Annotated in this window: 43 protein-coding genes and 1 riboswitch; of the genes, 20 read left to right on the top strand and 23 right to left on the bottom strand. The window is 69.3% G+C overall.

The window, feature by feature from the left end; all coding sequences use genetic code 11:
- Positions 1–278: 278 nt before the first annotated feature.
- A complete protein-coding gene (locus ABT340_RS30700; RefSeq protein WP_352014341.1) occupies positions 279–1082 on the bottom strand; it encodes a PhzF family phenazine biosynthesis protein in 804 nt (267 codons plus the stop codon).
- Between the two features lie 193 nt (positions 1083–1275).
- On the opposite strand from ABT340_RS30700, the gene ABT340_RS30695 reads away from it, so the two are divergent.
- Positions 1276–1662: a cell division protein SepF gene (locus ABT340_RS30695; protein ID WP_352014340.1), complete on the top strand. Its 387-nt coding sequence runs from the start codon at positions 1276–1278 to the stop codon at positions 1660–1662.
- A gap of 45 nt (positions 1663–1707) precedes the next feature.
- Here the strand turns inward: ABT340_RS30695 and ABT340_RS30690 are convergent, their stop codons facing one another.
- From ABT340_RS30690 to ABT340_RS30670, 5 genes are all read right to left on the bottom strand, one after another.
- Positions 1708–3030, bottom strand: a complete 1323-nt coding sequence (locus ABT340_RS30690) for a hypothetical protein (protein ID WP_352014347.1) — start codon at positions 3028–3030, stop codon at positions 1708–1710.
- Between the two features lie 150 nt (positions 3031–3180).
- Entirely contained in the window at positions 3181–4908 is a 1728-nt protein-coding gene (gene argS, locus ABT340_RS30685; RefSeq protein WP_352014339.1) for an arginine--tRNA ligase, read from the bottom strand.
- A complete protein-coding gene (locus ABT340_RS30680) occupies positions 4905–7268 on the bottom strand; it encodes an HAD-IC family P-type ATPase (RefSeq protein ID WP_352014338.1) in 2364 nt (787 codons plus the stop codon). The genes argS and ABT340_RS30680 overlap by 4 nt, the downstream gene beginning before the upstream one ends.
- Before the next feature lie 61 nt (positions 7269–7329).
- Positions 7330–8337 (bottom strand): phosphate acyltransferase PlsX, encoded by a 1008-nt coding sequence (gene plsX / locus ABT340_RS30675; protein ID WP_352014346.1) that lies wholly within the window; start codon positions 8335–8337, stop codon positions 7330–7332.
- Between the two features lie 178 nt (positions 8338–8515).
- Positions 8516–9115, bottom strand: a complete 600-nt coding sequence (locus tag ABT340_RS30670) for a DUF1707 SHOCT-like domain-containing protein (protein WP_352014337.1) — start codon at positions 9113–9115, stop codon at positions 8516–8518.
- A gap of 215 nt (positions 9116–9330) precedes the next feature.
- Here ABT340_RS30670 and ABT340_RS30665 point away from each other — a divergent pair, with 215 nt between their 5' ends.
- Positions 9331–10668, top strand: a complete 1338-nt coding sequence (locus ABT340_RS30665) for a KamA family radical SAM protein (protein ID WP_352014336.1) — start codon at positions 9331–9333, stop codon at positions 10666–10668.
- A 73-nt stretch (positions 10669–10741) separates the two neighbouring features.
- Here ABT340_RS30665 and ABT340_RS30660 read toward each other — a convergent pair whose 3' ends face one another.
- From ABT340_RS30660 to ABT340_RS30645, 4 genes are all read right to left on the bottom strand, one after another.
- Positions 10742–10939, bottom strand: a complete 198-nt coding sequence (locus tag ABT340_RS30660; RefSeq protein ID WP_352014335.1) for a hypothetical protein — start codon at positions 10937–10939, stop codon at positions 10742–10744.
- 163 nt (positions 10940–11102) lie between these two features.
- Complete coding sequence (locus tag ABT340_RS30655) at positions 11103–11624, bottom strand: YbhB/YbcL family Raf kinase inhibitor-like protein (protein WP_352014334.1); 522 nt, start codon at positions 11622–11624, stop codon at positions 11103–11105.
- Between the two features lie 73 nt (positions 11625–11697).
- On the bottom strand, positions 11698–12549 hold the full coding sequence (locus tag ABT340_RS30650; protein ID WP_352014333.1) for an ABC transporter ATP-binding protein: 852 nt from the start codon (positions 12547–12549) through the stop codon (positions 11698–11700).
- A complete protein-coding gene (locus ABT340_RS30645; protein WP_352014332.1) occupies positions 12542–13483 on the bottom strand; it encodes an ABC transporter permease in 942 nt (313 codons plus the stop codon). Before ABT340_RS30645 ends, ABT340_RS30650 begins: the two co-directional genes overlap by 8 nt.
- 499 nt (positions 13484–13982) lie before the next feature.
- Between ABT340_RS30645 and ABT340_RS30640 the strand changes: the two genes are divergently transcribed.
- The 5 genes from ABT340_RS30640 (at position 13983) to ABT340_RS30620 (ending at position 19616) form a co-directional block, all read left to right on the top strand.
- Positions 13983–15608, top strand: coding sequence for a peptide ABC transporter substrate-binding protein (locus ABT340_RS30640; protein WP_352014331.1), 1626 nt, complete (start codon positions 13983–13985; stop codon positions 15606–15608).
- A 111-nt stretch (positions 15609–15719) separates the two neighbouring features.
- On the top strand, positions 15720–16658 hold the full coding sequence (locus tag ABT340_RS30635; protein WP_352014330.1) for an ABC transporter permease: 939 nt from the start codon (positions 15720–15722) through the stop codon (positions 16656–16658).
- Positions 16651–17601, top strand: a complete 951-nt coding sequence (locus ABT340_RS30630) for an ABC transporter permease (protein WP_352014329.1) — start codon at positions 16651–16653, stop codon at positions 17599–17601. The genes ABT340_RS30635 and ABT340_RS30630 overlap by 8 nt, the downstream gene beginning before the upstream one ends.
- 7 nt (positions 17602–17608) lie before the next feature.
- Positions 17609–18643 (top strand): ABC transporter ATP-binding protein, encoded by a 1035-nt coding sequence (locus ABT340_RS30625; RefSeq protein WP_352014328.1) that lies wholly within the window; start codon positions 17609–17611, stop codon positions 18641–18643.
- Complete coding sequence (locus tag ABT340_RS30620) at positions 18627–19616, top strand: ABC transporter ATP-binding protein (protein WP_352014327.1); 990 nt, start codon at positions 18627–18629, stop codon at positions 19614–19616. The genes ABT340_RS30625 and ABT340_RS30620 overlap by 17 nt, the downstream gene beginning before the upstream one ends.
- A 7-nt stretch (positions 19617–19623) precedes the next feature.
- Here the strand turns inward: ABT340_RS30620 and ABT340_RS30615 are convergent, their stop codons facing one another.
- On the bottom strand, positions 19624–20451 hold the full coding sequence (locus ABT340_RS30615) for an SAM hydrolase/SAM-dependent halogenase family protein (RefSeq protein WP_352014326.1): 828 nt from the start codon (positions 20449–20451) through the stop codon (positions 19624–19626).
- 110 nt (positions 20452–20561) lie between these two features.
- On the opposite strand from ABT340_RS30615, the gene ABT340_RS30610 reads away from it, so the two are divergent.
- From ABT340_RS30610 to ABT340_RS30600, 3 genes are all read left to right on the top strand, one after another.
- Positions 20562–20864 (top strand): DUF3263 domain-containing protein, encoded by a 303-nt coding sequence (locus ABT340_RS30610; protein ID WP_352014325.1) that lies wholly within the window; start codon positions 20562–20564, stop codon positions 20862–20864.
- Positions 20865–20943: 79 nt separating this feature from the next.
- The gene (gene otsB / locus ABT340_RS30605; protein ID WP_352014324.1) at positions 20944–21723 is read left to right on the top strand and encodes a trehalose-phosphatase; all 780 of its coding nucleotides are present in this window, start codon (positions 20944–20946) and stop codon (positions 21721–21723) included.
- 35 nt (positions 21724–21758) lie between these two features.
- Positions 21759–22337, top strand: a complete 579-nt coding sequence (locus tag ABT340_RS30600) for a hypothetical protein (RefSeq protein ID WP_352014323.1) — start codon at positions 21759–21761, stop codon at positions 22335–22337.
- On the opposite strand, the gene ABT340_RS30595 is transcribed toward ABT340_RS30600, so the two are convergent.
- Together ABT340_RS30595 and ABT340_RS30590 are read right to left on the bottom strand one after the other, a co-directional pair.
- On the bottom strand, positions 22324–23475 hold the full coding sequence (locus tag ABT340_RS30595) for an MFS transporter (protein ID WP_352014322.1): 1152 nt from the start codon (positions 23473–23475) through the stop codon (positions 22324–22326). The genes ABT340_RS30600 and ABT340_RS30595 overlap by 14 nt on opposite strands.
- A gap of 63 nt (positions 23476–23538) precedes the next feature.
- A complete protein-coding gene (locus tag ABT340_RS30590) occupies positions 23539–24963 on the bottom strand; it encodes an alpha,alpha-trehalose-phosphate synthase (UDP-forming) (protein ID WP_352014321.1) in 1425 nt (474 codons plus the stop codon).
- A gap of 105 nt (positions 24964–25068) precedes the next feature.
- Here ABT340_RS30590 and ABT340_RS30585 point away from each other — a divergent pair, with 105 nt between their 5' ends.
- From ABT340_RS30585 to groL, 5 genes are all read left to right on the top strand, one after another.
- Complete coding sequence (locus ABT340_RS30585; RefSeq protein WP_352014320.1) at positions 25069–25629, top strand: RNA polymerase sigma factor; 561 nt, start codon at positions 25069–25071, stop codon at positions 25627–25629.
- 113 nt (positions 25630–25742) lie between these two features.
- Positions 25743–25885: riboswitch (SAM riboswitch) on the top strand.
- A 14-nt stretch (positions 25886–25899) separates the two neighbouring features.
- A complete protein-coding gene (gene thrC, locus ABT340_RS30580) occupies positions 25900–27162 on the top strand; it encodes a threonine synthase (protein ID WP_352014319.1) in 1263 nt (420 codons plus the stop codon).
- 21 nt (positions 27163–27183) lie between these two features.
- A complete protein-coding gene (locus ABT340_RS30575) occupies positions 27184–27459 on the top strand; it encodes a MoaD/ThiS family protein (protein ID WP_352014318.1) in 276 nt (91 codons plus the stop codon).
- A 390-nt stretch (positions 27460–27849) separates the two neighbouring features.
- The gene (locus ABT340_RS30570; protein ID WP_113704857.1) at positions 27850–28050 is read left to right on the top strand and encodes a cold-shock protein; all 201 of its coding nucleotides are present in this window, start codon (positions 27850–27852) and stop codon (positions 28048–28050) included.
- Positions 28051–28373: 323 nt separating this feature from the next.
- Complete coding sequence (groL, locus tag ABT340_RS30565) at positions 28374–29999, top strand: chaperonin GroEL (RefSeq protein ID WP_352014317.1); 1626 nt, start codon at positions 28374–28376, stop codon at positions 29997–29999.
- A 239-nt stretch (positions 30000–30238) separates the two neighbouring features.
- Here groL and ABT340_RS30560 read toward each other — a convergent pair whose 3' ends face one another.
- From ABT340_RS30560 to ABT340_RS30540, 5 genes are all read right to left on the bottom strand, one after another.
- Entirely contained in the window at positions 30239–32221 is a 1983-nt protein-coding gene (locus tag ABT340_RS30560) for a HelD family protein (protein WP_352014345.1), read from the bottom strand.
- Between the two features lie 415 nt (positions 32222–32636).
- Positions 32637–34283, bottom strand: a complete 1647-nt coding sequence (locus ABT340_RS30555; protein ID WP_352014316.1) for a DNA repair helicase XPB — start codon at positions 34281–34283, stop codon at positions 32637–32639.
- 120 nt (positions 34284–34403) lie between these two features.
- Positions 34404–35009, bottom strand: coding sequence for a DUF4190 domain-containing protein (locus ABT340_RS30550; protein ID WP_352014315.1), 606 nt, complete (start codon positions 35007–35009; stop codon positions 34404–34406).
- A 70-nt stretch (positions 35010–35079) separates the two neighbouring features.
- Positions 35080–37461 carry a helicase-associated domain-containing protein gene (locus ABT340_RS30545; RefSeq protein WP_352014314.1) on the bottom strand — a complete coding sequence of 794 codons (2382 nt, stop codon included), beginning with the start codon at positions 37459–37461 and terminating at the stop codon, positions 35080–35082.
- Positions 37462–37493: 32 nt separating this feature from the next.
- Entirely contained in the window at positions 37494–38123 is a 630-nt protein-coding gene (locus tag ABT340_RS30540) for a TetR/AcrR family transcriptional regulator (RefSeq protein ID WP_352014313.1), read from the bottom strand.
- A 246-nt stretch (positions 38124–38369) separates the two neighbouring features.
- Here ABT340_RS30540 and ABT340_RS30535 point away from each other — a divergent pair, with 246 nt between their 5' ends.
- Positions 38370–38999, top strand: a complete 630-nt coding sequence (locus tag ABT340_RS30535) for an HAD family hydrolase (RefSeq protein ID WP_352014312.1) — start codon at positions 38370–38372, stop codon at positions 38997–38999.
- Between the two features lie 90 nt (positions 39000–39089).
- Positions 39090–39488, top strand: a complete 399-nt coding sequence (locus ABT340_RS30530; protein ID WP_352014311.1) for a cold-shock protein — start codon at positions 39090–39092, stop codon at positions 39486–39488.
- A gap of 92 nt (positions 39489–39580) precedes the next feature.
- On the opposite strand, the gene ABT340_RS30525 is transcribed toward ABT340_RS30530, so the two are convergent.
- Positions 39581–41221 carry an MFS transporter gene (locus ABT340_RS30525; protein WP_352014310.1) on the bottom strand — a complete coding sequence of 547 codons (1641 nt, stop codon included), beginning with the start codon at positions 41219–41221 and terminating at the stop codon, positions 39581–39583.
- A 268-nt stretch (positions 41222–41489) separates the two neighbouring features.
- On the opposite strand from ABT340_RS30525, the gene ABT340_RS30520 reads away from it, so the two are divergent.
- Both ABT340_RS30520 and ABT340_RS30515 read left to right on the top strand, forming a co-directional pair.
- The gene (locus ABT340_RS30520) at positions 41490–42305 is read left to right on the top strand and encodes a DUF3027 domain-containing protein (protein WP_352014309.1); all 816 of its coding nucleotides are present in this window, start codon (positions 41490–41492) and stop codon (positions 42303–42305) included.
- An 88-nt stretch (positions 42306–42393) separates the two neighbouring features.
- Positions 42394–45465: a sacsin N-terminal ATP-binding-like domain-containing protein gene (locus ABT340_RS30515; RefSeq protein ID WP_352014308.1), complete on the top strand. Its 3072-nt coding sequence runs from the start codon at positions 42394–42396 to the stop codon at positions 45463–45465.
- Positions 45466–45532: 67 nt separating this feature from the next.
- Here ABT340_RS30515 and ABT340_RS30510 read toward each other — a convergent pair whose 3' ends face one another.
- Together ABT340_RS30510 and ABT340_RS30505 are read right to left on the bottom strand one after the other, a co-directional pair.
- Entirely contained in the window at positions 45533–45790 is a 258-nt protein-coding gene (locus tag ABT340_RS30510; RefSeq protein WP_352014307.1) for a DUF2530 domain-containing protein, read from the bottom strand.
- Between the two features lie 49 nt (positions 45791–45839).
- Complete coding sequence (locus ABT340_RS30505) at positions 45840–46589, bottom strand: DUF429 domain-containing protein (RefSeq protein ID WP_352014306.1); 750 nt, start codon at positions 46587–46589, stop codon at positions 45840–45842.
- Between the two features lie 240 nt (positions 46590–46829).
- Here ABT340_RS30505 and ABT340_RS30500 point away from each other — a divergent pair, with 240 nt between their 5' ends.
- Positions 46830–47615 (top strand): hypothetical protein, encoded by a 786-nt coding sequence (locus ABT340_RS30500; protein WP_352014305.1) that lies wholly within the window; start codon positions 46830–46832, stop codon positions 47613–47615.
- Here ABT340_RS30500 and ABT340_RS30495 read toward each other — a convergent pair.
- Entirely contained in the window at positions 47610–49055 is a 1446-nt protein-coding gene (locus ABT340_RS30495) for a WD40 repeat domain-containing protein (RefSeq protein WP_352014304.1), read from the bottom strand. The two genes, ABT340_RS30500 and ABT340_RS30495, sit on opposite strands and share 6 nt — an antisense overlap.
- A 22-nt stretch (positions 49056–49077) precedes the next feature.
- Complete coding sequence (locus ABT340_RS30490; protein WP_352014303.1) at positions 49078–57222, bottom strand: RHS repeat-associated core domain-containing protein; 8145 nt, start codon at positions 57220–57222, stop codon at positions 49078–49080.
- Positions 57223–57320: the final 98 nt, after the last annotated feature.

The raw sequence follows: 57320 nt of genomic DNA, 5'->3' as shown, positions 1-57320 counted from the left end.
TTCAGCGCCGATGGTACTGCACCGGGGACGGTGTGGGAGAGTAGGTCGCCGCCGGACAATCTTTTGTGGGGGGTCATCCTTTGGGGTGGCCCCCCCTTTTTTTTTGTTTTTGGGGTGGTGTGTGGGGGTGGCTGTGGGCCGCCCCCCGTTTTTTGTGTGTGGCTGTTGGGGTTGTTCCCTGGGTGTGGGGTGGCGAAGGCCGCCCCTTTTTTGTGTATGCCTGGCTTTGGGGTGCGTGTGGGTGTTTGAGGGGCGGCGGTAGCTGCCCCTTTTTTGTTTCAGGAGCGGGGCGGGAGGGCGTGGAGTTCGCCGGACAGGACGGTTACCGCTCGGCCGGCCAGCTCCACCCGGTCTCCCCGTACGGTCGTGCGAACCAGGCCGCCACGCTCGGACAGCTGGGCGCCGAGCAACGTGTCCGAGCCGAGCCGGCTCGACCACCAAGGCGCCAGAGCACAGTGGGCCGAACCGGTCACCGGGTCCTCCGGGATGCCGACCCGGGGGGCGAAAAACCGGGAGACGTAGTCCACGCCAGGCTGCGATGCTTGGGCCGTGACGATGATCCCTCTCGCGTCCACGGCCTCCAGCGCGCGGAGGTCGGGAGAGGCGGCCCGTACCGCCTCCTCGGACTCGACCTCGACCAGATAGTCCCAGACGTTCTTACCGACCCACCGGGGCTCGACCCCGAGTGCCTCCAGTAGCCCTTCGGGAGGGGAGACCTCCTCAAGGGTCTTACCGGGGAAGTCCATGCTGATCAGGCCGTTGTTCTCCCTGGTCGTGGACAGGATTCCGCTCCTGGTGCTGAACCTGAGGGTGTCCGGCGTGGGCCCGGTGGAGTAGAGCACATGCGCCGCGGCCAGCGTCGCGTGACCGCAAAGATCAACCTCGGTCTTCGGCGTGAACCAACGCAGGGAGTACGGCTCGCCGGGCTGTCCGCCGAGCAGGAACGCGGTCTCGGAGTGCCGCATCTCCGCGGCGAGGTCCTGCATCCAGCCGTCCGGCGTGGGGTTATCGAGTATACAGACCCCCGCCGGGTTGCCCTTGAAAAATTGATCAGTAAACGAATCAACTGTGTATATATGCATGGCGTAACTCTAGCCATGTGGGAGATAAGCAGCCCAAAGCGGGTAGAGAGGCCAGACAGGACCGGTGCGCTAGCCGTACAAAGTGGGAATATGCGCTGGGCGTGTCGCGCGGCGAACCTTACTTCGTCGGTTAACGTCCAAGGTTGTAGGGACAGGCCGAGTACGGCGCGGTCCTGTAGGAAAGGACAAGCCGATGGGGGCAGTGCGTAAGGTGGCGAGCTACCTGGGGCTGGGTGGAGCTGAGGACTACGACGAGGCCTACGACTACGAGGACGAGGTCGAGGGCGAGGATTGGCAGCCGGCCTCGGAGCGTGCGGCCAAGCGCTGGCGTGCCGTCGTCGAGCCCTCCCGCATCGTCATGCTCACTCCGCGTAAGTACAACGACGCTCCGATCATCGGCAAGCACTTCCGTGAAGGCCAGACCGTCATCATGGATGTCAATTGCATGAGCACCGCGGAAGCCACAAGAATGGTGGACTTCGCGGCGGGGCTGGCCTACGGCTGCGAGGGGCACATCGAGCGCATCGCGGAGAAAGTCTTCCTGCTGGCCCCCGCGGATGTGGAGATCACCACCGCCTGATCCCCGAAGTCACAGCGGTGCCCCGGGTCGTGTGAGGCCGTACGGCTAGGCGGCCCGGGGGCCCCTGCGCAGCAGGCGGGTGAGTTCCGCCAGGTCGGAGGTGGCTCCCTGGGCGCGTTTGTCGGCCTCACGGGCGTACTCGTGCAGGGCCCACACCGCGCCGTCGGCCAGTTCCCGCAGCTCGGAGAGCTGCTTCGTGACATATTCGGCGTCCGCCCGCTCACGTCGGCGGCGCGACCAGAGCTGGTGCGCCCCTCCCGCGGCCAGCAGTAGTGCCAGCACGGCGGAGGGCAGCGTGGCCGGGGTGACGGCCGCGACGACCAGGGCGGTCACCGCCAGGGCCAGCAGGGAGTAGGCGAGCCAGGGCTTGCCCAGGGTCTGCACGCCTTCCACGGCGATGTGCCGTTCGGCGGCGGCCAGGGATTCGGGGTCGGGACCCGAGGGCCGCAGGATCACCCGGTGACCGAGGAGCGGGATGGAGACCGACTCGGGCGGCGCCACCTGCGTGGCCCTGGTCAGGCTCTCCGCGGCGGTCCGTACGATCGGCGCGGCGACGTGCAGCGCGATGGCCGCGAGGGCCGGGTCGGAGGAGGGTCGCAGGTCGTCCAGCAGGTGCTCGGTGAGCGGCTTCTCCGGCCGCTGCGGTCCCTTCACGACGCGCTCCGGCCGCACCAGGCCGCGCAGTACGGTCAGGGTCTCCTCCGCCGACCACAGGGCGCGTGACGTACGGCCCGTGCCGGCGGCCCTGGTCGTGGTGATCTCGGTGCAGCGGCCGAGCAGGCGGGCGAGCTGGGCGGAGGCCTGGACCGGCTGCGCCAACTCGGGGAACTCGGCCAGTTCGGGGAAGTCGACCAGCGAGGGCGGCACGACCATCGACGGTTCGTGCGGGGTCAGCGCGCTCAACCATCTGGCGGGTTCGGATCGTGAGGGTACGGCGACCGCGTCGAGTTTGCGGAGCACGAAGATCTTGCCCGCCGGGCCGTACGCCCCCTGGGCGGCGGCGAGCCAGAGCGCGCGCTGGCCGTGGGACACCGGACGGTCGAGGGACAGTTCGCCGAAGGCGGTGCCCATCCAGGAGGCGTGGATGCGTTCGCCCTGCCCGCACAGGGCCAGGGAGAGACACAGGAACAGGGCGGTGCGCCGATCGTCGAGTTGGGCGGCGCGGCCGAGCGGTTCGACGGCGTCCTGTCCCCGCAGGAGGAGCAGCAGGGCCTCGACGGCGGGGGACAGCCAGTAGCCGGGAACGTTCGTCGAGCTCGTGGGGGCGGGAATCGTGGAGCAGGTGGCGTCGGCGGCCAGGTTCGTCAGGAGCGCCTCGGCGTAGCGGTGCAACTCCGTCTTGGCGTGAGGGTTCGCGGTCAGGTCCATGCTCAAGGCAGAGAACTCTCCGAAGTTGTGACCGATGACCGCGCCAGCGTAGTGCGATTCGGTCATCCCCCTCGGGAGGCGCGCCGAATCGAACTTTGCCGGATGATCACCTCGATTTGCCGAATCGAGGTGATCATCCGGCGGAACGGCTCACATACGGTCGGGTACCGGGACGCCGAGCAGGCCCAGACCGGTGTCCAGGACACGCAGGGTGAGGGCGCACAGGGCGAGCCGGGAGGCGCGCACGGCCGGGTCGACGTCGCTCTTCAGGACGGGGCAGTTCTCGAAGAACGTCGTGAAGGCGCTGGCGGTGTCGAAGAGGTAGGCGGCGAGCTTGTGCGGAGCGGAGCTTTCGGCCATCTCCGCGACGGCGGCACCGAACCCGAGCAGTCGCAGCGCCAGGGCCCGTTCGGCCGGGTGGCCGATGACGATCGGACCGGTCGCCTGCGCCGGGTCGACCTCGCCCTTGCGGAAGATGGAGCGGATCCGCGCCTGGGCGTACTGCAGGTAGGGGCCGGTGTTGCCGGTCAGGGCGAGCATGCGGTCGAAGTCGAAGACGTACTCGCTGTCGTGACTGACCGACAGGTCGGCGTACTTGACCGCGCCTATGCCGACGGCGTGGGCGATCTCCCTGCGCTCCTCGTCGCCGTAGTCGCTGTCGCGGATGACCTCGGCGGCGCGGACCTCTGCCTCGTTGAGGAGTTCGAGGAGTTTGACCGACTCGCCGCTACGGGTCTTGAACATCTTGCCGTCGCTGCCGAGCACGCTGCCGATCTGGACGTGCTCCGCGTGGACGTGGTCGGGCAGCCATCCGGCGATCTTGGCGGAGGCGAACAGCATCGACATGTGCTGGGCCTGGGTCGCGCCGATCACGTAGAGGAGCCGGTCGGCCTTGAGGTCCTGGACGCGGTAGCGGATCGTGGCCATGTCGGTGGTGGCGTAGCCGTACCCGCCGTCGCTCTTGCGGATCATGAAGGGGAGCGGCTGGCCCTCGCGCCCGGTGAAGCCGGGCGGGAAGACACACAGCGCGCCGTCGCTGACGACGGCGATGCCGCGCTCCTGGAGCTCGTCGCAGACCTGGGCGAGCACGGGGTTGTACATGCTCTCGCCGGCGATGTCGTCGTCGGTCAGCGTGACGCCGAGCTGGGTGTAGACCTTGTTGAAGTAGCGGACGGTGGCGTTCATGAAGATGTGCCACAGCCGCATGGTCTCCGGCTCTTCGGCCTGGAGGGTGACGACCCGGGAGCGGGCGCGCTGGTTGAACTCCGGGTCGGAGTCGAACTTGGACCTGGCCGCCTGGTAGTAGGCGTTGCCCTCGCCCGCCTCCAGCTGGGCGACGGCGGCCTTCTCGCCGATGTCGAGCAGGTGCTCGATGAGCATGCCGAAGGGGGTGCCCCAGTCACCCAGGTGGTTCTGCCGGACGACCCGGTTGCCGATGTGCTCGTGGACACGGGCCAGCGCGTCGCCGACGATGGTCGTGCGCAGGTGGCCGACGTGCATCTCCTTGGCGGCGTTCGGCGCGGAGTAGTCGATGACCACGGTCTGCGGGGAGCCGGTCAGGGCCACGCCCGTGCGCGGGTCGGCGAGCGACTCGTTGGCCTGGGCGGTGATCCAGTCGTCGGAGAGGGTGATGTTCAGGAAGCCGGGGCCGCTGACCTCGACGGTGCCGGGGAAGTCGGTGAGCCGGTCGGCGATCTCCTGGGCGACCTCCCGCGGGGCTCGTCGCAGTCGCTTGCTCAGACTCATCGCGACGTTCGCCTGGTAGTCGGCGAACTGCGAGGGACGGATCAGCGGGTCTGCGTCGGTGGACTCAGCACCGAAGGCGGCGCCCAGCGCCTGCTGGACGCGCTCGGTGAGCACGAGTTGCGGGTCGGTCATACCTCAAGGGTATCGGTTGGTCTGTCCTGAACCGGCGATTTATCGACCGGTCGCATGACCCGGAAGACGATCGTCAGGGCGAGCGCGGCGACCACGCTGATCGCGATCGAGACCACGTCGTCGGCGGGGTCGCTGAGGGTGAGCGCGAAGAACTCGCGGGTGAACGGTACGGCGAGGGAGAGCGCGAACAGCACCACCATGGCCCCGACCAGTGTGACGCGCCACCACAGGTACGGCCTGGCGATCAGGACCAGCGCCCACCAGGTCACCAGGAAGAGGGTGATGACGGCCGCGGTACGGCTCTCCTCCGGGGTCGCGCCGCGGGTCTCGGCCAGGAGGTACGACAGGTGGACGGCCAGCGCGCAGACCACTCCCCAGGGGATCGCCAGGCGGAGCACCCGGGGCACGAACCCCGGTTTGGCCCGTTCGCTGCTCGGCGCGAGCGCGAGGAAGAAGGCGGGGACACCGATGGTCAGCGCGTTGACCAGCGTGGAGTGCCGGGGGGTGAACGGGAAGGCGAGCCCGAAGATTCCTGCGAGCAGCGACAGGACGAGCGCGTAAAAGGTCTTGGTGAGGAAGAGGCTGGAGACGCGTTCGATGTTGGCCAGCACCCGTCTGCCCTCGCCGACCACGGAGGGCAGGCTGGTGAAGTCGTCGTCCATCAACACGATCTGGGCGACCGCCCTGGTCGCGCCGCTGCCGGAGCCCATCGCCACACCGAGGTCGGCGTCCTTGAGGGCCAGGACGTCGTTGACGCCGTCGCCGGTCATCGCGACCGTGTGGCCCCTGGACTGCAGGGCGCTGACGAAGAGCCGTTTCTGGTGCGGGGTCACTCGGCCGAAGACGGTGTTCGTGTCGAGGATCTCGGAGAGTTTGTCCGGGTCGTCCTCCGGCAGAGTGCGGGCGTCGACCGCGTCGCGCCCGCCGGGGACGCCGAGAGCGGTGGCGATGGCGGAGACGGACTCGGGGTTGTCCCCCGAGATGATCTTTATGGCGACACCCTGTTCGGCGAAGTAGCGCAGGGTGTCGGCGGCCTCGGGGCGGATGCGCTGTTCGAGCACGACGAGGGCCCGGGGCTCGACGGAGCCCACGGGGTCGTTCAGGGTGGCGACCCTGCCGAGGGCGAGCACGCGCAGGCCGGTCGCGGCCAGGTCGGCGGCCTGGCCGTACCCGGGGGTCTCGGGGGTGAGCAGGACGTCGGCGGCGCCGAGGACCCAGGCGCCCTTGCCGGCGAACTCCGCTCCGCTCCACTTGCGGGCCGAGGAGAAGGGGACGGCCGTGGTCGCGTGCCAGCCGGGCGGGGAGGGGTGGGCGACCCTGATGGCCTGGACGGTCGGGTTGGGGGTCTCCTCCAGGTTGGCGAGCGCGGCCAGGGCCTCAGTGGTGAGCGAGGGGGTGAGCGGGTCGTCGGCGAGGGAACGCACCTCGGCCAGGTTCATGCCGCCCGCGGTGAGGGTGCCGGTCTTGTCGAGGCAGAGCACGTCGACCCGGGCCAGGATCTCGATCGCGGGGAGTTCCTGGACCAGGCAGCGGCGGCGGCCGAGCCGGACGACGCCGACGGCGAAGGCGATGCTCGTCATCAGCACCAGCCCTTCGGGGATCATGGTGACGATGCCCGCGACGGCGCCGGTGACGGCCTGGCCGAAGTCCTCCGCCTTGTTGAGCTGGCTCCAGGTGAGCAGCATGCCGATGGGGACGACCAGCCAGGTGATGTACTTGATGAACCTGGTGACACCCGCGCGCAGTTCGGAGTGCGCCAGGCCGAAGGCGCTGGCCTCCTGGGCGAGTTTGGCGGCGTAGGCGTCGTCACCGACCTTGGTCGCGACATAGGACCCGGTGCCCGCGACCACGAAGCTGCCGGAGAGCACCTGGTCGCCGACGGCCTTGTGCACCGGGTCGGCCTCCCCGGTGAGCAGGGATTCGTCGATCTCCAGGCCGCCGGAGCCCGTGATCTCGCCGTCGACCAGCAGGCGGTCGCCGGGGCAGAGCAGGATCAGGTCGCCGAGCACGACCTTCCTGGGCGGGATCTCGGTCTCCGCGCCGTTCCTTCTGACCCTGACCGGGGCCTCGTTGACGACGGCGAGCCGGTCGAGGGTGCGCTTGGCCCGTAACTCCTGGACGATGCCGATCGCGGAGTTGGCGACGATCACCAGCCCGAAGAGGCCGTCCTGCCACTGTCCGAAGATCATGATCAGGACCCAGAGCGCGGCGATCACCGCGTTGAACAGGGTGAGGACGTTGGCGCGGACGATCGCCGACAGCGACCTGCTCGACCGCCTGCTCACCTCGTTGACCTGTCCCCGGGCCGTGCGTTCGGCGATTTCGGCCGTGGTCAGCCCTCGGTCGGCCAGCTGCTCCACGTGTCGTCCCCCCGAGGTCGGTGCGAATCCCACCATACGGGGATGAGGAACGCCTGGGGCGTCACCACAGACGATGGGGACGGTGCGCGGCCAGGCGTTCGCCGACGCGGCCGACCACGCCGGTTCTGGCCAGCTCCGCCGCCAGCACGCACGCGGCGCTCACGCCGGTGGCCTGGGAGGCGCCGTGCGCGATGACCACCGTGCCGTTCAGGCCGAGCAGTACGGCGCCGCCGTGCACCTCGGGGTCGAGACGGCGCTGCAACCGCTTGATGCGGCCGCGTTGCAGCATGCCGCCGACCCTGGCGACGGGGCTCTCCTGGATCGTCCCGCGCAGTTCGGCGAAGGCGTAGCGGACGCTGCCCTCCATGGTCTTGAGCGCGACGTTGCCGGTGAATCCGTCGGTGACGATGACGTTGACGGTTCCGGTGAGCAGGTCGTGGCCCTCGACGTTGCCGGTGAAGTTCAGGCCGGGGGCGGCGGAGAGCAGTTCGTGGGCCCGTTTGACGAGCTTGTTGCCCTTCTCCGGTTCGCTGCCGATGGTCAGCAGGCCGATCCTGGGGTCCTCGATCCGCAGCGCGGTCTCGGCGTAGGCCGCGCCGAGGTGGGCGAACTGCACGAGCATCTCCGGCTTGACCTCGGCGTTCGCCCCGGCGTCCAGCAGGATGGTCGGGGAGGGCAGGGTCGGCAGGGCGACGGCGATGGCCGGTCTGAGCACTCCCTGCTGGCCACGGAGCCTGAGTTTGCCGGTGGCCACGATGCCCGCGGTCGATCCGGCGGAGACCACGGCCGACGCCTCGCCGCGCCGTACGAGGTGGCAGGCGACGGCGATGCTGGAGCGGGGGCGGCGCAGGCTGGCCAGGGCGCCCTCGTCCATGGCGAGCGCCTCCTCGGCGCGGACGATCGGGATCTCGGCGGTCGCGTCGTGGAGGGAGAGCGCCTCCTGGAGGGGGCGCGGCGCGCCGACGAGCACCACGCCGATCCCGTGCTCCCTGACGGCCTGTACGGCTCCCGCCACGATCTCGTGGGGAGCGTGGTCGCCGCCCATCGCGTCGAGGGCTATGGGCGCCATGTCCTGCGAAGCGGCATGTGAGGAGGCGTGCGGGGCGGCCGCTGCGGCGCGGGGAGCCTCGGTTTCGGGCAAGCGGTCACCTCGTGCGGGATGGTTTGTCCGCATCGTAGGCGTGCTCCGTGGTGAACGACGCAGTCGGGGGGACCGGGGCGTGTTTCCCAGGCCTCTCACGGAGGGGCTAGGGCCTGTCCGGGAGGTTCCAGTCGCTTCGCTCCCTGGAGACGATGATCTTACCGAAGGTCGCCTTGCCGGTGACCCTGATGACGGGGCCGTTGCCGGAGCCGACCCCGCCGGAGATGCCGCGCTTGGCGAACAGCGCGCCGACCTCGTCGATGACGTGGGCGTTCTCGGGAACCCTGACGATCAGCTTGCCGAACAGGGAGGTGACCTCCAGGGTGATCTCCCGGCCGGGCAGTACCGCGTCGGACAGGTCGACGATCAGCGCGCCGAAGGTGGAGGACAGCTTCGTGTGGCGGCCCGCGATCCACCGGCCGCTCCTGACGACCTTGCTGAAGACCGCGCTGACCTCCTGGTTCTGGGCGCCCAGACCGCCGGACGGGGTCGTGACCTCCGGCAGGTCGTGGATGATCGGGGCGAGTTCGCCGACCGTGACGGCGGAGTAGGTCGCCTCAAGACGGTCGGCGTGCTCGACGCTGGTGAGGCGCCCCGAGGCGAGGGCCTCGGCCAGTACGGTCGCCACCTGGTCGCGGTCGGCGTCTGAGGCGCGCAGGGTGGGGCCGGCGCCGTTGGCGCCGTTGAGGCCGGGGTCCCGTGACATGGGGGACAGGGGAGCGAACCGAGATGTGGGTTCTGGGGAGGTCATGGGGCGATTGTACGACTATTCGAGATATATCGCGATGGTGGATGGCAAAGAAATGACGAACCGGGGAACCGGCCGCTGAGCTGGTTACGTCCGGGTATATAAGCGCCAACGACGCGCGAGAAGCGGGAGAGGTTTACGTCAAAAGCAACAAAAATCGGAGGTAAAACTTAGTGAGCGTACAAGAGAGCGTGGTGCGCGGGTTTCGCGCCTACACCGCGAAACACCTCGACGGCCTGTTGCGACGGGCCGGACTCGACGAGGAGAGCCGGATCCGGGTCAGGGCGGTCGCGACCGTGCTGCCCTTTCGCACGAACGCCTACGTGGTCGACGAGCTCATCGACTGGGCGGCGGCGCCCGACGACCCCCTCTACCGGCTGGTCTTCCCCCAGCCGGACATGCTGCCCGAGGCCGACGTCTCCCGGCTGGCCACCCTGCTGAGGGAGGAGGCTCCCCAGGGAGAGGTCCAGGCCGCGGCGCACGAGGTCAGGCAGCGGCTCAACCCGCATCCCGCGGGGCAGCTCAACCTCAACGTCCCCCGTGTCGGGAACGACCCGGTGCCTGGAATGCAGCACAAATATCCAGAGACTGTCCTCTTCTTCCCCAAACAAGGACAGACCTGCCACGCCTACTGCACCTACTGCTTCCGATGGGCCCAGTTCATCGGCGAGCCCGACCTGAAGTTCGCCTCGGGCGACGTCGCGAGCCTGGTCGGCTACCTGAAGGAGCATCCCGAGGTGACCGGGGTGCTGATCACCGGCGGCGACCCCATGATCATGGGGGAGCCGGTGCTCAGGCGCTATCTGGAGCCGTTGCTCGACCTTGAGCAGCTGGAGTCGATCCGCATCGGCACCAAGTCGCTGGCCTACTGGCCGCAGCGCTTCGTGTCCGATCCGGACGCCGACGACACGCTGCGCCTGTTCGCCTCCGTGGTCGAGGCCGGCAAGAACCTGGCCTTCATGGCGCACTTCTCGCACCCCCGCGAGATGGAGCCGCCCGTCGTCAGGACCGCCGTCGAGCGGATCCGTGCGACGGGCGCGGTGGTGAGGACCCAGGCCCCGCTGATCAGGTCCATCAACGACCACCCCGAGACCTGGGCGTCCATGTGGCGTGCCCAGCAGACGATGGGCATGGTGCCGTACTACATGTTCGTCGAGCGGGACACGGGGCCCCAGGACTACTTCGCGGTTCCCCTGGCCAGGGGGTACGAGATCTTCAGGGAAGCCTACGCGAGCGTCTCGGGGCTGTGCCGTACGGTGCGGGGGCCGTCCATGTCGGCGACGCCGGGCAAGGTGTGCGTGGACGGTGTCACGGAGGTCGAGGGCAGGAAGGTCTTCGTGCTCCACCTCATCCAGGCGCGTGACCCCGGTCTGGTCGGACAGCCCTTCTTCGCGGAGTATGACCCGAAGGCGGTCTGGCTGACCGATCTGCGCCCCGCGTTCGCCGACCGCTTCCCCTTCGAACCCTCACTGGCCGAGCGCGTGCCCCTGGCCCGGCGGTTGACGGCCTGATCGGTCGGCCGGAAGGGGTTTCCGGCCGGTGCGTTTCCCGCTGCCCTCCGTGTTGATCGCTTTCCGCGGTGGATCAGAGGTTCTGCGGGTCCTGGGGGCGCGGGGGGCGGACGGAGGTACGGCGGGCGATCTGGGCCTGGAGCCTGGCCATCTGCCAGTGCAGCTCGATGAGCTGCTCGGCGAGTTGCAGGCGTGGAATCTCGGACGGGTCCTCTGTGGCCAGGTGGTCGATCGCGGCCGACAACTCTCGCATCGCGCGCTCCCACTCCATGACGACTTCCTCGGATCGAAACAACGTTCGAATCATAGCGGAACGTCGATCACGATGTCCGTCAATTGCCGTCCGGTGTGGCTCGTCCCGAGGTGGCGCGCCGCCGACCAGGCGGGACGCCGGCGGTCGTGACGCGACACGCCGGTGCCCGCCTGGGGACGGGTCAGTTCTCGTAGACCGGGGCGATGTAGCCGCGGGCCACGGTGTGGGCGGTGATGTTGAAGCCGACGACCGCGGGCGGGGAGTCGGGGCTCACGTCGAGCTTCTCCACGTCCAGGGCGTGCACCGCGAAGACGTAACGGTGCGGCCAGCCGGGCGGCGGGGCGGCGCCGCCGTAGGCGTTGATGGAGTAGTCGTTGCGGCCGTGCACGCCGAAGGTGGTGTCCGGGCCACCCGCGCCCGCGGGCAGCTCGGTCACGTCGGCGGGGATGTCGAACAGCAGCCAGTGCCAGAACCCGCTGCCGGTGGGGGCGTCGGGGTCGAAACAGGTCACCGCGTAGCTGAGGGTGCCCTCCGGGGCGCCCGACCAGCGCAGGTGCGGAGAGACGTTCTGCCCGTTGGACCCCCACCGGTCGAACACGTGGGTCAGGGACAGGGTCTCGCCGTCGCGGACGTCGTCACTCTCGACGGTCAGCGCGGGAACCTGGGGCAGGAACTCATAAGGAATCGGTGGCCGTGAGGACACGGATTCACCTCCGATGGGAGCGTAGTTCTTGGTCGCTCCTCATCCTGCCCTGTCAGGTGATCACATAGGTGTCTCAGGCGTTGTAGGCGGCGAGGACCGTCTTGGGGTCGCCGTCCATCTTGATCTTGCCCTTGTGCAGCCAGATGACGCGGTTGCAGGTCTCCTCGATCACGTCGAGGTTGTGGGCGACGAGGAAGACGGTGCCCGCCTCCTCGCGCATCTGCATGATGCGCTCCTGGCTCTTGCGCTTGAAGTCGCGGTCGCCGGTCGCCAGGGCCTCGTCGATGAGCAGCACGTCGTGGGCCTTGGCCGAGGCGATGGCGAAGCGGAGCCTGGCGCCCATGCCCGAGGAGTAGGTGGACATGGGGAACTGGACGAACTCTCCGATGCCGGAGAAGTCGACGATGTCGTCGTACCTCTCCTTGACCTGGGAGGGGGTCATGCCCATGGCGTAGCAGCCGAGGACGATGTTGCGCTCGCCGGTCAGTTCGCGCATCAACGCGGCGTTGACGCCGAGCAGGGAGGGCTGGCCGTCGGTGTAGACCGCGCCCGAGTGCGGCGGCAGCAGTCCGGCGATGGCGCGCAGCAGTGTCGACTTGCCCGAGCCGTTGCGGCCGATGATGCCGATGGCGTCGCCGTGGTAGGAGACGAAGGACACTCCCCGTACGGCGTGCACCTCCTTCATCTCCGGCCTTCCCTGGCGCTTGACCAGGCGCATCAGGGCGTTGGCGGCGTTGCCCTTCTCGCTGTCCGAGGCCGCGCCGTACACGCGGTAGATGATGTGCAGGTCGTCCACGATGACCGTCGGGGTGCCCGCGCGGGGGTGTGGAGCCTTCTCCGGAGCGGGATGCACTCTGACGTCCGTGCTGGGGACGGCAGGCTTGTCGGCCTTCACTTGGGGCAGCTCCTCGGTCAACTCAGCCACGGCCGTACTTCTCCTCGGCTCGCCAGAAGTACCAGAAGCCACCGATCAGGGCGAACAGTGCCCAGAATATGCAGGTGAACCACACCCAGGGGCGGGTGGGGTGGAACTGGATGAGCAGGTCGCGCATCAGTTCGATGTAGGAGGCCGCCGGGTTGAAGTACATGAGGTCGGCGATCCACTGGGGCATGTGCCCTTGGGCGACGACCCTGTCCTGGATGGAGAAGAACACCCCGGAGGCGTAGAGCCAGGTGCGCGTGATGAAGGGCAGCAGCTGGTTCAGGTCACGTGCGGTCGAGCCGACCCTGGCCAGGACCATGCTGGCGCCGATGTTGAACATCGTCTGCAGCAGCAGGGCGACCGGGATCAGCAGCCACATCCAGGTGATCGGCTGGCCGGTGACCAGCACGAGCACCATCAGCACGCCCATGGAGATCAGGACCTGCTGGAACTCCTGGATCGTGTAGGCCAGGGGAAGCGCGGCCCTGGGGAAGTGCAGGGCGCGGATGAGCGACAGGTTTCCGGAGATCGACTTCGCGCCGCTGGTCACCGAGCGCTGGGTGTAGGTGAAGACGAACACCCCGGTGACGAGGAAGGCGATGTAGACGTTGGGGTCCATGTTGCCCCGGGCGCCCAGGATCACGCCGAACATCAGCCAGTAGATCGCCGCGTTGAGCAGGGGCGTCAGGACCTGCCAGAGTTGGCCCAGGGCTGAGGTGCTGTACTTCGAGACGTTGCGCGAGGTCGCGTACGTCATGACGAAGTGCCGTCGTTCCCACAGTTGGCGTAGGTAGACGGTCAGACGAGGGCGTGCGATGGCACGCCGAAGTCCGTAACGCTCGGCGAGCTTGGCCAGCGGCTCCTGCGGCTTGGCAGGGGTGCCGTTACTCGGGCCGCCCGCCTGGGCGTCCGCGATCGCGGATTCCGGCTGGCTCATGGCAAGGACTCTATTGGATGCGGGTGGATGGGGTGCCTGCGGCGGTGGTCCGCCGCACACATTGGACGGGATCTCCGAGAAAGAGGTTCCAGGGCAATTGTGCGGTTCGCCGCCGGAGCCTCGAACCCCCCGCGACCTCGCCAACGTTAGCCCAGCCGCGGCCCACCCGTGGGCGATGAACGCGAGCATCCTGGACGCGAGGGTATTTTTGCGTGACCCTTCCCGTATCGCATATGACTCTATGTCGGCTTTATATCCTGCTGTGAAGTTGGGCTGGGCCAGTTGGCGGCCGTACGGCATCCGCCGGACGTGTACGTGACCGAACTGCAACATCACAGAGACAACTCGGTGTGGAGCGGTGCGGGATAGTCGCGTCCGACCGGTGTGACGTCGGCGCGTCAGCCGGGACGGCGGGAGCGGAGGGCACGAGATCCTCCGCCGGTCGCGCGGGCTTCGGTAGCTCGCGGCGGCGCCGCCTGCAAAGGGAGGAAACACCGTAATGCGCGTTACTAAGGGCGCACAGGTCATCGCTGGTATCGCGCTGCTCGCTCTCGGCCTGGCCGCGTGTGGCGGACAGGGGGCGACGGGCACGGCGGCGGGCGATCCGCCGGTACGTATGCGGATCGCCGAGCCACAGAAACCGTTCTACCCGGGTGACACCATCGAGACCGAGGGCGCCGAGGTGCTCGGCGCGGTCTTCGCCCCGCTGGTGAGCTACAACGACGACAAGCAGGTCGTCAACAACGTCGCCGACTCCATCAAGACCAGTGACAGCCGGGTCTGGAAGATCGTGCTCAAGTCGGGCTACACCTGGCACAACGGCGAACCGCTGATCGCCGAGAACTACGTCGACGCGTGGAACTACGCCGCCAACCGCGACAACGCCCAGGGCGCCAACAGCTTCTTCAGCCGCATCGAGGGCTGGGAGGACCTGAACCCGCCGGAGGGCAAGCCGGTCACCGTCAAGGCGATGCGGGGCCTCAAGGCCCTTGACGAGCACACCCTCCAGGTCACGCTGAGCAAGCCGTTCTCCCAGTTCAAGACGATGCTCGGCTACGTCGCCTTCTACCCGCTGCCCAAGGCCGCCTTCGACGACAAGGGCAAGGTCACCGAGACCTACGCCAAGCAGCCGATCGGCCAGGGCTACTTCAAGATGGACCGGCCGTACAACAAGGGCGTCGACCAGACGATCGACCTGACCCGCTACGACAGCTTCCCCGGCACGAAGCCCAAGTTCGACAAGCTCCAGTTCAAGATCTACGCGGACTCGGAGACGGCCTTCAACGACCTGCGCTCCGGCGGGCTGGACATCCACGACGCGCTGCCGCCCGCGGCGATCGCCAGCGCCAAGGCCGAGCTGGGTGAGCGCTACATCGACCAGGCGGACGCCGGTATCGGCTACATCGGCTTCCCGCTGCAGTTCAACAGCACCTACTCCAACATCAAGGTCCGCGAGGCCATCTCGATGGCGATCGACCGCAAGACGATCACCGAGACGGTCTTCGCCGGGACGCGCTCCCCGGCCGACGACTTCATCAACCCCCTCCTGGACGGCTACCGCCCCGGCATCTGCGCGGCCTGCACCTACGACCCCGCCAGGGCCAAGATCCAGTACGAGGAGAACAACGGCCCCAAGCTGATCGAGCTGGGCTACAACACCGACGGCGCGCACAAGGAGTGGATCGAGGCCATCGCCAACAACCTCCGCGCCAACCTCGACGTCGAGGTCAAGGTCAAGACGTTCGAGAAGTTCGCCATCCTCCTCGACGGCCTGGTCAAGAAGGACTACGGCGGCATGTTCCGGATGGGCTGGTTCATCGACTACCCCTCGGTCGAGAACTACCTGACCCCGGTCTTCTCCACCAACGCCATCAAGACCGGTTCCAACTACGCGGGTTGGTCGAACAAGGAGTTCGACGACCTGCTGACCCAGGGTGACGGCGCGACCTCGCTGAAGGACGGCCTGAGGTACTACCAGCAGGCCGACGACATCCTGGTCAGGGAACTGCCGTACATCCCGATCTTCTACTACCGCACCAACGCGGCCTACTCCCAGCGGATCAGGGGACTGAAGATCAACCTGATCAACCTGGTCGAGTGGAACAAGATCGAGAAGGTCGGCTGAGAGAGGGCGGGGCCGTTCCCCGGCGCCGGGAGCGGCCCTGACGGGTCCCGGCGCCGTGTGAGCGACCGGCCCGGGAAGAGCGTCCCCGACGTGGTACGTACCGGAGGCTGAATGGGCCGCTACATCATCAGGCGCCTGGTCCAGGCGATCCCTGTCCTGCTTGGCGCGACCCTGCTCGTCTACGCCGTGGTCTTCGCGCTGCCCGGTGACCCCGTGGAGGTGCTCGCCGGGGACAAGCGGATGGACCCGCACATCGCCGCCGTCCTGCGGGAGAGGTACCACCTGGACGACCCGTTCCTGCTGCAGTACTGGCACTACCTCACCGGCCTGTTCCACGGCGACCTGGGCGTCACGGTCTCCGGCGGGTCGGTCTCCGACATCCTGGCGGGCCGGTTCCAGGTGACCGCCAACCTGGCGATGACGGCCCTGGTCATGGAGGCGCTCGCCGGGGTGGGCCTCGGCCTGTACGCCGCGCTGCGCCACGGCAGGGCGCAGGACTCGCTGGTCCTGGCCGCCACGCTGATACTGATCTCCATCCCGCCCCTGGTCACCGGCTTCGTGCTGCAACTGCTGCTGGGCGTCAGGCTCAAGCAGGCCGGGCTCGACCTCTTCCCCGTCGCGGGCCTGGCCGAGGGGTGGCGCGGCTACCTGCTGCCCGGCCTCGTGCTCGCCGGGACCTCGATCGCCTACCTGACCAGGCTCACCAGGACCAGCCTCGTGGAGACGCTGCGCGCCGACTACATCCGCACCGCGACCGCCAAGGGGCTGCCCCGGCGCCGGGTCGTCGGCAGGCACGCGCTGCGCAACGCGCTGATCCCGCTGATCACCTATCTCGGCGCCGACTTCGGCACGCTGATGGGCGGCGCGGTGATCACCGAGACGGTCTTCAACCTGCCCGGCATCGGTCAGCAGCTGTTCACCTCGGTCTCCCTGCGCGAACAGCCCGTCGTCGTGGGCGTGGTGACGCTCCTGGTGCTGGTCTACGTCCTGGCGAACCTGGTCGTCGACCTGCTCTACGCCGTGCTCGACCCGAGGATCCGCTATGAGTGAGACCGCGGCCGGGCGCCGGGGGCGAGGCGGGTCAACCGGCGGCAGGCACGCCAGGGACACACCCACGGGGCCGGCGGGCGGGCCGTCCAAGCCCGCGAGCCTGTGGAGCGACGCCTGGCAGGACCTGCGGCGGCGGCCGATGTTCGTCGGCGCGGCCTTCGTCATCGCCGTCTTCCTCCTGATGGCGGCCTTCCCCTGGCTGTTCACCTCGATCGACCCGCACAACGCCGCGACCTGTCACCTGTCGGACGCCAGGCAGGGGGTGGGCGACCTGCACTGGTTCGGCACCGACAACCAGGGCTGCGACGTCTACGCCCGCAGTGTGTACGGCGCCCGCAACTCGGTGGTGATCGGCGCGACGACCGCCGCCCTGACCGCGCTGGTCGGCGGCCTGCTCGGCCTGCTGGCCGGGTTCGCGGGAGGGGCGCTCGACGCCCTGCTGTCCCGGGTCACCGAGATCTTCTTCGCGATCCCCTCGGTCCTCGGCGCCCTGCTCATCCTGTCGGTCTTCCGCACGGGAAGCGTCTGGACGGTCGTCCTGGCGCTGGCCGTACTGGCCTGGCCGATGACGTTCCGCATCACCCGGGCGGCGGTGATCACGGTGAAGGGGCAGGAGTACGTGCTCGCCGCGCGGGCGCTCGGCGCCTCCGCGGGGCGGATCATGTTCCGGCACATCATGCCCAACGCGATCGCCCCCGTGATCGTGGTCGCCACGATCAACCTCGGGACGTTCGTCGCGGCCGAGGCCGGGCTCTCCTTCATCGGGGTCGGGCTCCAGTCGCCCGACATCTCCTGGGGGCTCATGATCTCCGACGCCAGGAGGCGCTTCCTTGAGGCCCCGGAGCCGTTGCTGTTCCCGGCGCTGTTCCTGAGCCTGACCGTGCTGGCCTTCGTCATGCTGGGCGACGCCGTACGCGACGCCCTCGATCCGAAACTGAGGTAGGGAAGCCGTGTGGAGGTCCTCGACGGCCGAGCGGGACGGGCACGTCCCCGGCGGGGAGGCGCTGCTGACCGTGGACGGCCTGCAGGTGGAGTTCGTCACCAGGCAGGGCGTGGTCAAGGCGGTCAACGGCGTCAGCTACCGGATCGATGCGGGGGAGACGCTCGCCGTACTCGGTGAGTCGGGCTCGGGCAAGTCGGTCACCGCGCACGCGATCATGGGGCTTCTCGACACGCCGTCCGTCCGTGTCCCGGCCGGAACGATCCGTTTCCACGGCACCGACCTGCTCGCGCTGCGGGAGGACGACCGGGCCAGGATCAGGGGGCGGCGGATCGCGATGGTCTTCCAGGACGCCCTGTCCGCGCTGAACCCGGTCTTCACCGTGGGCGCGCAGATCGGGGAGATGTTCCGGGTGCACGAGGGCGTGTCGTGGCGGGAGTCGGAGCGCAGGGCCGTCGAACTGATGGACCGGGTCCGCATCCCCGCCGCCGCGCAGCGGGTGCACGACTACCCGCACCAGTTCTCCGGAGGCATGCGCCAGCGCATCATGATCGCGATGGCGATCGCGCTCGGTCCCGAACTGCTCATCGCCGACGAGCCGACCACGGCGCTCGACGTGACGGTCCAGGCCCAGATCATGGACCTGCTGGCCGAGCTGCGGCGGGAGAGCGGCATGGCGATGATCCTGATCACCCACGACCTCGGCGTGGTCGCCGACACCGCCGACAGGATCGTCGTCATGTACGGCGGTCGCGTCGTCGAGACCGCTCCCGTGCACGAGGTCTACCAGGCGCCCGCGCACCCCTACACCAGGGGCCTGCTGGAGTCGATCCCCCGCCTCGCCCGCAAGGGCAGGGCGTTGCCGGCGATCGAAGGCACCCCGCCGGACCCGCTGGCCATGCCCTCCGGCTGCGCCTTCCACCCCCGGTGCTCCTACCGTCAGGACAACTGCGTCACCGACGCGCCGCCGCGCTACCGGATCGGGCCGACACGCGACAGCGCCTGCCACTACTGGAGAGAGGTCCTCGATGGCAGCCACGGGTGAACCGATCCTGGAGGTCGGCGGCCTGGTCAAGCACTTCCCGATGTACCAGGGCGTCGTCATGCGGCGGCGGATCGGGGAGATCAGGGCGGTCGACGGGGTGTCCTTCACGCTCAGGCGCGGCGAGACGCTCGGCATCGTCGGTGAGTCGGGCTGCGGCAAGTCCACCCTGGCCAGGCTCCTGATGGCCCTGGAGAGGCCGACCTCGGGCTCGGTGCGGATCAACGGACGCGAGATCACCCGGGCCAGGGGCTCCGAGCTCAGGCAGGTCCGCCGCAACATCCAGATGGTCATGCAGGACCCCTACACCTCGCTCAACCCCAGGATGACCGTCGGCGACATCGTGGGAGAGCCGTACGAGGTCCACAGGAAGGTCGTCCCCAAGCGTGAGCGGCGCCGCATGGTGCAGGAACTGCTTGAGGTGGTCGGTCTCAACCCCGACCACGTGGACCGCTACCCGCACCAGTTCTCCGGCGGTCAGCGGCAGCGCGTCGGCATCGCCAGGGGGCTGGCGCTCAGGCCGGAGATCATCATCTGTGACGAGCCGGTCTCCGCACTCGACGTCTCGATCCAGGCCCAGGTCGTCAACCTGCTCGAACGGTTGCAGGACGAGTTCGGCCTGGCCTACGTCTTCATCGCCCACGACCTGTCGGTCGTCCGTCACGTCTCCGACCGGATCGGCGTGATGTATCTCGGCAAACTGGTCGAACTCGGCGCGGAGGCCGACGTCTGCGAGCGGCCGGCCCACCCCTACACCCAGGCGCTGCTGTCGGCGGTGCCGGTGCCCGACCCCCGGGGCCGCGAGACACGGGGGCGGATCGTCCTGCAGGGCGACCCGCCCTCACCCGCGAACCCGCCGTCGGGCTGCCGCTTCCGCACCCGGTGCTGGAAGGCCAGGGACGTGTGCGCGGAGCAGGAGCCGCCGCTGCAGGCGCGGTTCAGCACCGGGCACGCCGTCGCCTGCCACTTCGTCTGACCCCTCCTCAGAGGGATTCGAGAGGGGCACGGCGGGGGCCCGAGGACAGGCGCACGTGCGCGCCCGGCGGCAGCGCGAGCCGCTGGGAGGCGTCCCCGGCGTTGACCGCGAGCGCGACCAGCCCCGCCGAGTCGGTGAAGGCGACCAGCTCGCCGGGAGACACCGCGGCGAAGGTCTCCCTGAACGGCACGGCGGCGTGCCTCCTGCCCAGCCAGACCACCAGGGAGCCGCCGGGCCGTACGCCCACGACCGCCAGGTCGGCCGCGCTGACCGACAGCTGGACGTTGCCGTGGCCGTCGACAGAGAGGACCTCGCCCTCGACCTCGTCGTCACGCACCAGCGACGTCGGCGCGCGCAGCGCGACCAGCCGCTCCGGCGGGATCGGCGGTCCCAGCTCCGCGAGGGGCAGTCCGGTCGCCACCCGCGCAGCCACGGGGGCGAAGACGTCACGGCCGTGGAAGGTCGGAGAGACCGGCTTCCTGAACAGGTCCTCGTTGGTGAGCTCGTAGGCCGTCCGCGCCCCGCCCGCGGCGGAGACCGCCCACGAGAGCACCCCGTTGTCGGGGCCGAGGAAGACGTGTTCGCCGGCCTCGATCGCCACGGCTCTGCGCGAGGCGCCGACCGGGCTCACCGCGGCGACGTGGACGCCGGGCGGGAGATGGGGGATCGTCTGGGCCAGGATCGCCGCGGCGCGCCGTACGTCTCCGGTGGGGACCAGGTGGCACACGTCGATGATCCGGGCCTGCGGCGCCGTCAGGACGATCACACCGTGGCAGGCGGCGACGTAGCCGTCCGCCAGCCCGTAGTCGGTGAGAAGGGTGATCACTGGAGTCACATCTGGTGACTGTACGTCTCCGAACCGGCCATGAACAGCAGGAAATTCCCGACTATCCTGGCATCGCGCGGAGCCGTACGGCCTGCGGGGCGCGACGGGAGGCGACAGCGATGAACGATGTGCCACCTCCCGGCGAGGGGACGGGACCGGAGAACGCTCCCAGGCCCCTCACCGAGAAGGAACGGGAACTGCTGGCCTTCGAGCGCCGCTGGTGGCGACGTCCCGGGGCCAAGGAGCAGGCGGTGCGGGAGGCCTTCGGCATCTCGGCGACCCGCTACTACCAGCTGCTCGCCGAGCTGATCGACCGGCCGGAGGCGCTCGCCCACGACCCGATGCTGATCAAGCGCCTGCGCAGGCTCCGCGAGACGCGCAGACGCGAGCGCGCGGCCAGGAGACGGGGACTACGTCCCTGACGTCCGGGGTAGAGCCGGTCATGCGCGCCTGACGCCGCGCCGTACGATCCTGGCCTGACGACGAGCGGGAGAACACCCCATGGAGACCCCCGAAGGACTGCGCGCGATCCTGGCCGACCCCGCCGGAGCGGTGATCGGCCTCGACTTCGACGGCACGCTCTCCCCGATCGTGCCCGACCCCGACGCGGCCAGGATCCACCCGCGCGGCCCGGAGCTGCTGGCCAGGCTGGGCGGACGGGTCCGCGCCGTGGCGGTCGTGACGGGCCGTCCCGCCGCGACGGCCGTCGAGTACGGCTCGCTGGCCGAGGTGCCCGGGGTGGTCGTGCTCGGCCACTACGGTCTCGAACGCTGGGAGGCGGGCACGCTCACCGCCCCGCCCGTCCATCCCGGCCTGGACAGGGCCAGGGCCGAGCTGCCCCGGCTGATCGAGGGCGTCGCGGGCGCCAGGTTCGAGGACAAGGAGCGCTCGGTCGCCGTGCACACCCGGGGAACCGCCGAACCGCAGGCCACGCTTGAGGCGCTGCGCGACCCGGTCGCCAAGCTCGCGGCCGAGGTGGGGCTGGCGGTCGAGCCGGGCAAGTTCGTGCTGGAGCTGCGGCCTCCGGGGACGGACAAGGGGGCGGCGCTCGGCGCCTTCCTCGCCGAACGCGGGGCGCGCTCGGTGCTGTTCGCCGGTGACGACCTGGGGGATTTGGCGGCCTTCGCCGCCGTACGGGCCTCAGGGTTGCCCGGCGTGACGGTGTTCAGCGGTTCGGCCGAGGCGAGCGCGGAGGTCGCCGCCCAGGCCGACATCGTCGTGGACGGCCCGGAGGGGGTGATGGACCTGCTGGCGTCGATCGCCGATGCCATTGAACGTTAAGTGACCGACAAGTGGGGACGGTTAACGTCCCCGGCATGAGAAAACTCGCCTTCGCCGCCGCCGTGCTCGCCGGCGCCACCCTGTTCACCGTTCCCCAGGCGGCCTCGGCCTCGACCGCGCAGGCCTCGGGAACCCTCACCTTCCGCGGCATGACCCTCAAGCTTCCCTCGGGCTGGCGGGTCTACGGCGGCGCCGACGGCGTCAAGGTGGTCACGGGAAGGTGCGCGAAGCCGCACTCGGCGTATTTCACCCCGAACTGTGAGGCGTTCTGGGTCTTCGGCCCCAAGCAGATCAAGTACGGGCGTGAGCTGTTCTCCGCCTACCGGGGGGACCAGCCGTACTACCCCGCCACCGATGTGCAGCGCTGCCCGTTCGACGCCAAGAGCGGCCAGACGTTCGGCAACGCGTACGCCTCGGGGCTGCGGCAGGTGGGACGCGGGCACAAGGCCGCCTTCAAGGGCTGGCGCGGCGAGTGCTACAGCTACAACGGCAGCAAGCGGACCGGGACCTTCCACCAGCGTGAGTGGTTCCTGCCCACCTCGAAGATCCTCGTCGTGGACGTGTGGGACAACCCGCGCCTGGCGTCCGTGCTCGCGGCGGCTACCTGGAGCTGACCAGGATGCCGCCGACGGCCAGCACGATCATCACGGGCACCATGAGGAAGGCCTGCTGGGTGCCGGACACGTCGGCGAGCGCTCCCAGCAGGAAGGGCCCGACACCTGTCGCCGAACTCGAATAGAGGGAGGCGACGCCCGTCGCCCGCTCGGGACGTCCGGCCGTGGCCGTCAGCACCCGTGAGAGCGCGAGCGGGAAGTGCAGCGAGACCCCCACTCCTGAGACGAGCAGCCCCGCGTAGGCCGCCGGCGGGGCCGTACTCGTCCAGAACAGCAGCCAGCCGACGAAGGTGAGCCCCAGTGCGCCGATGAGCAGCGAGGAGGGCGGGATCCGCAACGCCAGCCTGGCCCCGCCGAAGCGCCCGAGCGCCAGCCCGGCGGTGAAGGCGGTCAGCGCGCTCGCCGCGACCGCCGCGGACAGGCCCGTGTTGTCGCTGACCAGCTTGGCCGCCCAGAGGTTGAACGAGAACTCAAGCCCGACGCAGCAGAACAGCACCGCCCCCGCCAGGTGGAAGCGCATGCCGAGCCCCGGGGAACCCGCGCTCCCGGAGGGCGCCGCCTGCTCCTCCCGGGCGGGCGTGGGAACCCACACGCGGCCCATGGCGAGCGCGAGCAGCACGGTCAGCAGCGGGGTGAGCAGCAGCGCCGTCCGCCAGCCGAGCGCGCTCTGCGCCGCGAGACTGACGACGAACGGGGCGAACAGGCCGATGGTCCCACCGACCGCGTTGGCCTCACTGATCGCCGACGGCCCCGCGGGACCGTGGTGCCGGCCGAGGACGGACATGCTCGTGTAGAGACTGATCGAGCCCATCCCGCCCGCCAGGCAGTACGCGAGGAGCGTGACCTGCGGTGTGTGGCCGAGGACGACCAGCAGCACCCCCACGTTCATCCCGGTCAGGCCCGTCCAGACGGTGACGCGCGTGCCGAGGCGGCGGGTCAGCCGGGGCAGCGCGAGGCCGGTCAGGACGCCGCCGACGGCCATCATGGTGCCGTGCAGCCCGGCGACCGTCTGCGAGAGGCCCAGTTCGGCGCGGAGCATGGGCAGGGCGGCGCTGAGGCCGTACAGGTAGGTGGCGAAGACACCAAGCTGCAGGTAGACGAGCCAGGTCGGACGGTCACGGGTGAGCCTGGCGGTCACGGGTTCCCCCGAACGTCAATGAAGCGCGAAGTCCCCTGAACTATCTCATATCAGGGCAAAATCTCAGCCGAGTGCGGCGAGCTGGTCAGAGAACCAGCGCTGCGGGGGAAGGGCGGTCGCCAGACGGGCCAGCCTGTCCCCCCGGACGGCGCGCTCGTGCTCGGGCATGACGAGGCCCTCGTGGATGGCCCGCGCCGTGGCCGAGACGTCGTAGGGGTTCACCAGCAGCGCGTCCGCGCCCAGCTCGGCCGCGGCCCCCGCCTCGCGCGACAGGACCAGAGCGCTGTTCGGGGACAGCACCGGCCCCTCCTTGGCCACCAGGTTCATCCCGTCGCGGATCGGGTTGACCAGCATCACGTCGGCCAGCCGGTAGGCGGCCAGCGACCGGGGATAGTCGTCCTGGACGTTGAGGATCAGCGGATCCCAGTCCTCGGTGGCGTACTCGTCCTCGATCTCCGAGGCGCAACGCTGCACCGCCGCGGTGTACTCACGGTATTCGGGCAGGTCGTGGCGGGAGGGGTAGGCGAAGGCCAGGTGCACGACCCTGCCGTGCCACTCGGGGTGCGCCGCGAGGAACTCCCGGTAGGCGATCAGGCCCCTGACGATGTTCTTCGACAGCTCGGTCCTGTCGATGCGCACGATCAGCCTGCGGTCGCCGACCAGCTCGCGCAGGGCGGCCATGTGGGACTCGACGTCGGGCTCGCGGGCGCGTTCCCACAGCGCCCGGCCGTCCACACCCAGGCCGTGCACGCCGATCCGGGTGGTCCGGCCCGCGTGGGTCACCGTACGGCCCGCGCGCTCGACCCGCGCGTCCAGGACGCTCTCGCAGCAGTCCATGAAGGCCCCGGCCCAGCGGTCGGTCAGGAAACCCGCCTGGTCGGCGCCCAGGATGCCCTCAAGCAACTCGGCGGCGACCTCGTCGGGCAGCAGACCGAAGTACTCGGGAGGGGCCCAGGGCGTGTGGGAGAAGTGGGAGACGCGCAGGTCGGGCCGTTCGCTCCTGAGCATCGCCGGGACCAGGGCCAGGTGGTAGTCCTGCACCATGACCTTGGCGCCGTGCGAGGCCTCCTCGGCCAGCGCCATCGCGAACGCCTCGTTGTAGGCCTGGTAGGACTCCCACTCCCTGCCGAACCTGGCGTCGAAGTGCGGCCTGTTCGGGGTGTCGTAGAGCAGGTGGTGGACGAACCACAGGGTCGAGTTGGCGACCGCGTTGTAGGCCCGCTGGAAGGTCGCCGGGGGGATGTCGAGCATCCGCAGCGCCCCGGTCTCGTATCCCGCCTGGTCGAGCCGCCCCCCGGGAGCGAGCCGTACGGCACCGCGGTCGCCGTCGGACAGGGCGGCGCAGACCCACAGGACGTCGAGCTCCTTGGACACCTCGGACAGGCCGGAGACCAGGCCGCCGCCACCCCTGCGCATGCTCAGCGCGCCGCCCTCCGACATGGTGAAGGAGACCGGACCGCGGTTCGAGGCCACCAAAATCCCACTCATCTGACCTCCTCGCCCGGGAGGACGTGGCTTGTCCCGAAGGTTAACCAAACGATAACCGGCGACCATAGGATGTCGAGCGACCGTGACCGTTGATGGGAACCCGTGATGGCGCTGGACGAGACGACCGAGGAACTTGCCCGTGCGGCCGCCGGAGGCGACCACCGGGCACTGGGCGAACTGCTGAAGCGGATCGAGCCCGAGGTGCTACGGCACTGCGGGCGGATCCTCCCCTACCGGCAGGACGCCGAGGAGGCCTGTCAGGACACCCTGCTCGCCGTGGCCCGCAACATCGCCAGGTTCGAGGGGCGGGCGCGGTTCAGCACGTGGCTGCACATCGTGACCGCCAACTGCGCGCGCACCACCTACCGCTCGCTCAAACGGCGTTCCGCCGAGCAGAGCTCGGAGGAGTTGCCGCTGCACAACAAGCCCGACGTCGCCAGGGTGAGTGTGATCGCGGGCTCCCGCCTCGACCTGCTCGACGCGATGGAGGCCCTTGAGGCGGACAAGCCCGACCTGGCCCAGGCGCTGGTGCTGCGCGACATCTGCCAGCTCGACTACAACGAGGTCGCCGAGCAGCTCGGCATCCCCCTCGGCACCGCCAAGTCGCGCATCCACCAGGCCCGCAAGTACGTCCAGGGAGCGCTCGGCGACGCCTACGGCTTCTGAGGTTTGTCCGGTTAATGACACACTTCATCTCGTTTGGTGAGACAACTGGTCAGGAGGGGCACAAGGCGAGGTAGAGTGCTTGAGACCTGCATGTCAGGTCCACAACTGAACATTGCTCATCCAGAGGGGTGGAGGGACCGGCCCTGCGAAGCCCCGGCAACCCTCCCGGTTCAAGACTCGCGATCTGGCGAGGGGTCGACCGGGACAGGTGCCAATTCCGGTCTGTGACCAGGGTGGTCGCAGACGAAGATGAGGGAAAGGCCTCGCTTCATGGCGCTCGCGAACACCGCAACCACCACCGCTCTTGACTTCGGTCCCGCCGTCGCTCTCTCCTGTCGTGAGTGTGGTGCCCGCTACGACCTCGGTCCCAGCTTCGCCTGTATCGAGTGTTTCGGGCCCCTTGAGATCGCCTACGACTTCGGGAACGTCACCCGGGAACAGATCTCGCAGGGGCCGGCCAACATCTGGCGCTACCGCTCCCTCCTGCCCGTCCCGGCGGACGTCGCCTCCAAGCCCAACACCGAGCCCGGCTGGACCAGGCTCGTCAAGGCCGACAACCTGGCGCGTGAGCTGGGCCTGCGCTCGCTGCACGTGAAGGACGACTCGGGCAACCCCACGCACTCCTTCAAGGACCGCGTGGTCGCCATCGCCGTCGAGGCGGCCAGGAACTTCGGCTTCCACACCCTGTCCTGCTCCTCGACCGGCAACCTGGCGGGCGCGGTGACCTCCGCCGCCGCCAGGACCGGGCTCGACGCCTGCGTGTTCATCCCCGCCGACCTCGAACAGGGCAAGATCGTCATGGCCTCCGTGTACGGCGGCAAGCTGATCGGCATCGACGGCACCTACGACGACGTCAACCGCTTCTGTTCCGAGCTCATCGGTGACGAGCTCGGCGACAAGTGGGGCTTCGTCAACGTCAACCTCAGGCCCTACTACGCCGAGGGCTCCAAGACCCTGGCCTACGAGATCGCCGAGCAGCTCGGCTGGCGGATCCCCGACCAGATCGTCATCCCGGTCGCCTCCGGCTCCCAGCTCACGAAGATCGACAAGGCGTTCAAGGAGCTGATCGCCCTCGGTCTCGTCGAGGACACGCCGTACAAGATCTTCGGCGCCCAGGCCGAGGGGTGCTCCCCGGTCTCCGCGGCCTACAAGGCGGGCCACGACGTGATCCGCCCCGTCAAGCCCGACACGATCGCCAAGTCGCTGGCCATCGGCAACCCGGCTGACGGGCCCTACGTGCTCGACATCGCCAGGCGCACCGGCGGCGGGGTCGAGGACGTCACCGACCCCGAGATCGTGGACGCCATCCGCCTGCTCGCCAGGACGGAGGGCATCTTCGCCGAGACGGCGGGCGGTGTCACCGTCGGGGTGCTGCGCAAGCTGGTCGAGTCGGGTCGGCTCGACCCTGACGCGGAGACCGTGGTCCTCAACACAGGTGACGGCCTGAAGACCCTTGACGCGGTCGCTGACCAGGCACGTCCCACCGCTGTCATCCGGCCCTCACTCGACGCGTTCCGCGCTGTCGTCGCCTAGAGCCCTGAAAGGTACTGAATTATGAGTGTTTCTGTACGGATTCCGACGATTCTCCGTACGTACACCGGCGGCGCGGCCGAGGTGAACGGCGAGGGCGGGACCCTGCGTGAGGTTCTGCAGAAGCTCGACGCCGACTTCCCCGGGATCGGTGCCCGTATTCTCGATGAATCGGGCAAGATTCGCCGTTTTGTGAACGTCTATGTCGGTGATGAGGATGTCCGTTTCGCCGACAACCTCGACACGGTGACGCCGTCCGGCGTTCAGGTCTCCATCATTCCGGCGGTCGCCGGAGGCTGATCCCGGCGGAGGCCGCGCGGGGCCCTGGGCGGGCACTGGGCGGCCTTCCGGGGCCCGATGTCGTCCACTGTCATGGAACGGCGCCCCTAGAACACCCTCACGACACCCGCACCGGCCTGGCCGCGTGCGGGTGTCGTCTTTTGTGATGCAAGCTCACATTTTTGCGCGAAGACATAATGTAATATTTAACTAACTAGTAGTGATAGCAAAACTATGTTGGCGTGTTGAATGCGTCCGTAAAGCGGTAGTTTGCTGGTTGACTCTGTTGCCCCACGGGCTCTCACAGGTATGGTCGAGGGCGATCGACGTAGGCGATGTCTCCGCCTCGGAGATTGAGGACCTCGCGAGAGGAATGGGCGACGTCCTCAAGCCCAGTAAGAGGAGTCGGAAGTGGCGCAAGGCACCGTCAAATGGTTCAACGCGGACAAGGGCTACGGCTTCATCGCGGTAGACGGTGGTAAGGATGTTTTCGTCCATTACTCCGCGATCATGATGGATGGCTACCGTGCGCTCGAACAGGGCCAGAGGGTCGAGTTCGAGATCACGCAGGGACAGAAGGGACCTCAGGCGGAATCGGTCCGGACGGTCTGATCTCGTCCTCCGTCAGCTCGTCGGGAACCCGCTGGCGCATCCCGCGGCAGCGCAGTTCGCGCGGATCGCCCTCGGCATGTCGGCCCGGCTCGTCGCTCCCATCGGCGGGCCGGGCCTTCGCCTAAGCTGACACTCAGGTCAAAGGTCCTTGGCTTGCACTCGTCGGGGGAGAGTGCTAAACAGTGGTTAGCACTCCTCATTGGAGAGTGCCAAACCTGGATCGAGACGATGGGGCCCGCCGAACGGAGTCGTGGGCCCGTATGCCGTCGCGGGCGTCGCCTCGGTCTGGTGCAAGCCACCCTGTGTTTGGGAGGTCTAGCCGTATGGCAGCCAAGATGATCTCGTTTGACGAGGACGCCAGGCGCGGTCTCGAGCGTGGCATGAACCAGCTCGCGGACGCTGTCAAGGTGACCCTCGGCCCCAAGGGCCGCAACGTCGTGCTGGAGAAGAAGTGGGGCGCCCCCACGATCACCAACGACGGTGTCTCCATCGCCAAGGAGATCGAGCTTGAGGACCCGTGGGAGAAGATCGGGGCCGAGCTCGTAAAGGAAGTCGCCAAGAAGACCGACGATGTCGCGGGTGACGGCACCACCACGGCCACCGTGCTTGCTCAGGCGCTGGTCCGCGAGGGCCTGCGCAACGTAGCCGCGGGCGCCAACCCCATGTCCCTGAAGAAGGGCATCGAGGCCGCCGTCGAGCGTGTCTCCGAGGAGCTCTCCAAGCTGGCCAAGGACGTGGAGACGAAGGCGCAGATCGCCTCCACGGCCTCCATCTCCGCGGGTGACCCGCAGATCGGCGAGATGATCGCCGAGGCGATGGACAAGGTCGGCAAGGAAGGCGTCATCACCGTCGAGGAGAGCAACACCTTCGGCCTTGAGCTTGAGCTCACCGAGGGCATGCGCTTCGACAAGGGTTACATCTCGCCCTACTTCGTGACCGACCCGGAGCGCATGGAGGCCGTCCTCGACGACCCCTACGTCCTCGTCGTCAACTCCAAGATCTCCGCGAACAAGGACCTGCTCCCGGTCCTCGACAAGGTCGTGCAGGCCGGCAAGCCGCTGCTGATCATCGCCGAGGACATCGAGGGCGAGGCGCTGGCGACCCTGGTCGTCAACAAGATCCGCGGCCTGTTCCGCTCGGTCGCCGTCAAGGCTCCGGGCTTCGGCGACCGCCGCAAGGCCATGCTGGGCGACATCGGCATCCTGACCGGTGCCCAGGTCATCAGCGAGGACCTCGGTCTGAAGCTGGAGTCCACCACGCTCGACCAGCTCGGCCGCGCTCGTCAGGTCATCGTCACCAAGGACGAGACGACGATCGTCGACGGTGCCGGTGACGCCGAGCAGATCGCGGGCCGGGTCAACCAGATCCGTGCCGAGATCGACAACACCGACTCCGACTACGACCGCGAGAAGCTGCAGGAGCGCCTGGCCAAGCTGGCCGGTGGCGTGGCGGTCATCAAGGCCGGTGCGGCGACCGAGGTCGAGCTCAAGGAGCGCAAGCACCGCATCGAGGACGCCGTGCGTAACGCCAAGGCGGCCGTCGAGGAGGGCATCGTGCCCGGCGGTGGCGTGGCGCTGCTGCAGGCCGGCGCCAAGGCGTTCGACAAGCTCGAGCTGGCCGGGGACGAGGCCACCGGTGCGGCGATCGTGCGCAAGGCTCTTGAGGAGCCGCTGAAGCAGATCGCGGTCAACGCCGGCCTTGAGGGCGGCGTCGTGGTGGAGAAGGTGCGCAACCTGACCCCCGGCGAGGGCCTGAACGCCGCCACGGGCGAGTACGTCAACCTGTTCGAGTCGGGCATCATCGACCCGGCGAAGGTGACCCGTTCGGCGCTGCAGAACGCCGCCTCGATCGCGGCGCTGTTCCTGACGACCGAGGCCGTCATCGCCGAGAAGCCCGAGAAGGCCGGTGCCGCTCCCGCCGTTCCCGGCGGCGGCGACATGGACTTCTAGTCCGGAGCTTTCCCAAAAGAGGCGACCCCGAGGTGTCGGGGTCGCCCCTTTTTGTTTTCCACCCGATTTCTCACCGGCCCGTAAGGCGGGCCTTTCCGGTCGGCCAGGTGTTTTACCCGGGCCGGGCGTGCGTTTCACGGCCGCCGCGTTCGGAGACCGGACGTTTCCGGCCGCCAGGGCCTTCGGGAGGGGTGGCCTTTTCGGCCGGACGGACTTTCACGGCACGCCGGGGGAACCGGTCAGCGGAGCTGGGCGGGCAGGTCGCCGGTGTGCAGGACGGTCAGCGAGGTCACCGCCCTGGTCAGAACCACGTAGAGACGGGCGAGGCCGCGTGGTTCCGCGGCCACGATGTCGGCGGGCTCGACCACGATGACGTGGTCGTACTCCAGGCCCTTGGCCAGGCTCGCGGGGATCACCAGGAGCCGGTGCTCCTCGGTCGCGTCCTGGCTCAGCACCCGGTGCTCCACGGCCTCCAGGATGGCGGAGACCTCGGCCACCGCGGCGTCGGGGGCGATCACGCCGATCGAGCCCTCGCGGGAGAGCGTCTCGCCCACCACCTCCCTCAGGGACGCGGCCAGGTCCGCGGCGGGCCGTACGGTGAGGGAGCCGACGCCGGGTCGCAGCGAGCGGGGCGGGGCGAGGTCGGGGGCGACGGAGGGCAGCAGCCTGGCCGCGTAGTCGAGGACCTCACGGGGAACGCGGAAGCCGAGGGTCAGTTCGGTGACCACGCCCTCCTCGAACCCCAGGTGGGCCAGGACCTCCTTCCACGAGCGGGCCGACCAGGGGGTCGTGCCCTGCGCGAGGTCACCCAGGACCGTTGCCGACCCCGTACGGCACCGTCGTCCCAGCGCCCGCAACTGCATGGCCGACAGGTCCTGGGCCTCGTCGACGACCAGGTGACCCAGCGGGGCGGTCCGCTCGATCATGTCGCCGAGCTCGTCCATCAACGCCCCGTCGGCGGCCGACCACTTCGCGGAGCGGAAGGTCTTCGACGGCTTGGCCCACAGCAGCACGGCCTGTTCCTCGGCGGTCAGGTCGTCCCTGGCCGAGTCGGCGAGGAAGGCGGGGTCGCTGAACAGCCGGTGGAGGACCTGCTGCGGGGTCACCTTCGGCCACACCGTGTCCACCAGCTGCTTGACCGGCTTGGACCTGGCGACGGCGTCCTGCACCCGGTCGTCGGGGGACTCGCCGCGCTGTTCCATCCGGACGAGGACCGCGTGGGCCAGCCGCTGGGCCAGGGCCGCGCGGCCCGGGGCGTAGCGGGTGGTGCCGCGCAGGGAGGCGACGATCTCGCGGACCTCGTAGTCGGCAACCCGGTAGCGGTTGACCCCCTTGGTGAACAGCACGCCCTCGGTCGGCTTGACGATGTACGCCCACAACGCGCGGTTGAGCACGGGCACCATCCGGGCGTCGCCCTTGATCGCGCTGACCGCGGGGTCCTCGGGCGTCGCGTGGTCGCCCAGGATGTCTGCGACGGTGGTCTGGTCGACCTTGACCTCGCCGAGCGCAGGAAGCACCGAGGAGATGTAGGACAGGAAGGCCCGGTTGGGGCCGACGATCATCACACCGGACCTGGCTAGCCGTTCCCGGTGGGTGAAGAGCAGGTAGGCGGCCCGGTGCAGGCCGACCGCGGTCTTGCCGGTGCCCGGCGCCCCCTGGACGCACACGGTCGTGCCCAGTTCGGAGCGGACGATCTCGTCCTGGTCGGGCTGGATGGTCGCGACGATGTCGCGCATCGGCCCCGAGCGGGGCCGTTCGATCTCCTCGGTGAGGATCCTGCTGTGTCCGGCGCCGCCGCCGGGGGAGTCGCCCTGGTCCAGACGTTCGTCCTCGTAGGCGGTCAGCTCCCCGCCGTGGTAGCCGAACCTGCGGCGGCGTCTGACGCCCATCGGCTCGGCCGGGCTGGCCTGGTAGAACGCACGGGAGATCGGCGCCCGCCAGTCGATGACCAGGGGGCGGCTGCGGTCGTCGTGGACGTGCCTGCGGCCGACGTGGACGGTCGCGGGCAGGTCGTCGTCCGTCGCGCGGTCCAGGCGGCCGAAGAACAGCGGGGTGCCCGCGTGGTCGGCCAGCGCCGCGACCCGCTGGTCGAGCAGCGCCTGGAGGATCTGCTGGGACACCCAGTCGCCCGCGGCGTCGGAGGACAGGGACTGGGCGTGCTCGCGCATGGCGCGCAGGGCGGTCCGGGAGAGGGCCAGGTGCTCGCGCTCGGCGGCGAGGATCTCGTCGGGGTCCGTGGGTTCCGCGGACCCTGAGGACCCCGAGGATTCTGTGAGGTCTGTGGGCTCTGTGAGGGGGTCCAGGGATATGTCGGGGGACAATGGATGTCCGGACACGGGAAAGCGCCTCCTGTTCGGTAAGCGGTGGTGGCCATCAGGCAGCGAATCCACCAGCCTAGCGACGCGCTTCGACGGCTCAAACCGATTAACGGCCGCATCCCTTGCGTGAGCGCGTTACCACCGTCCGTGTTTGTGCGTCCAAATCGCTAAAAAGGCGGGAAAATCCAGTGACGCGCGCAGATCATGGGGGTATGTCGCCAGTGGCCGTCGAGGCCTAGCGAGGGGGTGGTCGCTTTGGAGAAAGCCTGCGGAATCTCGTGGACCTGACACGAACGACGGCGTGTTCGCCATGGGAACGCTAGTCGTCAGCGAGCACGTCGTCAGCGTCGATGATCTGGTAGGCGTATCCCTGTTCAGCCAGGAAACGCTGCCGGTGCGCGGCGAAGTCCTGGTCCACCGTGTCACGGCTGACCACGGAGTAGAACCGTGCCCCGCCACCGTCGGCCTTCGGGCGCAGCACCCGGCCAAGCCGCTGGGCCTCCTCCTGCCGTGACCCGAAGGTTCCCGACACCTGTACGGCCACCGCCGCCTCGGGCAGGTCGATGGAGAAGTTCGCCACCTTGGAGACGACCAGCACCTGGATCTCCCGGTCGCGGAACGCCTGGAACAGCCGCTCCCGCTCCTTGACCTTGGTCTCCCCCTTGATCACCGGAGCGCCCAGGTGCTCGCCGAGCTCGTCGAGCTGGTCGATGTACTGACCGATGATCAGCACCTGCTCGTCGGGATGGCGCCGGACGAGCGCCTCGGTCACCCGGGTCTTCGACGGGGTGGTCGCGCAGAACCGGTAGCGCTCCTCGGCCTCGGCCATCGCGTAGGCGAGCCGTTCCTCGTCGCTCAGGGTGACCCGCACCTCGACGCAGTCGGCCGGGGCGATCCAGCCCTGGTTCTCCATCTCCTTCCACGGCGCGTCGTAGCGCTTGGGGCCGATCAGGGAGAACACGTCGCCCTCCCTGCCGTCCTCGCGCACGAGCGTCGCGGTCAGCCCGACCCGCCGCCTGGCCTGCAGATCCGCGGTCATCCGGAAGATCGGGGCGGGCAGCAGGTGAACCTCGTCGTAGACGATCAGACCCCAGTCACGGGCGTCGAACAGCTCCAGATGGCGGTAGACCCCCTGCCTGCGGGTCGTCATCACCTGGTAGGTGGCGATGGTGACCGGGCGGATCTCCTTCTTCGTCCCGGTGTACTCGCCGATCTCGTCCTCGGTCAGCGAGGTCCGCCTGATCAGCTCCTGCTTCCACTGGTGGGCCGAGACGGTGTTGGTCACCAGGATCAGCGTCGTCGCCTTCGCGTGGGCCATCGCCGCCGCGCCCACGATCGTCTTGCCCGCGCCGCAGGGGAGCACGACCACGCCGGAACCGCCGTGCCAGAACGCCTGCGCGGCCTCCCGCTGGTAGTCGCGCAGCAGCCAGCCGTCCTCCCGAAGCGTGATCGGGTGGTGCTCGCCGTCCACGTATCCGGCGAGGTCCTCGGCGGGCCAGCCCAGCTTGAGCAGATGCTGCTTGATGTTGCCGCGCTCACTCGGGTGGACCGCGACGGCGTCGGCGTCGATGCGCTCACCGAGCAGCGGCTGGATCTTCCTTGAGCGCAGGACCTCCTCAAGGACGGCCCTGTCGGTGCTGGTCAGGACGAGCCCGTGGACGGGGTGCTTGTCGAGCCTGAGCCTGCCGTACCTCGCCATGGTCTCGGCGATGTCCACCAGCAGGGCGTGCGGCACCGGGTAGCGGCTGTAGCCGATCAGCGCGTCGACGACCTGCTCGGCGTCGTGCCCGGCCGCCCGCGCGTTCCACAGCGCCAGCGGGGTCACCCGGTAGGTGTGCACGTGCTCGGGGGCGCGTTCGAGCTCGGCGAACGGCGCGATCGCCTTGCGGCACTCGTCGGCCCTGTCGTGGTCGACCTCAAGCAGCAGGGTCTTGTCCGACTGGACGATCAGCGGTCCGTCACTCACGGCTTCTCCCTCGTTGTACGGCGGGCGAGCCCATGGTCGCACTCCCCCGGGGAACTCGCCCACCGCCTCCCCGACCTCGTATGTCCAACGGCGCCGAGGCCCGGGACAATCCCGGAGGGTTCAGTCGAAGGCGCCGTTCACTCCGGCGAGGATGATGGCGCCGACCCCCAGAACGACCAGCCCGACGTTGATGCCGATGCTGATCCAGGTCCATTTGAGCAGTCCCTTCGCTCCCTGGGGGTCGCGCTCGACCTTGCCGAGCGCGACGCCGGCCAGGACGGCTCCGGTGATGCCGCCGATGCTGACGTAGCAGGTCAGGCCCATGAGGATGCCGACGACCAGCGCGATGATCGCGTGCGTCCTGACGCCGTCGACGTTCTGCGGGGGACCCGGGTAGGGGCCGGGGCCGTAGGCCGGGGTGTACTGCCCGTACGGCGACTCGCCGTAACCCTGGACGGGGCCGTAGCCGGGCTGGCCGTAGCCCTGCCCGTAGCCCTGGTCGTAGCCGGGCTGCCGGCCGTAGCCCTGGTCGTAGGAGGGCTGCTGCTGACCCGACCCCTGGCTCGGCTGGGTGTTCTGCAGGCCGTACGCGGGAGGCTGGCCGTAGGCGGGAGGCTGGTTGTACGTGGGGGCGTCGTAGCCGGGGGTCTGCCCGGGGCCGGTGCTGTAGGGGCTCTTCCAGTCGTCGGGGTTCGCGCTGGGGCCTTCGGGGGGACCACTGCTCACGGGAGCCTCTCACTTCCTTCTTTCGTGCGCCAACGATCCCACCGTAGGGGAAACCCGGAAATCCGGGCGTTCACTCGACGTCGGAGATCCCGGTGATCCCGGTGATGCGGTGCAGGGCGAAGCGGTGCACCGCCGCCCGGGTCTCGTCGTAGGCGGTGAGGTAACCCCCCTCCATCCGGGCGGGTTCGAGAATCCTGCTGGTCGCGTTGCCCTGGGAGTCGAGATAGCCGATCCAGACCTGGGACCCCTGCCGGATGGCCTCCCGCAGGGCGTTGATCGTCGCGGTCGCCGGGGAGCGCGGGACCTGCCCGGTCGGGGCGTCGACGGGCGCCCTGCGGGCCAGGTGCGCCGCGTCACCCGCCCTGACCGCCCGTACGGCCGCCGCGACGACCTCGGCCTCCGGGCCGGTGAACGTGACGACCTGACGCGGGAGGGGCTGCCCCTCGGTCCTGCGGACGTCGAGCTGCGCGATGATCACGTCACCGTCGAGGGACTCGGCGGCCGGGGCGTATCCCATCGCGCGCAGCGAGTCGACCAGCGTCCCCCGCGAGGTCTTGGAGGCGATCACGGTGGGGGCGAGCCTGCGCAGCCGCAGCGGGACGGCCCGCCGGTCGGCCATCACCTCGTCGAGCAGGGAGGAGTCGTCACACCTGATGTACGCGCTTGCCGTACCGACGCGCATGCGGCCGTGCCTGCGGGCCACGTCGGTGACCAGGTAACTCAGGGGCTGCGGCACGGGCGTCGTCGAGTGGCGCTCCAGCATGGACAGCATCTCGTCGGCGCCCTGTCCGGCGTCGAGAGCCCGCCTGATGGACTGCTCGCAGAACCGGTAGACCGTCGCGCCGCCGGTCGACTCGACGTCGGCGGCCAGCGCCAGCCAGCGCCTCAGGTCACCGGTGAGGGGACCGGGCGCCACGGCGGTCAGGTCGGCCTGCAGGAGCACGTGGTCGAGCGGCTCGGGCAGCAACGGCGCCAGGGCCAGGGCGACCGCCCCGGAACGGCCGCCGCAGGACAGCAGGGCGCGGCCGTGGCCCGCGAGCGCACCGAGACCGGTCACCCCGATCTGCTCCGCCTCACGCAGCGTGAACTCGACCAGCTGGTCGCGCCTGCCGCCGCGACGGCGCGGCTGCTCCCACGTCAGACGCCCGAGCACCGACTCAAGGCCGGGCGCGACCCCGGGGCCCGCTGCGGCGAGCAGGCCGAGCGTGGTCGCGCGCACCTCGGGGGCCGAGGAACGCCGCAGGTCGGGGTGGAGGGCGTTGAGCAGCCGGTCACGCTCGTCACGCTCGCCGATCACCCCGGGAACCCGGTCCGTGGACAGCCAGCCGGACGCCAGCGCCACCCAGCGGTCCTCGGTGCTCTTGATCCGCCAGGCGTCGTAGAGCGGGGTCGGCAGCCAGTCACCGTCGACCGAGCCGCTCGCGGCGATCAGCCCGACCGTGTGGGCCACCTCGATGACCAGCCCCGTCGCCCACTCGGGCAGGTCGAGCAGGCCGGAGGTCCGCTTCAGGTCGCGTACGGCCAGCCCTCCGCCGCGCAGCACGCCGGGCGGGTCGGCGCTCCAGCGCTCGCACAGCTCCTCGACCGCCCGCACGAAGGTGAAGGCCTGCCCCGCCGCGGTGCGGTCGACCAGCGCCTGGTCACGGCCTGCGCCGTTGAGCGGGGGCGGGACGGGTGAGAGGTCACGGTGTATCCGGCCGTCGCGCAGGAACAGGCCCACCTCGCGGGGCAGGGTGACGCTCTCGTCGCCGGTGGCGGCCAGCAGCGCGCGGGAGAGCAGCTCCTCGATCGGGGAGTGGGCGTTCGCGACGCGTACCTGCCTGCGGGCGTTGGGCACCCGGCCGCTCGGCGGCCCCCAGGCCAGCTCGTTGAGCGCGGACCTGGCCTGCGGCGAGACGCCCTCGACGAGCCGCGCGACGACCTCACGGTCACCGAGCAACTCGGCCAGGGCCTGCCTGGTGTCGCCGCTCTCACCACCGGCGTCCCGGATCAGCTCGGCCAGCCGCTCGGCGGGATGGTGCCTGAACGCCTCGACCGCGGGCGGGCCGAGCCCGGCGGGTGTCTCCAGGATCTCCCGCACCCCGGGGGCGGGCAGCAGGGCGTTCTGCGGGCCGTACACCAGGGCGAGGGTCCGCAGCCGCTCGACCGTCTCCTTCAGGGCGGCCCGCAGCGCCGTGGCGGTGACCCCCTCGGGCAGCGCGCGGGCCATCTGCTCGCGCAGCGCCCGCTGGTCGGCCGGGGAGGGCAGCACGACGAGCGTCTCGACGACCGAGAGCGTGAACCGGTCGAGCCGGTCGAGCACGCGCCCGACGGCGGAGGGACTGCTCGCCCGCCCCGCCAGGCCCTCGACGTGGGCGGGGACCGGTGTGATGAGTTCGGGGCGCACCGTGACCAGCGCCCGCAGCTGCTCGTCGCTCCGGTCGCGCAGCCACTCGGTGAACTCCGTGCTCATTCCGTCAATGGTAGGAGCCCTGACCGACAAAGCTAGGTTTGGGAAAGTTCGGGTTCACGTGGACATCCTTGGGCCACGGGCAGCAGGCCGAGTGCGAGGGACACCCAGGAGGTGACGAAACGCTCGCGTTCCGCCCGGCCGGGGGGTTCGCCGACGGTCTCCTCGAAGAGGAGACAGTGGACGAGGGAGCCGCCGAGCACCGCGCCGACGGAGGACCGGTCGAGGCCGGCCCCGGCGTACTCGGGCTGGGCGCACAGCCAGGAGCCGATCGCGTCGAACATCGGCTGCAGCAGCCTCGCCCGCACGACCTCGACCAGCTCGGGGAAGCGCCCGAGGTCGCGGAAGAAGACGCGGACCAGCTCGTCCTCCTCACGGATCACGGCCAGCCCCGCCTCGCACAGGCCCGTCAGCCGTTCCGTGACGGGGGCCGCGGGGTCGGCGGCGCCCATCGCGGCGACCCTGGCCTCGACCCGCACGACACGTTCGTTCACCGAGGCGGCCAGCACCTCGTACTTGGACCTGAAGTGCCGGTAGAGCCCGCCCGCGCCGGGGGACAGCCCCGCGGCTGACTCGATCTCGGCCACCGAGGTCGCCGCGTAGCCTCGCTCAGCGAACAGGCGCAGGGCCTCTTCGAGGATGCGCTCACGCGTCGATCTGGTCATCTCTGTGCAGACACCTCCACCGCGACCCTATCCAGCGAAAATACGAAGTGTGGGTTCTGCCGGGCGGGGATTTGGCATCCTGCCGGGAGCGCCGCACGGAGGACTCCATAGGGTCTTTCCGCGAGGGTCTTCGGCAGGAGAAGGCCTTTTCGTGAGAGCTCTCACGAGGGTTTCGTGGGCTCCATGGGGCTCTGTGGGAGCTCTGTGAGGCTTCGCGGGGTTTTCGCGGGCGGGAGAGGAAAGGGCGTGGGCGGGGCGATGGACGCGGTCGGGTTCGACCTGGACATGACACTGGCCGACACACGCGCGGGCATCGCCGCGGTCTACGACGAACTGGCGTCGCGCGTCGGGGTGCCCATCGACAGCGCCGTCGTGGTCTCCAGGCTCGGGCCGCCCCTGGAGTGGGAGCTGGCCAACTGGCTGCCCGCCGAACGCATCCCCGAGGCCGTCGCGCTCTACCGGGCGCTCTACCCCTCGATCGCCGTCCCGGTGACCACCCCGATGCCCGGAGCCGCCCAGGCCGTCGAGGCCGTACGGCGCGCGGGCGGCAGGGTCATCGTGGTGACGGGCAAGAACCTCCCGGACGCCCAGCGGACGGTCAGAGCCCTGGGACTCGACGTCGACGAGGTCGCCGGATCGGTCTTCGGCCCCGCGAAGGGGCCCGCGCTGGTGGCCTTCGGCGCCGCCGCGTACGTGGGGGACCACGTGGCCGACATCGAGGCGGCGAAGGCGGGCGGGGCGTTCAGCGTCGGGGTCGCGACCGGGCACCATCCGGTGGAGGAACTACGCGGCCACGGGGCGGATGTGGTGCTCGCCGATCTGACCGAGTTCGCCGAGTGGTACGGCGGTTGGCGCAGCCCAACCGTATTCGTGTAATTCAGGGCTGAATACACGGTCGCTCCCAGCCCGCGCTGGGCATAACCTACATCCATTCCTTTTCACGACAGTCTGAACGAGGTCACCCCTGTGCCGAGTGGCAAGGTCAAGTGGTACGACGCCGACAAGGGTTTCGGCTTCCTCACCCGCGACGACGGCGGTGAGGTGTTCGTGCATTCTTCCGCGCTCCCCGGTGGCGTGGAATCCCTCAAGCCGGGACAGAAGGTCGAGTTCGGCGTGGCCGAGGGGCGCCGTGGACAACAGGCGCTCTCGGTGCGTGTGATCGACCAGCCCCCGACTCTCGCCAAGACCGCCAAGCCCAAGGGCAAGCGCAAGAAGCCCGACGAGATGGTGGTCATCGTGGAAGACCTGATCAAGCTGCTGGACTCGGTGTCGATGTCCTACCAGAAGGGCAAGCACCCCGAGCCCGTGCACGCGAAGAAGATCGCCGCGGTGCTGCGCGCCGTGGCCGACGACCTGGAGGACTGACCGCCTCCCGACGGCCTGATCCGCCCGCCTCTCCCCGCGTGAGAACCGCCTCTCCCGTGTGGAGGGGCGGGCGGCGGTCCATCCGGCGGGGGTCAGCCGTGCGGATTGGTCAGCGGCTTGGTACGCCTGTCCGGCGGAGGGGCGTCACGCCGGACGACGGTGGTCGTCGTGTGGCCTGAGCCGTTCCCCACAGGGGAGGCCGGCCGCTCCTCCGGTCGCTGTTCGGTGTGTTCCTCGGGGTCTTTCCCGGGGTCCTGTTCGGGGTCCTGTTCGGGGCGGGGCCGGGCCGCCCTGGCCGCCTCGACCCTGGCGTCCCGGGCGTCCACCCTCCTGCGGCGCCGTACGAGGAGCCAGCCCAGTGAGCCGGCGAGCACGACGGCCATCACGGTCAGCCCGGCCGAGCCGTCGGTGAACAGCGAAAGCAGCAGTCCGACCAGGCCGCCGCCCACCCAGGAGACCTGGAGGAACGCCTCGACCACTCCGAAGGTGGACGAACGCACCTCCTCGCCGATCTCCCGCTGCACGATCGCGTCGAGCGCCAGCTTGCCGAGCCCCTGGGCGAACGCGGCGACCAGCGCCACGGCGACCGCGGCCCACAGGGTGAAGAAGACGGCCGCCACGACCGTGGTCACCAGTGAGAGCGCCAGTGTGAGCAGCACGATCACCTGCGGGGAGCGTCCGCGCGTCCACGAGGCGACGGCCGTACCCGTCAGGCCTCCGACGCCCGCCGCCACGGCCAGCAGGCCGATCGTGACCGGAGGGGCGAGCCCCGGCAGGTTCCTGTCCTGCACCAGGAAGAGCAGATAGAACAGCAGGAACCCCGAGTAGAGACGGACGGCCACGTTGGCCGCCATCGCCTCGGTCACCACCGGCCCGACGTTCAGCAGCGTGCGCCAGCGTGCGGGCCGCTCCTGACCCTCCTCGTCGGGGTCCCCGTCGAGCACGTCGAGGTCGGGGGAGTCGACGTGCCGCGGCAGCCGTACGGCCAGCACGCCCAGCAGCAGGAAGAGGACCAGGGCGGCGCGCAGGGTCCACTCGGCGCCGAGCCAGGCGCTGACACCCGCGCCGACCGGCACCGCCACACCCGCCGTGACCAGGGCGAACAGGGCGACCCTCGCGTTGGCCGTGACCAGCGCGATGTCGGCGGGCAGCACGTTCGGCATGATCGCCGCCCGGGAGACGCTGTAGGCCTTGGACAACACCAGCACCGCCAGCGCCGCCGGGAAGATCGTGAACACGTCACCGGGGACGATCGCCGCGGCCATCGCGAAACAGAGCAGGCCCCGGCCGAACAGGGTGCCCGCCATCACGAAGCGCCTGCCCGAACGGAACCGGTCGAGGACCGGCCCGACGAACGGCGCGACCACCACGAAGGGGATCATCGTGATCAGCAGGTAGAGGGCGACCTGCCCCCTGGCCTCGTTGACCGGCAGTTTGAACAGCGTCCCGGCCAGGGCGGCGGTGACCAGCGCGTCACCGGCGCTCTCCAGCGCGGTCAGCTCGATCAGCTGGCCGAGCCCGGTACGGCCCGCGCCCTGGGCGTGGGTCAGCCGCCGGGAGGCCGCGCCGACCCGGCGGGTCCCGCTCGCCGCCCCCCGCCCGGCGCGGACGGTCATCCGGCCCGCCCCCCGGCCCGCGCGCGCCGTCGCCCGGCCGGCGCCCACCGCGGAGCGTCCGATCCGGCGGGAGACGTCGCCTGCCGTCCTGCGTGCTTGTTCCCAGCCACCTGCCACGCATCCAGTCTTACCCATAGGGCGGATGGGATGTATGTGGCGGTCCGTCCTATCTAAGCCTTGAATGGTCAGTGAACAACGGGACAGGTTGCCGGTCGAGGGGAGAGCGCGTTACGGTCCGTTGGCGGCGACCCGGCGCGACCCCGCCCGGGGCCGGTGAAGGTGCTGTTCGCTCCGGGCATGGGTGAGAATGAACTGTGAGTCAGCGTAGCGAGCTAGGCAGTGGGGACAGCGGCCGTCAGGTCGCGAGGCCTGCGGAGGAGGACTCGTGACCCGTCCGAGAACCCGTGCCGTCGTCGTCGACGAGGCCTGCGCCGCCGCCGTCGACCTGGCCCGCTCCGCGATCGAGGAGAACGTCAGACCGGAGGAGATCGGCGACCACCTCGGCGTCGAACCCGAGGGCGACCGCGTCGTCACCCACTACTTCACCTGCCTCGACCGTGCCTACCGGGGGTGGCGCTGGGCCGTCACCGTCGTCAGGGCCTCCAGGGCGCGCAAGGTGACGGTCAGTGAGGTCGTGCTGCTGCCCGGCACCGGAGCGCTGCTGCCGCCGGAGTGGGTGCCGTGGAGCGAACGGCTGCTCCCCGGCGACCTCGGCGTCGGCGACCTGCTGCCGACCTCCGCGGACGACGTACGCCTCGCGCCCGGCTTCACCCAGACCGAGGACGACGTCGACCGACAGATGATCTTCGAGTACGGCCTCGGCAGGGCCAGGGTGCTCTCCCCGACGGGCAGGGACCGCGCCGTGCGCCGCTGGCACTCGGGTGAGTCGGGGCCGCACACCCCGCTCGCGCACGCCGCGCCCGCCCAGTGCTCGACCTGCGGCTTCTACTGGCCGCTCGCCGGTGCGCTGGGCATCGGTTTCGGGGCGTGCACCAACGAGTACGCCCCCGACGACGGCCGTGTCGTCGCCGCCGACCACGGCTGCGGCGCGCACTCCGAGGCCGCCGTGCTTCCGCACCAGGTCGAGCCGACGTCGCCGATCCTCGACGACCTCGCCTACGACATCGCAGAGGAGTCCTCGGAGACGGACCTCGCCGGCTCCGTGGACGACACCGCCGCCGAGCCGCTGGGTCACTCCTGATCCGACGTCATCACAGGCACGCCGGAAGACCCCGGCGTACCCCGATGCGACGTGACCTGTGGGGCCCCCGACCTTTGGACTCATCGCTGTGACTGACATCTTCGGCACCGACCGAATGCGCTCCGCCGTACTCGCGGCCTGGACCGCCTCGCCCGCGAGGTTCCGCGAGGACGCCAACGCGGAGGAGGACTTCGCGCTCGGCGGTTACCGGGACCGGCTGATCGTCGAGCTCGCCCAGAACGCCGCCGACGCGGCACTGCGCGCCGGGGTGCCCGGACGGCTGCGCCTCTCGCTGCGCGAGGGGGTGCTCTCGGCCGCCAACACCGGCGCCCCGGTCGACGCCGCCGGGATCGAGAGCCTGTCCACGCTGCGCGTCTCCAACAAGCGCGACGACTCCGGCGCCGCCGGGCGGTTCGGCGTCGGTTTCGCGGCCGTGGTCTCCGTCTGCGACGAGCCGGTGATCGGCTCACTCGGCTCCGGCGTCGTGCGCTGGTCCCGTGACCAGACCGCCGTGCTCGTGGCCGCCGAGGTCGCCCTCTCCAAGGAGTTCGCCGAGCGTGGCGGGCACGTGCCGCTGCTGCGCCTGCCCTTCCCCGCGGGGCCGGTCGAGGTGCCCAGCGGCTTCGACACCCTCGTACGGCTGCCGCTGCGTGACAAGGCCGCCGTCGACGCCGTGCGCCGCATGCTCCAGGAGACCAGCGCCGCGCTGCTGCTCGGCCTGCCCGCCCTTGAGTCCATCGAGATCGACCTTGAGGGCGAGACGCGGACGATCCTGCCCGACGGCTGGAAGGTGGTCTCCACCTCGGGACGGTTCTCCCCCGAGGAGGCCGCCGAACTGTTCGCCGACCGGCCGACCGAGGAGCGGGCCAGGCCGTACTGGCTGGTCCGCTGGGCGGTTCCTGTCGTCGGCACGGCGACGGGGCAGGAGGAGCCCAGGCCGCTGCCCGCCCGGGTGCCGCCCGTCGTGCACGCGCCGACGCCCAGCGACGAGCCGCTCGACCTGCCCGCGCTGCTGATCGCCTCGTTCCCGATGGCCACCGACCGGCGGCACGTGGCCATGGGGCCGCTGACGGACTTCCTGGTCGAGCGCGCCGCCGACGCCTACGTCGAACTGCTGTCCGGCCTCGCCCGTACCTCCAAGCTGCTCGACCTCGTCCCCGGCCTGATGGGCAAGGGCGAGCTGGACGCCCACATCCGCAGGGCCATCCTGCGCAGGCTGCCCGACGCCGCGTTGCTGCCCGCCCTCTCTCCGCCCGCCGACGCGGAGAACCGGCAGGACACGGGTGAGGAGTGGGTCGTGACCGGGCGGCAGGCGTCCGTGGTCTCCGCCCCCGGCGAGCTGCTGCGCAAGGTCGCCCCCATGGTCCCCGGCCTGCTGCCCGCGGGATGGCCGTCCAGGCACCCGGCGATCACCTCGCTCGGGGTACGGCGGGTCGAGCTTGCCGATGTGGTGGACATGCTGTCCGGCGACGTCGTCGCCGACCGGGAGCCGTCCTGGTGGCGGTCGCTGTACGAGGTCCTGCCCGCCGACGACCCCGAGGCGCTCGGCGCGCTGCCCGTGCCGCTGGCCGACGGCCGCCTGGTCAGGGGGCCGCGCGGCACGCTGCTGCTGACCGAGGGCTCCTCCCTCGACCCGGCCGTGCTCGCCCCCCTCGGGCTGCGCGTCGTCCACCCGGACGCCGCCCACCCGCTGCTGCTGCGGCTCGGCGCCGCCGAGGCCACGCCGAGGACGGTCCTTGAGGACCCGCTGACCCGTACGGCCGTCGCCGAGTCCCTGGACAGCGCGGACGCCGAGCCGGTCGCCCAGGCGGTGCTCGCCCTGGTCGACGCGGCCGGGCTGGTCGCCGGTGAGGCCCCCTGGCTGTCCAACCTGGCGCTGCGCGGCACCGACGGCGAGCTGTACCCCGCCGGTGAGCTGCTGCTGGCCGACGGCTCGCTGGCCGGGCTGCTCGACCAGGAGACCCACTTCGGCACGGCCGCCCCCGAACTCGTCGACCGGTACGGCCCGCGGGTCCTGGCCGCGGCCGGGGTGCTCGACGGCTTCGCCGTGGTCAACGACACCGACGTGATGATCGACCCCGACGACTGCGACCACGACCTGGACCGCGAGGACGAGTGGCTCGAAGCCGTGCTCGACCTGCTGCCCGAGGTGGACGTGCCGCCGGTCGCCAGGGAGTTCTCCGCGGTCCGCGACCTGGAGTACGTCGCCGACTGGCCCTCCGCGCTGGCCCTGCTGTCCCGCCCGCCGCTGCGCGCCGTACTGAACCCGCTGCGGCTGCTGGTCGCCGGCGAGGTCGTCGAGGTGCCTTCCTACACGGCGTGGTGGCTGTCCACCCACCCGGTCCTCGGCGGGCGCCGTCCCACCCAGCTGCGGCTGCCCAACGCCGACCCGCTGCTGTTCGGCCTGTACGGCGACGCCCCGGCGGTCGTGGACGAGGCGGCGCTGTCCATGATCGGCGTCCGGACGACCCTGACCGACCTGCTGGCCTCGCACGGCGGCCCCGACGAGCTGCTCGAACTGCTCGGCGACCCCTCCGTCGAGGTGGACCGGGCCCAGCTTCGTGCCCTGTGGGTGGCTCTGGCGGGGGTTGACCCGGTTCGCGTCGCCCCGCCTCGGGCGGTGCGGGCCGTGCTTGACGGGGAGATCGTCGTCGCCGACGTCGAGGACGGTCACCTGCTGTCGTCCGGGTCAGAATCGGACTCCGAACCGGATTCGGCAGCGGGGGAGCCGGTGGTCGTCGAGGCGCCCGACCTGCTGCCCCTGGTGGCCGACCGGCCGTTGGTGCTGGCGCCGTTCGACCTGGCCGAGGCGCTGTCCGAGCTGCTCGACCTGCCGCTGGCCGGGGAGGAGGCCGCCGGGGAGGTGACCTCGGAGGGCGCGGTCCGCGAGGTGCCCGCCGCCGTGCGGTCGCTGCTGCCCACGGCGCCGACGACCTACGTGGAGCACGAGAAGCTGCTCGTGGACGGGGTCGCCGCCACCTGGCGCTTCCACGAGGGCACCGTGCACGCCTCGGGGGTCGAGGGCCTGGCACGCGGGCTGGCGTGGGCGTCCGGCCAGTGGGGTGACCGGCTCGCCGTGGCGGCCCTGCTCCGTGACCCGGCCGCCGTCCCGCTGCTGCTGGCCGAGGCCGACCTCGACAGCTGGACCGCCTCGACCTGACCCCTTTTCCGGCCGGTCGTCCGGGCCGCTCAGGGTCGTCCAGGAGTGTTCAGGGGCGTTCAGGGTTTCAGGGGAGGGGGGCGGGTTCGTCCTCCTCCCGGGACGCCTTGGAGGCCCGCCGGTCGCGGCGCCGTACGAACCACAGGCCGAAGAAGCCGCCGCAGATGCCGGACACGCAGGTCCACATCCACCACTGTTGCTCGGGGGCGGGCCGTACGACCAGGAGCACGACCAGGGCGACCGCCCACAGGACGGTCCCCACGAGGATCGTGGCCGTGTCGTTGGTCCGCAGCGGTCGCAGGTCCTGCGGGCGAGGCTGGTTCACGGCTCCAGCGTAGGCGACGAGCCCTTCCCCCAGGCAAAGCCGTACGGGGTCATCCTCGACCGAGGTCCCGCAGGGCGCCGGTGGGAAGCGCGATCCACCCCTCGGAACGCGCTGTGGGAGCCTGCTCCTGAGTGGGGGCCGTCACGCGGCCCAGAGCCGCGGCGCGGGCGGTGATCGCGGCGACGACGGCGTCCGTGGCGTCGTCGGAACGTCGGCACAACTGTTCGTGCGTCCCCAGATCCAGCCAGGAGGCCGTCTCCTGGAGCTGGTCGACCAGCAGTCCGAGCGTGCCGAGGTTCGCCGCCCGCTTGTAGCCGTTGGACGTCAGTCCCCAGCACCTGAGCGACGCCGCCGGGTAGACCTCGACGACCACACCGTTCCCGGCGCGGTCGACCGGCCGTCCCCTCCGGGCCAGTTCGGCGAGCAGGGCCGCGCAGCGCATGGCGGTGTGCCCGATACGGTCGGCCGAGACGCTCAACGGCCTCTGGCCGGTCGACTCGACGACCACCCGGTCGGTGACCCGGTAGGTGAGGTCCCCGCGCCAGGTACGGCCCGCCACCTCGGCGGGCACCTCGACGTGTCCGTTCCTGTGGGCCGTGACGAAGTCGACGAACCTGTCCGGCCAGCCGAACGGGCAGTCCACCCCGGCCTTGTCCGCGCCCATGAGCGCCTCGACGATCAGATCGTCGTCCGCGCCGACCACGACCTCACGGACCCGGGCTCCGCCATCGGACCAGTCGAGCCACGCGACCGCCGTACGGACGGCTTCAGCGGCGAGGTCCACCCCAACTGTGATCACTTCCTCACGATAAGGCGCCACCGGCGTGAGGTTCGGCGCACGGCTACCCCGTGGGGCGCAGCCGTATCCGGCCACCGTGGGGCACGTGCGGGAACATGCGGTGAATTCTCATGTCGTACGGCTGTCCGCTCCATGAGACCATGCGAATCTGCCATACAAGAGTCGAAAGGCCTGCAAGCTTGGCGCTCTGCCGTCCACCTGACCATCGGCCGGCGTAGTTTCCCCCCAGGAGTTCAAGGCATGACCCGCTACACCTCTGTCACCGGTGGCGCCGTGGCCTGGAAGGCGTCGCTGTCCGCCGCCTTCGGGGCCCTTCTCGGCCGTCCGCTCGCCGGGTACGACCGCGGTGCCGAGTACGCCGCCTACTACCACGGGCACTTCTTCCACGAGACACGCATCGACAGGGACCCGATCTGGCTGAACCCGGCGATCCTGACCGGAGGCGAGCCGATCGAGGTCGGAGACCTCTACCTGTACGACATGGGGGAGCCACCCCTGCGTTTCGACGCGGGCCGTTCGCTCTTCCAGTTCTCCAGTCACGGCCTGACCGACGCCTTCGCCGCGGACCTGGCACGGGCCTGCCTCGCCCCCGACGTCGTACGGGGCGCCGACCTGGCACCGGTGCTGTGGCGTCACGACCTCGACCTCGCCGACCCGATCCTGGCGGAGAACTGGCACGTCTGCTACGCCAGGATCGCCTCGGACGGCTCGCTCCTGGACGCGATGCGGGTCGCGACCGGCATCGGCGACGGCCCCGGCAGTCTGATCCCCTTCGAGGGCAACGCCGACGAGACGTGGACCCCGGCCCTCGACGCCGTGGCCGACCCCCGGTTGCGCGCCCACCTCAGCCTGGGCTGTTGCGACGTGGCCGAGGCCGAGGGCCTGACCTACCTGGGCGCCGACGCCCCCCTCGGTCCTCTCCTCGAGGAGGGCGGCTGCTCGGTGGTCGCGGGCTGGAAGGACGGCCACGGCCAGGTGGACGTCACGGTCCTCCAACTCGGCGCCGCCGTCGCCGGTCTGTCATGACCACCAATCGATGAGGCAGACGCTGACGCTGTCCGCGTCCTCCGACTTGTACTCCGACCAGTCCGCGTCACCCGCGTAACGGGCCCACTCGGCCTTGCTGATCTCCGCGCTGTAACGGTCGCAGGACGCCTGCTTCGGGTCGGCGACGATCTCATCGAGGCCGGTGAGGTTCCAGAAGTAGACCCCGCTGGAACCGGCCATCAGGGCGAGGTGGCCGTCGGTGCCGAGGGCCACCGATTCGACCTCCGGCATGTGCCCGTTCAGCGTGGCCAGCCGGGCCGGTTTGGCCGGGTCGGAGAGGTCCCAGAGGGTGCCGGAACCGCTCGGCCCGGCGACCAGGACGCGCTTCCCGTCGGGAGTCAGGGACATGTCGTATGTGCCGTACAGCTTGTCGAAGGACAGGTCGAGCGTGGTGTGGCGCACCGGGCGCGCTCGGTCGTTGAGATTCCAGATCTCGATCTGCCCCGCCCTCTGGACGAGGACGACGTGCCCGTCCGCGCTCATCGCCGTCCTCGTCGCGCTCTGCGAGAACTTCATGGACAGGTCCAGATCCGCCGCCTTGACCGGGTGCTCGGCGGCGGAGGCGTCCCAGACCGCCACCTTGTTGTGATCGTCCACGGCGGCGACGGTCCGGCCGTCCGCGCTGAGCGCGAAGTCGCGGATGGGGACGGTGTCCGATCCTGTTGCTGACAGGCGTTTCGGATGGGACCGGTCGGCCAGGTCCCACACGGTCATGACGCCGTCGTGATCGACGATCACCGCCGTACGGCCGTCGCGCGACAACGCCGCCTTTTTCACCCCGTTGGTGGACTGGGCGGTCCGGTCGGCCGCCATCGTCGCCAGCCGGACCGGTTTCGCCAGGTCGGTGAGATCCCACACGGTCGTGGTGTCGCCGTCGTCACCGGTGAGCGCGGTCCTCCCGTCGAAGGACAGCGCGGTCGTGTTCACGGATGCTCCTTCGCGCCCCTTCAACGGGGGAACCTGGTCAGGCTTTCTGATGGCCTTCGGGTCGGTCCAGGACTTGAGGTCCCAGACGTTCGCCTCGCCTCCGTCGTTGCTCAGGGCGACCCGCCCGTCGCCGCTCACCGTCACCTCGTGAGATGGCTCCTGAATGAGAGGCGAGAGAGCTCTGCCGTATGTGTCGACCAGAGTGTCGACCAGCCCTGCCCGGGTCTGCTCGTCGGAGTGGATCCCGACCGCGGCCGTGCCGAGCTTCCTGGCCGCGTCGAAGTCGGTGTCACGTAACTCCGCGGCGTGCAGCGCGAGCCCGTGCGCCAGCGCGACGCGCTCCTGGGCCAGCGCCCTGCCGTGTTCGTGATTCCATGCGAGTCCGGCCGCGACCAAGGAGCCGGCCAGGAGCACGGCAAACAGAATCGCACGTGTTTTCCAGCGTGTGCTGTCGTGCGCGTCCGTCTGCCGGGCTCCGGCCAGGTCGTTCATCTCGTTCTCCAAACCGTTCGGCTCACAATGGTGCGTACTGCGTTCTCACGACGTGCTCGTTCTTCGGAGAACAATCCTGGCCCGATGAGGTGTATTTCGAGGGGTTCTTGGCCACACAGTTACTGGTCGTGGTGCTCATCTGAAGACCACCCTCCTCGGCGTGTTCCGCGCTTCCTGCGATCGCGGAACTGATCACGTCCTTCCGGATCTCCTCGATGGTGGAACCGATGATTTTCGCCACTCCGCAGACACCCGCGACCTGCGGAACGGCGCCACCGACGGCCGTGCAGACATCGAGTCCGGCGAACACGAACACCATGGTCAGGCCACCACCCTGTTGGACCTTTCCGATGTCCTGCCCGCTGACGTAGCTCACGCACCCGTGGCCTTGTGCGCGCTTCTCGCAGATGGAGTATGTGACGTCCTGCCAGCTTTCGCCCTTGGTGCATTTCTCCCCGTAGGAGCCACGTGAGCCCTGGCATTCCTTGAGGAAGGTATTCCATGCGTCGCCGCAGGTGCTCTTCTTGTCGAAGAACCCTCTGTTCATGCTGTCACGGCAGTGGGCCAACATGTTCGCGCCGAAGGCGCATTCGTTCGCCGAACCTCCTCTGCCCTTCTTGTAGCACGAGAGGAACTTGTCCTCCAGATCGTCGCATCGGACGTCGCGGTGCAGCGAGCACTTGTATTTCACCTCGGAGAAGGAACTGCACCCCTGGTCGTCGCCTCGCTTGTCCGCGCGGCACGAGTAGTAGTCGAAGCGCACGTTTCCGCAGGCCCCGGTCGACTCTCCGTATCCCCTCTTACTGCTGTCGAGTTCTCCGTATTGGCAGCGGCGAACCTCGCGACCGGCGCCGCTGCAGACGTCGTCGCTCTTTTTGCTTTGGTAGTCGCTTCCCTTCCGGCACACGAGATACTGGTCTGCGAAATCTGAGCAGATGTCGGCGTTGCTCTTGGAGTTCCCGGCCCGCTTCTCGGTTCGGCAGCCGACGTAGTCGTCTTTCATGTCCTGACAGACTCCGTTGCTGTACTTTTCTCCCTTGCACTCCCTGTACTCGCCGGCCGCGTCGCTACAGATTGAGTTGTTGCCCTTCTTGGTGCCCTTGGGGCACTTGATGCTCTTTCCGGGCTTTATGGACGACGTCTTCGTCTTCGTCTTCGACTTTTTCTTCGTAGTCGCTCTGGCGGCGTGGCCGTCCGGGTCGATGTTGGTGAGGGGGTTGTCGTTGGCATAGATGTAGCGGTTGAGCTGGACCGAGGGGTCGGGGTTCTGGGTGAGGGTGTCGCGGGAGACGAAACTGCCGGTGGTCGGTTGGTACCAGCGGGCGGCCATGTTGACCTTGCCCGTGCTCGGGTCGGTGTAGCCGCCCTGGTAGCCGAGCGTGTGGGCGTTACCGGTACGGGTGATCACTTCGCCGAAGGGGTCATAGGCGGTGGAGTCGATCAGGGAGGTGCCGGTCGCGGTGAAGACGCCGATCAGGTCTCCGTGCAGGTCGGAGAAGGCCAACTGGGCACCGGTGCCGTCGTTGATGCCAAGAGTACGGCCGAGGGCGTCGCGGCCGAAGGCCGCCTTCCTGACGTTGTTGGCGTCGGTGACGGTGACCAGTTGGTTGGTCAGACCGTCGTAGGTGAAATGGGCGGCCTGCTGGCCCTGGGTGCGGGTTTCGACGCGGTCGAGGGCGTCGTAGTCGTACTGGACGGCGTCGTCGTTGATGAGCCGGTCGAAGGCGTCGAACTTGGAGAGGTGGACCTGACCGTTGGTCTGCTCGGCCAGGGTGCCACGCGCGGTGTAGGTGTAGGTGTAACCATCACCGGAGGTGAGACGGTTGCGTTCGTCGTAGGTGTAGGTCTTGGTCCCCGCCCGGGTGCGGTTGCCTGAGTCGTCCCATTCGTAGTCGGTCTTGGCGCCGCCGGGGGCGGTCCACGAAGTGAGCCGGTTGGACCAGTCGTAGGTGTAGGTGTTGGTTCCGGCGCCTGCCGTACCCGCGGTGGTCTTGGTGGTCAGGTTGTCGTCGAGGTCGTAACCGTACTCGATGGAGGCGATCGGACCGTTCGCCGACGTGGTGAGTTCGTCCTTGGTCAGGCGGTTCAGCGGGTCGTAGGTGTAACTGCGCCTGGCTCCTCCGGCTCCGTAGGTCATGCCGGTCAGGCGCGAGGCCTGGTCGTAGGCGTAGTCGATCGTGGTGGCGCTGACGGGGTCCACCGACTGGGTCAGCCGGTCGGCGTTGTCCCAGGTGAAGGCGGAGGTGCCGGTGGCGTCGACGCGCTGGGTGAGCCGCTGGTTGGCGTCGTAGGCGTAGGCGCTGATGTCACCGCCCGTACCGGCGGTCTTCAGCAGCAGGCCGCGGTCGTTCAGGGTGAAACTCAGGTCGTTCGCGCTGGTGAGCCTGCCGGCCAGGTCGTAGCCGAAGACCTTGTCCTCCGTCGCGGCCTCCGCTCCGCTTCCGACCTGCTTGACCAGCCGGTTCAGTTCGTCGAAGGTACGGTCGATCCGCACTCCGCCGGGGACGGCGGTGGCGACGGGGTTTCCGCCGGCGTCATAACCGGTGGTCCAGGTCCGGTCCGACAGGTTCGGATGCGCGGCGGTGCTGGGCTCGATCACCGACTCGATCAGGCCGAGGCTGTTGTAGGTCGTGAAGGTGGCATTGCCACGACCGTCGGTCGAGCGGGTCCGGGCCCCGGAGGCGTCGTAGCCGAAGGTGCTGATGATCTTCTTGGTGGCCGAAACCGGTTCCCGGAGCTCGACCAGCCTGTTCGCGGCGTCGAATATCCGGGTGGTGATGTGACCTTCCGCCGAGGTCTGGCTGATCGGGTTACCGGCGAGGTCGTAGTCGACCTTCTCCGTCCGCAGGACGGTTCCGGCGGCGTTCAACTCCTGTGTCTGGATTCTCCGCCCGGCGAGGTCGTAGCTCGCCGTACTGGAGACGCCCAGCGGGTTGGTCGTCTTGACGGGGCGTCCGGCCAGGTCATAGCCGAACGTCGTTGTGTTGCCCAGAGGGTCGGTCTGCCCGGTGAGCGCTCCGGTCGCGTCGTAGGCACGGGTGCTCGACTCTCCGGTCGGCCGGGTGCTCTTGACGAGCCGGTCCGCGTCGTCGTATTCGAGCTTGGTGACGTAGGCGGCCTGGGTGGGTTTGCGTTCGACGGTGGTCAGGGTGATCTGGCGGCCCAGGTCGTCGTAGGTGGATTCGGAACGGGCTCCTGTGGGGTCGGTTGTCCACAGCGCCTCGCCCAGGAGGTCGTAGCCGTAGGTCCAGACTCCGGCCGCGGCCGTACCGATCTTGGGGGCGGTGACCTGTACCTTGCGGCCCAACGCGTCGTAGACCGCGGTGGTGGTCTGGCCGCGCCGGTCGACAGCGCTGATCAACTGGCCTGCGGCGTCGTAGGCGCCGGTGGTCCTGGGAGTGATCGGTTGCCCACCGGGCGGTGTGTAGGCGGGGAAGGTCTGCTCGACGGGCCGACCGGCCTTGTCCAGGGTCGTGGTCGTGGTGCGGCCCTCGGCGTCCACCTGCTGGGTCTGCTCACCGAAGGTGTTGTAGCCCAGCTTGGTCGTGGGACGCTGGCCGGCCGGTGCCGTTCCAGGCCTTTCCACGGTGACCGTGGGCAGCTGAACCTGAGTGGCCAGGCCTGCCGCGTTGTAGGTCATGTTGGAGGTGAAGGCGGCCGGATCGGCTCCGGGGGCGTTTCCGCGCGCGTCGGTCATGGCGGTGACCAGGCCGCGATCGTCCACCGTGAGTGTGGTGATCAAGTCCTCGTCGCCGTTGCGCGTGACCTGGCGAATGGGCTGGTTGTCCGCGTTGTATGCGTATTCACTGATCTCGGTGCGATCGGCGCCGGCCGCGGTCTGAGTGACCTTGGTCACGTTGTTGTTGGCGTCGTAACCGGCGGTGGTGACCACGTTCCGTCCCGCCGGATCCGTGGTCTGCGAGGTGACACGCCCGGCGGCGTCGTATACCGCGTCCACGCGCAGCGTGCCGTTACCGCTGGTCTTGCGGATGGGGTTGCCCGCCGCGTCGTACACCAGCGAGTCCTGCACCACGTCCCGGGCGGTGGCCGAGCCGTTCAGCTTGACGCCCTTGGCGATCCGTTCGAAGAGCAGGTTGTCGGTGTAGTAGGTGTAGGCGGTGGTGCGTCCCATCACGTCCGTCTGGGAGGCCAGCCGCCCGGCGGGGTCATAGGCGGACGACAGCATGACCACGTCCGTGGCCGGCTGCGGGCTGAGCGGACTGCCGGTCCAGCCCTTCAGAGTGGTTTCGGCCAGTTCACCACGGGAGGTGTAGCCGTAGGTGTAGGTCGTGCCGCGCTCGTCGGTGAAGCTGACCTTCTGGCCCTTGTGGTTGTAGGCGAACCGTTGGACTCCCCCCTCGGGGGCGGTGACGGTCTCCACCCGGCCGTAGGAGTCATAGGTGTAGGTGGTGGTGCGCTGGGGGTCGCCGCCTGTCAGGTCCGCCTGCGACTCGGTCAGCGGCAGGCCGTCCGCGTCGTAGGTATGGGTCGTCTGGGCGGTGTGCGTCACCCCGGTGACGTCGTTCTTGACGCCGCTGTCGGTTCGGGAGACGACCCTGCCCAGTGCGTCGTAGACGATGGTCGTGGCGACTCCGTCCGGGTAGGCGCTGGAGACCACGGTCTCCTTGGAGACCCGTCCCAGCGCGTCGTGCTCGTACTTCTTGACCAGACCCGTCGGGCTCGTCTCGGTCGCGCGGTCGCCCGCGGCGGTGTAGGCGTAGGTGGTCTCGTTGCCCTTGAAGTCCTTGGCGGACTTCAGCAGGCCCGCCGGGGTGAGGCCGCCGCCGATCGCGGGTTCGGTGCCGTCGGTGTAGACGTTCGTCGTCGAACGACCCTGTGGGAAGTCAGGGGTGACCGGTGTCGTCTGCTTGGTCTCCTCGCCGAAGGCGTTGAAGGTCCAGGACGTCTGGTAGGTCTCGTCTGTGGGAGAGGCCGACCTCGCGTCACGGTGAGTGACCCTCAGGTCGTTACGCGGGTCGAAGGGGTTGTCGACGTCCAGACGGTAGGTGAAGTACTCGCTGGAGCAACTGCCGGCCGTCCGACAGGTCTTCTTGGCCAGCAGATTGCCACGGACGTTGTACGCCATCTCGATGGCGTTGCCGTTGGGGTCGATGACCTTGGCAGGGAAACCACCGGTGTCGTAGGTGTACTTGGTGGTCTTGCCGAGCTGGTCGGTCTGGGAAACGGCGCGGTTTCCGTGAAGTGAGTCGCTGACGTAGGTCAGAGTGCCCGAGTGGGGGTCCGTGACCGTGACCGTGGCGCTGGTCAGGGTGCTGGACTCCTTGGCGTACACGGGCGAGGACAGCGTCCAGGCCCCACCGTTGTTGTCGGTGTGCGTGGTCAGGCGGCCACCGTCGGCGGCGTAGACGTTCTCCGCCACCGTCCGGCCCGACGGGGCGACGACCTTGGTCACCTGCGGTTGCGGGAGCCGCGCCGCGTAGTGCGCCTTCACCACCTGGGCGCCCAGCGGCTTGCCGTACACCGCGACCTCGTCGATGTCACCGGCGAACGGGAAGGCCGCGGTGGAACTGGTCGTGGACGGCCAGCTGGGGGAGCCGTAACCGTAGCCGATCCTGGTCTCCCACTGATCGACATGCATGATCGTTCCTGACAGGGTGCCGACCGCCTGGCCGTCCAGGAACAGTGTCTGGGTGTTCTCCGCGCCGGACAACACCACGTGGTGCCAGGCGCCGTTGTTCACGGGTGTGGCCGAGGTGATCGGAGTGGGCTTGCCGTTGTAGAACTGGCCGCGCAGTTTGCCGTCCTTGCCGACGTAGACCACGGGAGTGAAGGCCGAGGGGACGTCGGTGGCCGAGTTCTGGTAGCCGATCACGGTGCCCGAACCGGTCGTCTTGAACCAGGCCTCCACCGCGAGCGAGTTTCCCTGGCCACTGATCATTGTCGACGGCACCGAGACATAGGCCGAGTTCACCGTTCCCTTGAACCGGATGGCCGTGTTCGGAGAGCCGGTGAGTGCTCCGGGAGTCGCGGCGGTGGCGTCAGGAAGGACACCGGCAAGCTTGGCGTCGTCTGTCTCCGTCTTCCAAGCCGTCGCGCTGGGGATCTTCGTGCCGAGGGCGGTCGCTGTCTCGTTCAACCGCCAGTAGCCCACCGGAGCGGCGTCAAGCACCAGACTGCTGTAACGGGAGGCGTCACCGTAGGTGTAGACGGTGCAGGCGCCGCCGGTCGCCGGGGGACAGACCTTCGTCAGCTTGTCGCCGTCATAGGTGTAGTTCCAGGTGACGGGAGTGCCGTTCACCGGATCGGTCGACACACTGGCGATGTGGCCACCGCTCCAGGTGAAGGTGAGGGACCTGCCACCGGTCGCGGTCGCCTTGGCCAGCTTGCCGTCGGTTCCGTAGGTGAGTTCCTGGGTGCGACTCCGGTGATCGGTGATCTTGGTCAGTCGGCCGGAGGAGTCGAACCAGTAGGAAGCGGCGGACTTGTCCATCAGCCGCCAACCGCCCTCGGGGAGTACGGCGAGTGTCGCGTACGTTCCCAGGGGAGCCGCGTAGGTGCCGTCTCCCTTGGCGGCGAACCGTAGCTGCTCTCCGTCGGGGTAGGTCACAAGCAGCGTCGCCGTCTGTGGTTCGTTGTCGATCCGCATGTCCCAGCGGGTCGTCCAGCCGGATCCGAACGCGCCGTCGGTACGCGGGTCCAGGCTGTTGTAGGTGCGTGCCACCGTCAGAGGCGGTCCCGCCACGGCGACGGCGAGGTCGGTTTCGGTGTGCGTGTAATTCCCCGACGCGTGGTTGAACTCACGCCCTTCGGTGCCCGAGGTCAACAGCGAACTGAGCGTTCCCTGTTCGGGGACGGGAGTGAAGGCCCGCCACGCTGAGGTGACGGTGGCGCTGCTGGTCGCCGCCTTCGCGTACCACCAGTAGGTCTCACCCCACTTCAGCTTCTGCTCGGGAACCTTCCACGCGCCGGACTTGGTCCACTCAGGGGAACTCTCACACCATGTCCAGTTCGGCTTCGTTCCGGCGCAGACCTGGAACCAGTAAGTGACGGGAGCCTCGTTCATCGGCTGCGCGTGCGTGGACAACGTCGGCGTCAGCGTGCCGACCTGCATGTTGTTGTCCGGAGAGAAGACCGTGAACGGCAGGCCGGCCACAGTGGCGAACTGCCAGTCCGACCACGGACCGTTCACAGCCGTCGTGGTGACACCCCTGACACGCCAGCGGATCTTCCAACCCTCGAACAGTTTTCCCGACGGAACCTGTACCCAGGCGTTGGTTCCCGAGGGGGACGACGCCGTGCCCTTTCCCGCCCAGATCTGTCCGGATCCCTGGTCGGGCACCGAGGGGTCGTGCTCCATCTCGACGCCCAGATACGACGCCCGGCCCTGCGGATCGGTCACCTTCGCATACAGCCATGGGACCAGTGACGCCGATGTCCACGACACCGATCCCCGCGTCGCGGGGTTCATGCCGACACCCTCGACGGCGGGTTCGTTCAGGTCGACTCTCGCGGTTTGCCAGTCTGACCATGGGCCGTTGGTGCCGGTGGTGGTGACGCCTCTGACGCGCCAGCGGATGAGCCAGCCGTCGGACAGTTTCGCGGTGGGGACCTGTGCCCAGGCGTTGGTTCCCGAGGGGTATGAGGTTGTGCCCTGCCCGGCCCAGATCTGTCCGGATCCCTGGTCGGGCACCGAGGGGTCGTGCTCCATCTCGACGCCCAGATACGACGCCCGATTCTCCGGGTCGGTGACCTTTCCATATATCCATGGAGTCAGTGAGACCGTTCTTGACAGTCCCGCGGATATGGTCCCCGGCGTCACTCCCAGAGCGGTCACGGACGGCTTCTTCAGGTCGACTCTCGCGGTTTGCCAGTCTGACCATGGGCCGTTGGCGCCGGTGGTGGTGACGCCTCTGACGCGCCAGCGGATGAGCCAGCCGTCGGACAGTTTCGCGGTGGGGACCTGTGCCCAGGCGTTGGTTCCCGAGGGGTATGAGGTTGTGCCCTGCCCGGCCCAGATCTGTCCGGAGCCCTGGTCGGGCACCGAGGGGTCGTGCTCCATCTCGACGCCCAGATAGGAGGAGGCGCCGCCCGAGGAGGTCACCTTGGTGTAGAGCCACGGTGTCAGGGACGACAGGGTCCACGCCCCGGCCGCCTGCATACCCGGCAGGACACCAAGGCCGGTCCCCGCGGGGTTGTTGATGCTCACCCTCGCTGTCTGCCATTCCGACCATGGTCCGTTCACGGTGGTGGCGCTACCGGTGTAGGTGGTGCCTCTGACGCGCCAGCGGATGAGCCAGCCGTCGG

The sequence above is a fragment of the Streptosporangium sp. NPDC000239 genome, from assembly GCF_040300765.1.
Classification (GTDB): Bacteria; Actinomycetota; Actinomycetes; order Streptosporangiales; family Streptosporangiaceae; genus Streptosporangium.
The sequence above is the reverse complement of the archived record's forward strand: the minus strand, read 5'-3'. Positions and strand labels throughout refer to the sequence as shown.

What these genes read in the sequence shown, in the direction of transcription:
- ABT340_RS30700 (WP_352014341.1), bottom strand. Translation starts at nt 1,082, where the DNA reads ATGCATATATACACAGTTGATTCGTTTACTGATCAATTTTTCAAGGGC.
- ABT340_RS30695 (WP_352014340.1), top strand. Translation starts at nt 1,276, where the DNA reads ATGGGGGCAGTGCGTAAGGTGGCGAGCTACCTGGGGCTGGGTGGAGCT.
- ABT340_RS30690 (WP_352014347.1), bottom strand. Translation starts at nt 3,030, where the DNA reads ATGGACCTGACCGCGAACCCTCACGCCAAGACGGAGTTGCACCGCTAC.
- argS (WP_352014339.1), bottom strand. Translation starts at nt 4,908, where the DNA reads ATGACCGACCCGCAACTCGTGCTCACCGAGCGCGTCCAGCAGGCGCTG.
- plsX (WP_352014346.1), bottom strand. Translation starts at nt 8,337, where the DNA reads ATGGCGCCCATAGCCCTCGACGCGATGGGCGGCGACCACGCTCCCCAC.
- ABT340_RS30670 (WP_352014337.1), bottom strand. Translation starts at nt 9,115, where the DNA reads ATGTCACGGGACCCCGGCCTCAACGGCGCCAACGGCGCCGGCCCCACC.
- ABT340_RS30660 (WP_352014335.1), bottom strand. Translation starts at nt 10,939, where the DNA reads ATGGAGTGGGAGCGCGCGATGCGAGAGTTGTCGGCCGCGATCGACCAC.
- ABT340_RS30645 (WP_352014332.1), bottom strand. Translation starts at nt 13,483, where the DNA reads ATGAGCCAGCCGGAATCCGCGATCGCGGACGCCCAGGCGGGCGGCCCG.
- ABT340_RS30640 (WP_352014331.1), top strand. Translation starts at nt 13,983, where the DNA reads ATGCGCGTTACTAAGGGCGCACAGGTCATCGCTGGTATCGCGCTGCTC.
- ABT340_RS30635 (WP_352014330.1), top strand. Translation starts at nt 15,720, where the DNA reads ATGGGCCGCTACATCATCAGGCGCCTGGTCCAGGCGATCCCTGTCCTG.
- ABT340_RS30630 (WP_352014329.1), top strand. Translation starts at nt 16,651, where the DNA reads ATGAGTGAGACCGCGGCCGGGCGCCGGGGGCGAGGCGGGTCAACCGGC.
- ABT340_RS30620 (WP_352014327.1), top strand. Translation starts at nt 18,627, where the DNA reads ATGGCAGCCACGGGTGAACCGATCCTGGAGGTCGGCGGCCTGGTCAAG.
- ABT340_RS30610 (WP_352014325.1), top strand. Translation starts at nt 20,562, where the DNA reads ATGAACGATGTGCCACCTCCCGGCGAGGGGACGGGACCGGAGAACGCT.
- otsB (WP_352014324.1), top strand. Translation starts at nt 20,944, where the DNA reads ATGGAGACCCCCGAAGGACTGCGCGCGATCCTGGCCGACCCCGCCGGA.
- ABT340_RS30600 (WP_352014323.1), top strand. Translation starts at nt 21,759, where the DNA reads ATGAGAAAACTCGCCTTCGCCGCCGCCGTGCTCGCCGGCGCCACCCTG.
- ABT340_RS30590 (WP_352014321.1), bottom strand. Translation starts at nt 24,963, where the DNA reads ATGAGTGGGATTTTGGTGGCCTCGAACCGCGGTCCGGTCTCCTTCACC.
- ABT340_RS30585 (WP_352014320.1), top strand. Translation starts at nt 25,069, where the DNA reads ATGGCGCTGGACGAGACGACCGAGGAACTTGCCCGTGCGGCCGCCGGA.
- thrC (WP_352014319.1), top strand. Translation starts at nt 25,900, where the DNA reads ATGGCGCTCGCGAACACCGCAACCACCACCGCTCTTGACTTCGGTCCC.
- ABT340_RS30575 (WP_352014318.1), top strand. Translation starts at nt 27,184, where the DNA reads ATGAGTGTTTCTGTACGGATTCCGACGATTCTCCGTACGTACACCGGC.
- groL (WP_352014317.1), top strand. Translation starts at nt 28,374, where the DNA reads ATGGCAGCCAAGATGATCTCGTTTGACGAGGACGCCAGGCGCGGTCTC.
- ABT340_RS30545 (WP_352014314.1), bottom strand. Translation starts at nt 37,461, where the DNA reads ATGAGCACGGAGTTCACCGAGTGGCTGCGCGACCGGAGCGACGAGCAG.
- ABT340_RS30540 (WP_352014313.1), bottom strand. Translation starts at nt 38,123, where the DNA reads ATGACCAGATCGACGCGTGAGCGCATCCTCGAAGAGGCCCTGCGCCTG.
- ABT340_RS30500 (WP_352014305.1), top strand. Translation starts at nt 46,830, where the DNA reads ATGACCCGCTACACCTCTGTCACCGGTGGCGCCGTGGCCTGGAAGGCG.
- ABT340_RS30495 (WP_352014304.1), bottom strand. Translation starts at nt 49,055, where the DNA reads ATGAACGACCTGGCCGGAGCCCGGCAGACGGACGCGCACGACAGCACA.